The sequence below is a fragment of the Timonella senegalensis JC301 genome, assembly GCF_000312125.1.
Classification (GTDB): domain Bacteria; phylum Actinomycetota; class Actinomycetes; order Actinomycetales; family Cellulomonadaceae; genus Timonella; species Timonella senegalensis.
This window is the reverse complement of record NZ_HE978645.1, coordinates 1-56,925: the sequence shown is the minus strand read 5'-3', so window position 1 is coordinate 56,925 and position 56,925 is coordinate 1. Positions and strand designations below refer to the sequence as shown.

The following is a 56,925-nucleotide window of genomic DNA, read 5'->3' as shown; positions in this document are numbered from 1 at the left end:
CTTCCAAGTGATGATGCACTCGGCAAGAACTTGCTTGAAAAGCCAAACTCGTTGGGCGCTCCTGAGGATGGACTTTCCAACCTCAGCGTGGGTCAGGGCGGGCACACCGCTCTCGAACAACCCTAGTGCCGCCACGGGGCGGAACCGCGAGGCTGCGCCCCAGCACATCCTTAAGCCACACCACCCCTTTTCACAACATTTGGAGTTTAAGTGACTGACGGCATTACCTATGCGGCAGCTGGCGTTGACACGGCCGCTGGGGATCGCGCAGTTGAGCTCATGAAGGCGGCCGTTGCCAAGACTCACGGCCCTCAGGTTGTCGGAGGGGTGGGCGGATTCGCCGGCCTGTTCGACGCGTCTGAGCTCAAGAACTACAACAAGCCTCTCCTCGCTTCCTCAACAGACGGGGTTGGCACCAAGGTCGCAATCGCACAGGCCATGGACAAGCACGACACGATCGGGTTTGACCTGGTCGGCATGGTCGTGGACGACATCGTCGTGTGCGGTGCCAAGCCACTCGTCATGACCGACTACATTGCCACAGGCAAGGTCGTTCCCGAACGAGTTGCCGCGATCGTTCGCGGAATCGCCGAGGCGTGCATTGTTGCTGACACCGCACTGGTTGGTGGCGAGACTGCGGAGCACCCAGGTCTGCTTGCCGCCGACGAGTACGACGTTGCCGGGGCAGCGGTCGGTGTTGTCGAGGCCGATGACCTGCTCGGTCCACAGCTTGTGACAGATGGGGACGTCGTCATTGCGATGGCTTCCTCAGGAATCCACTCCAACGGCTACTCACTCGTGCGCGCAGTCATCAACCACGCGGGCTGGGAACTCGACCGTGACGTGGCAGAGTTCGGCCGCACACTCGGTGAGGAGCTACTCGAACCAACTCGCGTTTACTCCTCCGACTGCCTCGCACTCGCTGCCGATAAGGCCACCCAAGTTCACGCGTTCTCCCACGTCACAGGCGGCGGCATTGCCCAGAACCTTGCGCGCGTCATCCCCGCCGGACTCTCGGCAACGATCGACCGCTCTGCTTGGGAAGTTCCTGCGGTGTTCAAGGTAATGCGCGAACTCGGCAACGTTCCGTGGAACGACATCGAGCACACGCTCAACCTGGGCATTGGCATGATCGCGATCGTGGGCAAGGACGGCGTGGATTCAGCGCTTGCACGCCTGAAGTCGCTCGGCCTTGAGTCCTGGATTCTGGGCACCGTCGGCGTCGACTCGACAGAGGCTGCCAGCGCCAACCTGATCCGCGGCGCCAAGGGAGTCGAAGGCGGTTCCGTACGGTTGCACGGCGAGTATCGCTAGTACGTACTCCGCAACCACTGCGCTTCACTTTTGGGGCGGGTTCCTACGGGAACCCGCCCCAAACTTGTCTATGCCGTGTTTGTCGGGGCCCGTGTACGTGTGGAGAGCGCTGATGGCGCCTCATCCCGACTCGACTCCGTGCCAACCCGGCAACTCGCCTTGCCACGGACGCCACGCCATGCCGCGGGTGCCATGCCACCCGCTCTACGCCATGCCACGGACGCCACGCCAAATCAGCACAGCACGCAACCAGTACAGCACGCCACCAGTTCAGCACGGACATGACAAATTCTCGGCAACTGCATGACGCAGTTACCGAGAATTTGCATAATTAGTTAGTACGAAGCCCTCACACCGTGTGGATAGCTCGGAAGCAACCTTGAAGGACGAGGGTCCCAGGAGCTAAGTCAGAACTCGTCTGACCTGCCCGAGTATGGATCGATCTCGTCGTAGTTGGCATAGTCGCTCTCGTGGCGAGATTCGGTTGCAACGTCCGAGCGACGTGTGCTTCCCAGCTCCCGCTGAAGCGCCTCATAGTTAGGCTCAAAGGATGCGTACTTCAACTCGCGTGCAACCTTTGTCTGCTTTGCCTTCTGACGGCCGCGGCCCATGGCTCCGACCCCCTCAACGTATTAGCGGGGCGGGCCCACATGTGGGCGGCCCCGTGCTCAAATAAATCTGTTCGTGGGATAACCGTACATTGAAAGGCGTGCTTTTTACTACTCGGAATCGCGGTTTTTCTAGGGGCGAAACACGGCTGCAGCAGGTCTGGCAAGACTTTCGACTCAAAAACAGGGTGCTGTGATATTTTTCACCCGATCGGCTTGCGCCCACCTAGGTTCGCACTGGAATAATGGGTAAATCGTAATGATTTGATCGCGCAGCTCTAATCCTTTGGAGCCGGATCATTGCGTGGGAAGGTACAAAATGTCTATCAACCGTGGCGAACCAGAGGTTCTGCTTACGCCAGCCGAGGTGGCTTCCATGTTCCGCGTGGATCCTAAGACCGTCACCCGCTGGGCCAAGGCCGGCAAGCTCTCGTCCATTCGTACTCTCGGCGGCCACCGTCGTTACCGCGAGTCCGAAGTGCATACATTGCTTGAGAACTCCGGCATGATCATTCCTGAGGAAGATCTTCCGTTCTACAAGGAAAAGCACCCTGACGCGTAAGCTCAGCCGCCTTACTGCTCAATAGCTTCACACCACTGAACTGCTGCTTAGTATTCTAAGCAGCAGTTCAGTGCTTTTCCGGGTGATCTCACCCTGTAACTTTCATGTCGTAGCGCGTTCCGGTTGCAAAGGTGCCAGAACACGCGATCAAATGGCCCAAGACATGGAGAGGGCCGAATGGTTTCAAGCAAGTCGCGCTGGAGCGAAGCAGAGCAAGTCGAGTTCTTCTCGCACACCGAGATTCTCGACCTCATCGCCAGTGTTTACGCCGCTGCGGGTGCCGTGAAGACCGCAACTCTGGTGGAACTACACCACCGCCCGGGTGCTGGGGTTTCAGGGCTGTTCGAGGTTGTCGATAGTGCTCCGGCCGAGCAGCCCGTCTCTTTCGAGCCCCAGGGCGCCTCCCCGGATGCAATCAACCACACGGCCTCGCACTCGCCGCCCGGCCAGCCAGAACCCTCTGCAGAACCCAACTCGGATGCGTCAGTGGCTCCTCTCTTTGTAGTTGCTACGTCGGAGGTCATCGACGCCGAAGCACCGAATGTGGTGCGTATGTCGAGCGGACGCGGGGACCTCACGTTCTGGGAGCACCCTCACGATCCGGGTTTGGTGGGGCTTTCACGCGCGAGCATTCCGGAGTCGGTCCAGGAGACCTGGGGCAATGGTGCAGCCCTCATCGACCTCGAAACAATGGCCTACAGGCCGCTGCGGCGGGCAGTGTTGAAGGCAACCTTTGCCCAGCCCACGGGCACGATCTTCCTCAAGGTCCTTCGCAAGGATGCGGAGATTCTGAGGCACAAGCACGAACTTCTCTTCCGCGCAGGGGTTCCCGTGCCGGCGACTATCGGCCCGCTGGTGGACGGAGTCGTGGCCATTGCTCAAGTCCGCGGAATGCCGCTCGCGCAGGCAATCATGGACTCGCGCATCCGTCCTATTAGCGGAGGCCAGATTATCTCGCTCCTCACCGCCTTTCCCGCCGAGATCGCCACTATGCCGAGCCGCCCCGCGTGGACTGACAGGCTGAGTTGGTACGCGCACGCCGCACGGACGGCCATTCCCGGTTCCGCCGCGCGCATTGACGCGCTCGTGGCGCGGATCGAGCGGGTGCTCGAGACCGCCGAACGCGGCCCGCTCGCGCCCAATCACGGCGACTTCTACGAAGCCAACGTGTTTGTGGAGAATGGCCTGATCAGCGGCCTGATTGACATCGACTCTGCGGGGCCCGGATACCTTATCGACGATCTTGCGTGCTTTGTGGGACACCTTGCGGTGTTGCCCACGCTCGATGAGCGGTATGCACACGTGCCACAGTTTGTAGATGAGTACCTTGAGGACTTTGCGGACTACCTCCGGCTCCACGGGATCACCGTGGACGGGCTGTACGCGAGGTCTGCGGGAATCGTTTTGACCCTGATTGCAGGGGCGCGCGACGAGGAGAATCCGGAGTGGGAGAAGGCGGCTTTGGCGCGGCTTGAACTAGCGGAAGACCTGATGAACCGCGTGGTTGTCTAGGTTCTCACCCTTTATGAGAGCATTCTCATCGTGCTCTTCTTGTTGATTCACGTTGGGCGTGCAGAGTTGTACTTGTTCGGTTGAGGACGCAGGCAGACAGAGACTCGCACGGTTTCAGGACACCTCATCGAATGGCCGGTCAACCGGCGTTCCTGAAGAAGTGCATAGACGAAAGGGAGGCCATCATGAAGGTCCCAACAACGTGGATTGCGACCGGAGCTCTTGGCCTGGTTGCCGTGACTGGAACCTTTGCAGCCGCGAACGCGATCCAGAACCCATCCGATGCTCAGCTCGACAACGTGGGTGACCTGCAAAGCACCTCGGACGCTACCAAGGTCTCGGCGACCCCCTCAGCGAGCCCGACTGACACGGCCGTTGCCGCAGTGTCCGCGCCGTCGCCGAAGAGCGCCAACTCTCCAATCTCGCCGAGGACCCCTGTGAGCGCTGCTAGCCAGGTGACCGCGGCAAGCCCGATCTCTCCGGTTTCGGCCAACTCCGCAGTCACACCGATCTCACCTAAGTCGGCTGCCACACCGATCTCACCTAAGTCAGCTGCCACACCGATCTCACCTAAGTCGGCTGTCACTCCGGTTTCACCTAAGTCTCCGGTGAGCGCACCATCGGCTAAGTCAGCCAACTAGCCCACAGGGCGCGCAGGCAGCTCGAACCCTGTAGTTCGCGACGTAGATTCGCTGAGGCCCGGCACACCACCTGGTGTGCCGGGCCTCAGCGTGTCTATAGCCGTCCCCTCATGCCGCGCCCAGCGCGCAGGCAACAGCCACTCAGGCAATACCCGCCCAAGCCACAGCCATCCAAGCGGCTACCGCGCAGGCAACACCCGCCCACGTCACAACCGCTCAGGCGAGCGCTTTGGAGGCCTTGGGCATGCGGTATCCGACTCCGCGGACAGTTTCGAACCACGAAGCGCCTATCTTGTTGCGCAGATATCGTACGTACACGTCGACCACGTTGGACCCAGGGTCGAAATCGTATCCCCAGACAAGGCTCAGCAGTTGCTCGCGTGAGAGGACAATATCCACGTTGGTCAGGAAGGTCTCCGCAAGCGCGAACTCACGCGTGGAAAGATCAACCAGCCGATCGCCGAGGTAGACCCTGCGGGTTAGCAGTTCGAGCCGGAGAGGCCCGTTGACCAGCTCATTCGATGCCTCTTCCTGCGGCGATGAGTTGCGCAGGCGCAGTTTGATCCGCGCGAGCAACTCTTCAAACCGGAACGGCTTGGCCATGTAGTCGTCTGCGCCGCCTTCGAGGCTCGCCACAGTGTCGTCAATACTCGTACGCGCAGTCAACACGATGACGGGGATGTCGTTTCCCGATTCACGCAGGGAGGCGAGAACGTCCAGGCCGCTCTCGTCGGGGAGCCCGATATCGAGCACGATCAGGGAGAATGTGCCGGCCGCCAGGGCAATCCGCGCGCCTTGCGCGCTCGGCACCGCGAGCGGCTCATATCCCGCCGCACGTAGCCCCTTTGAAATGAAGGAACTGATCCGCTCCTCATCCTCGACGATCAGGATCTTGTTCATAGTACTTTCGGGCTCGCTTGCGTGGTGGGAAGGACGATGGTGAAGGTGGACCCCTCGTCCTCTGCTGACTTGATGTCTAGGCGGCCCCCATGGGCCGAAATGATTGCCGACGATATTGCGAGTCCCAGCCCGGATCCCTTGGTTCCAGCGGAACTGGTCCCGCGCACGAACCGCTCGAGGATCTTTTCGCGGTCTCGGGATGAGATGCCGCGGCCGTGGTCAGTTACCCGCAGCGCGGCGTAGCCGGGCTCAAAGGCGTGGGCTGACACGTGGATTGCGCTTCCGGGGTCCGAGTACTTGACGGCGTTCTCACATAGTTGGAGCGCTGCTTGGGTGATGCGCTGGGGGTCTGCTATGACCGTCAGGCCGGACTCCGCGGCAAACGTCCATTCCCGGTCTCCGAGCAGTTTGGCCTTGGCAAACACGTCTGCGGTGAGTTCGTCGAGCGGGACAGGCAATGGGCGCACAAAGTCCACACGGTCCGACTTTGCGAGCAGCAGCAGGTCGTCTATCAGGAGTGCCATGCGGTCCAACTCGTCGAGTGCGAGTTCCCTGGTCTCGCGCACGTCCTCAGGGTCCGCCGGATCAACCAACTCAAGGTGACCACGGACAATCGTGACGGGCGTGCGCAGTTCGTGACCAACATCGTCGAGAAGCTTTTTGTGGGAGTCCAAGGCGGACTCTACGCGGTCCAGCATGGAATCGAAAGTGTGGGAGAGCTCTGCGAGGTCATCGGTGCCGGTGGCGCCAATGCGGCGGGACAGGTCCGTCTGAGTGATGGACTGGGCAGTCTCACGAAGGTCGCGTAGTGGACGCAGCATGCGTCCCACGAGGAACCATGAGGCGACAACGCCGGCGACTAGGAGGCCGAGGCTGATCCACACGAACGGCAAGAACGAATCGTAGAGGCTACGACGCTCCGCGGTCAGGTCGTAGGCGGCTACGTAGAGGCCGACCTGATCGCCTCCGCGGATCGACGCCGGCAGCGAGACCGCCCGGTAGGTCGCTTTGTCAGTTGTGATGGTGCGTATGTAGACCTTGCCGTCGGCCTCAGCGCCCGCTGCCCACGACATGAACTGAGGGTCGTCCTCCAACCGGACGCCGACGGTGTCGGGGGCCGTCCAGCGCAGTGCGCCATCGAGAATGGCTACGTGGCCCTCGTGCTCAGCGGGCTGCGTGCTCTGCATCGCCCTGTAGAGGATGTCGGACACACTCGCGTACGGCTTGCCCGTCTCGGAGTCGTTCGGGGCCGTTACGAGGCGCTGGTAGTTGCTGGTGGCGCGCCGCAGTGAATCGTCAATGCGGTTGGTCATCTCGCGATGCTGCAGTAGGTAGAGCGTCACAGTTGACGCGGCCAGGATTCCCACAACGAGAACAATCATGCCCACCAGCATGCGAGATCGCACCGATAGCCCGAGTCGGCGGGTACGACGCTTCGGGCTATCGGTTACTTCACTCGCAGAGGGCACAAGAGCGCCGCGGGATTACTTGCGCTTCTTGGTCAGGATGCTCAGAACCAGGAGAGCCGCACCACCCACGGCAACACCGAGTGCAGCCTTTGCGTTGCGTGCCCTGCGAGGGTCCTCGTCGTCGTGTGGGAAGCCTCCTCCGGTGACAAAGGTGGCTGCGTCAGTTGCAGCAAGCTTTGTTGCAGAGGAGACTTCCTGAGCAACGTTTTTAGGGTTGACGCGGGTGAGCAGCTCGTCGAGGGTCGCGGTGAGCTCATCACGAGCGGCCTGAACCTCTGGGTGGATGTCGCGAGGATCGCTCATTTGATGCCGTCCTTGATGTGGTTAACGTCGTCTTTGATCGCGTTGATTGCTGATGAAGGGGTGGGAGGGGTGTTCTTCGCAATCGTGTTCTTTCCAACGAGTCCCAAGATGCCGGCGACTGCCAGGATGATCACGGCGGTGACGAGCGACGCTGCCCAGCTTGGAAGTACGTTGTCGAGGCCATGATAGCCCGCGAAGAAGAGGTAGCCGAGGCCGAACAGCGCAAAGACGCCGGCGCCGACGAGCAGTCCAATGCCCATGCCGGACTTGGCTGCCTTCTGCGTCAGTTCGCTCTTGTATGAGTTGACCTCCGCACGCAGCAAACGCGCGACCTGTTCGGACAGCTGCCCTACGAGTTCGCCGATGCTGCTCCTACGGCCCGAGCCGCTCTGCGAATCAGAGTTTGAAAAGCTCTGGTCATTGTTGTTGCCCGTGTAGGACATGTGTTCTCCAAAGATCGATGGATCACTGTGTGTACTTACTTTACTCAACTGGTCTGACGTTCGGTGAGCAACTTGAAGCGCACACGACACGGTCGCAGAGTCAAGACTTTCCGTGCAACTGCGTAAAACCGGACCGCTAACGGAAAAACGATGCCCTCCTCCCGGCATTCCAAGAGGAGGGCATCGTCTGGCTCAGCAGTATTTATCAGCCGGTGTTCTGCAGTCCTGCTGCGACACCTGAAACAGAAAGCAGCAGAAGTCGTTGGACTTCTGGGTCGGTCTCGGCGTCCTGCGGGGCATTGCGCAGCGCGCGGAGCGCACGGAGCTGGATCAACGAGAGTGCGTCAACGTACGGGCTACGCAGCTTCACGGCGCGGGAGAGCACTGGCTTGTTGGAGAGAAGCTCCTCTCCGCCGATGATCTTGGTGACCCACGAGCGAGTCCGGTCCATCTCGTTGAGCACGAGTGCAGACAGGTCCTCACGGTCGCCCAGAGCAAGGTATTCGGAAGCAATCCTGTCGTCCGTCTTTGCAAGGGACATCGCCACGTTGTCGATCATGGTGCGGAAGAGCGGCCATTCACGGTACGCCTCTTGAAGAATGGGGAGGTCTCCCACAGCCTCAAGCGCCGCGCCCAAGCCGAACCAGCCGGCGAGGTTGATGCGGGCCTGAGTCCACGCGAACACCCATGGGATCGCGCGGAGGTCCTCAAGGGACTCAACGGACAGGCCACGACGCGCAGGGCGCGAGCCCAATGCGAGCATGCCGATCTCTTCCATCGGAGTGACCGTGGCAAACCATGGCGCGAAGCCAGGGGCCTTGACCAGCTCGAAGAAGTGAGCACGCGATGCGTCTTCCATGGTCTGAGCCACGCCTGCATACTTGGCTGCGGCGTCCCAGTTGCGCTTCTCGTTCGACGGAGCGAGCGCTTGGAGGATTGCTCCCGCGACCTGGTCCATGTGGCGGATCGCGATTTCAGGGTCGCCGTAACGGGCAAAGATGACCTCACCCTGCTCTGTGAGCTTGAACCTACCATCAACCGAGTGTGGCGGCTGTGCCAGGATCGCGCTGTTTGCAGGGCCGCCACCGCGCCCAAGAGCGCCTCCACGGCCGTGGAAGAGCGTGAGCTTGATGTCGTTGTCGTCTGCCCACTGTGCGATCTTCTGCTGGGCCTCGTACAGTGCCAGGGTTGCGGCAACTGGGCCGACGTCCTTGGAGGAGTCCGAGTAGCCGAGCATGACCTCGACCTGGCGCCCAGTCTCCTCGAGACGAGCGGCATAAAGCGGGTCAACCATGATCTCGTTCATGACGCCAGGTGCTGCCTGCAGGTCATCGAACGTCTCAAACAGCGGCACAACGTCGAGCACGGGAGGCGTGCCCTTCGGGCCGACCGCCGCACGAGCGAGTTTGTACACGTTGGCCAGGTCTTCTGCGTTCGTGGTGAACGAGACGATGTATCGGCCCGCGGCACGCTTGCCGTAGCGGTCCTGGATGAACGAGATCGCGCGGAATACCTCGAGAACCTCTGTGGCCTGCTCGCTGAGCGGCTTGCCGGACTCGAGTTCGGCAAGGACCCGGCGGTGTACCTCGGAGTGCTGACGGCACTCGAGCTCAGCAAGGTGGAAACCGTAGGTCTCAACCTGCCAGATCAGGTGCTGCAGGGTCCCGAATGCCTGGCGTTTGGCGCCAGCGGATACGAGCGACTCCTGGATGATCCGCAGGTCCGAGAGGAGATCCTCGGGATCCGAGTAGGAAAGGTCAGCGTTGCGGGTGCGTGTGGCCGCAACACGGCGTGCGATGAGCAGCATGGCGTGGCGGTGCGGCTCGTTGGGGGAGCGCATTGCGATCTCAGTAGCTGCGTCCTCGTCCTTGTTGCGGAGCGAGGCGAGTAGAGCCGAGAGCTCGTCGGAGGCCGGGGTGGTCTCGCCGTCCAGGGTCAGGTTGCGGCCAACGCGCAGCGCGACTTGCTCAAGGCCGCGCAGTACGTGCTCGGACGCGATTCCTGCCGCAGTGCGGGTGACCTTTGCGGTGACGAACGGGTTACCGTCACGGTCGCCGCCGACCCACGAGCCGACGCGCACGAAGGGTGGAACAACGGGCCCTGTGTATCCGGCCTCGATGTCGCCCTTGAGCGCGCCGTCCATGCGTGAATACATGTTGGGGACCGCGGTGAAAAGCGTGTCGTCGAACGCAGCCATGACCGAGCGGACCTCAGCCTCAGGGGTCGGCTTGGTCGCGCGCAGGGGAGCAGTGCGCCACAGGGTGTCGATTTCCTCGATGAGGTTGCCCTTGACGCGGGCTGCCTCGGTTCCGGCTGCCGAGAGCGACTCGAGGTCGGTCAGGAATCCGGAGATACGGCGAATTGAGGTCGAGATGGCACGGCGACGCGCCTCGGTGGGGTGTGCCGTGAACACGGGGTGGAACCGCAAACCTTGGAGCTTCTCGGACGCTTCCTCAGGTCCGAGTTCCTCGACGAGTTGCGCGTACGCCTCGGCCAGCGCGCCGCGCTTGTGCGGGAAGTCCACCTCGAGGTCGCGGGTCCTCAGGGAGCGCACACGGTGGTGCTCTTCCGCGAGGTTCACCAGGTGGAAGTAGCAGGTGAAAGCGCGGGCCACCTCATCTGCTCGTTCTAGGGTGAAGGACTCAACTACCTCGACGGCGCGGTCGAACGCCTCGGGCGTGGTGTCTGTGTACGCGGCGATCGTCGCGGTGCGAAGGCGCTCAACGTCCTCGAATAGGCCCGGTGAGTCAGATTCCCGAAGCACCTGTCCCAAAAGCGTGGCAAGAAGATTGACGTCACCGCGCATCGAAGCGGGCATCTCCTGCTCGGCCTCGTGGCGACCCACGACGTCCCCAGTTGAAGTGTTCTTTGGTGTGGACATGGGTTAATGCTAACCGTCTCTTGGCATGGTGCGACGAATTGTCCAATCCCTCGATGCCGCGCACGGGCTCCACCAGCACGAACCTTTCCGGATCTCGCGTGAGACGATGGGCGAGTGAAACTCCTTGTTGCTGCGCTAGAGATCGAACTAGACGCCTTTCCCGACCACATGCCCGGCTACGAACGACTAGTCACCGGGGCCGGAAAACTCAAGGCAACTTTCGAGCTCACTAGGGCTCTGACCTCGGGAAACTTTACAGAAATCGTCGTCGTGGGGACTGCCGGGTCGATCGACCCTGAGGCAGCATCCGGCGTGCATGAGATCGCCCATGCGATCCAACACGACGTGTACGACCTGCAGGGTACCCGCGGTTCACACCTCGCTCTAGACCAGACGGTCTCGACCGGTCGCCCAGGAGTGACGATCGCCACTGGCGACTTTTTTGTCCAGGACGCAGACGAGGTCGCGGAGATCCGAGCATTGGGCGCAAGCCTTGTGGACATGGAGACCTTCGCCTACATCTGGGTGGCCCAGCGCATGGGCATTCCTGTGCGTGCAGCGCGTGCGGTCTCCGATTCCGCCTCTGACGGCGCGATCCTCACGTTCCGTGAGCGCGTTGCGCTCTGCTCTGCAGAGCTGTGGGAGTGGTTCCAGGCCGAGTGTCTAACCGCCTAACTGCCTAACTGCCTAACTGCCTAACTGCCTAACTGATTGTCCGCGATTCTGGCCCTGACCCATGAACTCGTCGCCTTTCGCGATACTCGGCGTACGACGCCTTGGCGTCCGCGTATTTGCGGCGCAGTTTCACAAACAGCCAGATGCCGAGCGCGACAAGGCCCAGCGCTAGGATCAGCGCGAGCACTGGCAGCAGTATTGCCGTGACCAGCAGGATGATCGCTGCGGCGTCTTCGCCAACGCTGGTCAGGAAGTTGGAGAACGGCTCGGGTAACAGGTTGATGACCGCACGCAGTGTGCTCTTGCCCAGTGACACGGCTCCGGCCGACCCGCCGCCCAGCACGGCACCGGTGATCATCGCGCCGGTGCCCGCGTCGGCGCCGAGCTGCATTCCAATCAGCGCGCCAAAGATGGGGCGCAGCACTCCCTGGAGCACGTCCCAGGCCGAGTCGAGGAACTGGAACTTGTCCACCAGGAACTCCCCGAGGGCAATGAGCCCCGTGACGGCAAGTACCCACGGATTGGCCAGTTGGTCTGGGATCAGCTGGACTGAATCGTCGATAATTTGGGGTGCGGATTCCGGCACCCACAACTTGGCCGCGCCCAGGAAGAACACGGTGAAGTAGGGCCGCAGTCCCGCTGCCGAGCCTGTTGCGATCGCCATAAGCGACGCTGCAATGAAAGTTTCCATGGTTGTCCTCACCGGTGGGGTTGTGGCAAGGATATGGTGTGGAGGCTTTGAGCGCTCAGATTTCGGACGTCTTCTGGCAGATTCGACTCCTTCCTAGACTCGGGGAGAACTCCCCTTCAGGTTGCCGATGTGTTGCGACGGGTCGAAGGTAGATAGAGGAAGGCACCTCCGACTCGCGAGTGCGGGTGTGTCATCTAGTTTTACCGCCATAGATCGCAGAGTCCAGGCTGCGCTTCGTGCGTTATGAAAAGCCCCTTGGTGAGATATTCCAAGGGGCTTTTCACTTCTAGGCATGCGGGACCGGGCCGTGTCGCCGAACGGTGTTCTCAGTGGATAAGTAGGTCTTGGATGCTTCTAGTGGCGAGACTGTACTGCAGGACATAGGTTTGAGACACCAGCATTTATCTAACAAAGCAGTTTGATTAACACAAAGGGGAAAAAATGCGTGGACTTGTAGGTGTCGCAACGGCACTGACCATTGTGGGGGGAATCAACTGGGGCTTGGTGGGGGCCTTTGACTACAACCTTGTCGATGCGATCTTCGGCGAAGGGTCGACCGGTTCAAAGGTCGTATACATTGCAGTAGGGGTGTCAGCGCTTATCGCGCTCGCTAACTTCTCGTACTTGCGCCGGAACCGAGTGGACTGAGCGTGACTCGCTAGTCGCCATCGGCCAACGGTGTACGCCCGTGGCCCCGTGCGTAAGCCACGCACTGGAAGTTCTAGCGCGTAACAAGAAGCGTGTAATAAGAAAGGCCCCCAGTTTCCTGGGGGCCTTTCTACCTGGTGGCTCCGACCGGCATCGATCCGGTGACCTTTCGATTTTCAGTCGAACGCTCTACCAACTGAGCTACAGAGCCAGGTTTTGTTCATGGTTACTAATAGTAGCCGATGAACTGCGACCCCGACGGGACTTGAACCCGCGACCTCCGCCGTGACAGGGCGGCGCGCTAACCAACTGCGCTACGGGGCCTAGACGTCTATCTAGACCACTTCACAAATCGCTCTGTGAAGAGCGACCCCGACGGGACTTGAACCCGCGACCTCCGCCGTGACAGGGCGGCGCGCTAACCAACTGCGCTACGGGGCCTTAAAAAGGCCGTGATGGCTAACTACTTTGCAGTAGTTGTACCCCCAACGGGATTCGAACCCGTGTTACCGCCGTGAAAGGGCGGCGTCCTAGGCCTCTAGACGATGGGGGCCTGCTTTGACGTTTTGGGCTGGGCCCGTTTGTCGCTGCTCGAAAAGCATATGGGTAAACCGAACCAAAATGCAAAACGAATATCTGGCACGATTGTTGCATGGTTGAGATGAGCTCCGAGGACTTTGAAGACGCAGTGTCAGATGCACTGGATCAATTGCCACAGGAGGTCATAGATCGTATTGATAACGTGGTAGTGCTCGTAGAGGACGAACCGCCGGCAGAAACGCCGGATTTACTGGGCATTTACGACGGAATCCCTCTGACAGAGCGTGACTTCATGTGGGCTGCGGGGGCTCTCCCGGACCGCATTGTGATCTATCGTAATCCGACCCTTCGGATGTGCGAATCGCGCGATGAAGTGGTGAAAGAGGTCCTCGTCACAGTTGTTCACGAGGTTGCGCATTACTTTGGTATTGATGACGATCGGCTGCACGAGCTAGGCTGGTCATAGACTTACTTGCGCGGCAAAAATAAGTCGCGCAGGCGCATGATTGCGCCACACTGCGCGGCAAACAATCGATTGGTGGAGGCATGACAGTTCTCGTTACGGGCGGCGCCGGCTACATCGGAGCCCACGTCGTACGAATCTTGCAGGAGCAGGGCACGGAGGTTGTCGTGGTGGACAACCTCTCGACCGGACGCAAGGACCGCATTGGCGGGGCGCCCCTGGTTGAGCTCGACGTTGCAGGTGAGGGCGCAGTCGAGGTCCTGACCGAGACCATGAAGAAGTACAACGCCACTGCCGTGATCCACTTTGCCGCGCAGAAGCAGGTTGGCGAGTCAGTGGCTCGTCCCGCGTACTACTACCAGCAGAACGTGGGCGGACTGGCCAACGTCATCGCTGCCATGGAGAACGCCGGCACGCGTGACCTCGTATTCTCATCCTCCGCAGCAACCTACGGCATGCCACCTGTTGCCGTGGTTGAAGAAGATGTCGAGATGAAGCCCATCAACCCATACGGTGAGACCAAGCTCATTGGCGAATGGCTCGGACGCGCCGCCTCGAAGGCTTGGGGCATGCGGTTTGCCGGCCTGCGCTACTTCAACGTGGCCGGTGCTGGTTGGGACGACCTGGGTGACCCAGCGATCCTGAACCTCATCCCGATGGTCCTTGAGCGCGTGGCCAAGGGGAATGCGCCACTCATCTTCGGTGCCGACTATGACACCCCCGACGGCACCTGCGTGCGCGACTACATTCACGTACTCGACCTGGCCAAGGCGCACGTAGCTGCACTGAACTACCTCCAGAACGACGAGCGCACCGCCGATGTTTTCAACGTATCCACGGGCGAGGGTGCCTCGGTCAAGCAGATCATCGACGGCTTGGCTAAGGCCTCGGGTATCGACATCCAAGCCGAGATCCGTGAGCGCCGCGCCGGCGATCCTCCACACCTCGTGGGCTCGCCCAAGCGCATCAACGAGGTCCTCGGCTGGAACGCGGAGAAGAACCTCGACGACATCCTCAACTCGGCTTGGTCCGCATGGCAGGCGGGCCCCAACCGCATCGAGCTGTGATCTAGTTCCAGTTTCATGAACGTCGGGGTCGGCACGTTACACGTGTCGACCCCGACGCTTTGTGTTTTAGGTGGGGCGCTGGCTACTTTTCTGTGAGGGGCGCGGGCCGTGGGTCTCGCCGAAATATTCGACGATCGTGACCGCCTTCCAGCGGGCCCCGGGTGAGCGTCGCCGGATTGTTGACGATCGTGCCCGCTACCCATCTCAGCGCACCCCACCGGGTGGTGGGGTGGTGCTGGGACGTGAGCAGGATCGTCGTGAATCAGGGTGTGAAACACACGGGAACCCGCCATTTTTGTTCGATTTTGCCCGAGGAGCGGCTGCAATCGAACAAAAATGGCGGGTTCGAGGTGCAAAAAAGGGGCGGGACGCTACTTGGCGAACCGGTTCACAGCCCACGCGCCGATGACGCCGATTGCGAGCGCACCAACAAAGAACATGGGGTTGCGAGTCGCGCCGAGTAGGGCATAGCCGCCGGCGCAACTGATCACGAGGAGGGCGCCACCGAGGAACCAGTTTGCTTGCTGGTTGCGGCGCGCTTGGTCAATTTTTGCTTGTTCGGCGCGTTGTTCGGGGGTCAGGTCCATGTCGTCAGCCATGGAGCCAAGGGTACTCGCCTTGGCTGGAACGTCTGCACTGGAAATGCGTGTGGGCGCACCGCGCCGGGGACTGGCGCCATGCAAACGGCCGGTGGTCACAGTCAGATTCTGACTGTGACCACCGGCCGCAGGGTTGTGCGTGAGTTGTTGTGCGCGAGTTGTTGCGCACGGGACTAAGCCCGCAAGACCACGCCCGCAAGGCGAAGCCCGCAGGGGAGTCCTGGGAAACTACATTGCCCGGACGATGTCCTCCACGCGCTCCTTGGCGTCGCCAAACAGCATGGAGGTGTTGTCCTTGAAGAACAGCGGGTTCTGCACGCCCGCGTAGCCCACGGCCATGGAACGCTTGAACACGATGACCTTGCCGGCGTTCCACACCTGGATCACGGGCATACCCGCGATCGGGGATGAGGGGTCGTCCTCGGCGGCGGGGTTGACGGTGTCGTTGGCGCCGATCACGAGCACGATGTCGGTCTTGGGCATCTCCTCGTTGACCTCTTCGAGCTCCTCCACGATGTCGTAGGGGACCTTGGCCTCGGCGAGCAGCACGTTCATGTGCCCCGGCAGGCGTCCGGCCACGGGGTGCACGCCGAACACCACGTGCTTGCCCTCAGCGCGGAGCTTGGTGGTCAACTCAGCCACGGGGTACTGGGCCTTGGCCACAGCCATGCCGTAGCCGGGCGTGATGAGGATGGACTCGGCCTCCTTGAGGAGTTGGGCCACCTCCTCGGCGGTGATCTCGTGGTGTTCGCCCTCAACCGCAGCGCCGCCGCCTCCGCCGCCGGCCGAGGCGGAGTCATCCGCACCGAATCCGCCGAGGATCACGGAGATGAATGAGCGGTTCATGGCCTTGCACATGATGTAGGACAGGATCGCACCGGAGGAACCAACTAGCGCACCGGTCACGATGAGGAGGTCGTTGGACAGCATGAAACCTGCGGCTGCCGCGGCCCAACCGGAGTACGAGTTGAGCATGGAGACCACAACCGGCATGTCGCCGCCGCCGATCGCCATGACCAGGTGCCAGCCCACGAACAGCGCGAGCGCAGTCATGATCAGGAGCGGCCAGATCGACGGCGCAGCGATGAACCAGCCCATGAGCCCCAGCGAAATCACCACGGCGCCCGCGTTGAGCAGGTGACGGCCCGGTAGGGTGAGCGGCTTTGACTTGATCTTGGCGGCGAGCTTGAGCCATGCCACGATCGAGCCGGTGAACGTGATCGCACCGATGAACACGCCGAGGAACACCTCAACCAGGTGCACGGCACCGCCGTGCGAGTCGGTGAGGTATGAGTTGAAGCCCACAAGCACCGCGGCCAGACCCACAAAGGAGTGCAGGATCGCGATCATCTCGGGCATCTGCGTCATCTCAACGGAACGGGCTTTCCACGAGCCGGCGATCGCGCCGATGCCCAGAGCAAGGAAGATAAGCGCCGCAGTCACGCCCGCGTTGCGCTCGGAGTTTATGAGCGCGAGGGCCACGGTCGCGGCGAGCGCGAGCACCATGCCGACCTTGCCGGCCAGGTTGCCCAGCCCTGCGGTCTCCTGCTTAGACAGGCCCGCGAGCGACAGGATAAACAGTACGGCTGCTACGAGGTAGACGGCCTGTACGAGTTGGGTCATCAGTTCCATCTCATGCGTCCCTTCTGAACATGGCGAGCATGCGGCCGGTCACCAGGAATCCACCAAAGATGTTGATGGACGCAATGGCTGCGGCGATGAACGCGAGGGTGGTCACGATCCAGTTCTCGCTGCCGATTTGCAGCAGGGCTCCCACGAGGATGATTCCCGAGATCGCGTTGGTCTGGGCCATGAGTGGGGTGTGCAGCGAGTGGCTAACACCCGAGATCACGTAGAACCCGATGACCACTGCCAGGACGAACACGGTGAAGTGCCCGGTGAAGGATGGCGTGGAGAACGTGACGGCTGCGATGACGGCGAGGGCCGCTAGCGCGACCCAGATGGCCTGTCCGCGTCCCTTGGCGGCTGGCTTCGCCGAGATTTTCGACGATTTTGCTTGCGTCCCGTCCGCACCCGCGGTCGCACTCCTGGTTGCGGCTGGCGCGGTGGAGCCGGCGGCGTCCGCCGAGGTCTGCGGAGCGGACGCGAGGGGTGCTGGCGCGGCCGAAACTTGGACGGGCGGCGGTGGCCACAGGATGTCGCCCTGGTGGGTCACTGTGATACCGCGTACCACGACGTCTTCGAGGTCTACTGCAAGCTGGCCGTCCTTGGCGGGCGTCATGAGCTTCAGCAGGTTAACGATGTTCGTGCCGTAGAGCTGGGAGGTGTGCTTGGGCATCCGGCCAGGGAGGTCGGTGTAACCAATGATGGTGACGCCGTTCGCGGTGACGGTCTTCTTGCCGGGCTCGGTGAGCTCGCAGTTTCCACCACCTGAGGCGGCGAGGTCCACGATCACGGAGCCTGGCTTCATGTTTGCGACCATCTCTGCCGTGATGGTGATAGGGGCCTTGCCGCGGATGAGCGCGGTGGTGACCACCACGTCTGCGGCTGCGGATTCGGCCGCGTACACGCGGGCCGTGGCGGCTTCCTGCTCTTCGGAGAGCTCGGAGGCGTAGCCGTCTGCTGACTTTTGGGCGGCAGCGTCCACGCGGACAAAGGTGGCTCCCATGGACTCGATTTGCTCGGCCACGTCCGCGCGCACGTCATACGCGCGCACCTCCGCGCCAAGGCTTCCTGCTGCGCCGAGCGCTGCGAGTCCTGCGACTCCTGCGCCGATGACGAACACGCGCGCTGGGGGAGTGGATCCTGCCGCGGTGACCTGGCCTCCGAACATTCCGGCGTACGCCTCGGCCGCCTCGATGATGCCGCGGTATCCCGAGACGTTGGACATGGTCGAGAGCACGTCGAGGGCCTGAGCGCGAGAGATGCGGGGAACGGACATGAGGTTCAGCGCAGTGACGCCGAGCTTCTGGGCCTCTTGGACGAACTCTGGGGAGCCGTCCGGATCGAGGCGGGAAATCAGAGTTGAGCCGGACTCCATCTCCGCGAGCGTCGTCAGAGCGGGGGCATCTACGGTGATTACAATGTCGGACTGCCATACGGTTGAAGGCTCAGTGAGGGTTGCGCCTGCTGCGAGGAAAGCGTCGTCGGTGATGCTGGCCTGTTCGCCTGCCCCTGCCTCGACGACTACCTCGTAGCCGAGCTTGATGAGCTGTTCAACCGTTTTGGGTGTGGCCGCGACGAGCCGCTGTTCGGCTGACGCTTCCTTGGGTACTCCTATGCGCACGGGCTTCTCCACATGAAATAGGTACGGTCACCCTATTAGAACAACTAAGTTCACGATTCCAACAGGACCTTCGGTCCCCACGTGTCCAAACTGTTATCAAAAAACGTCCACTGTATGGAATGGCTGCCCGGGCGTTTCCCCGAGAAGTGTCCACGGCGGGCGGGTGTGCTGCAGGTCACGTGTCAGATCGTGAGTGCGGGCTATTCGTTGGAAGTAAGCGAGTTGTGGCGCTCGTGAGGCGTCTTTTTGGGGGCTGCGTCGCAAAATCGAATTACGTAACGCTTCCGTTCCTAAATTCGGTTAGGTTAGGCTAACTTCGGTCGTGCGGCGCAGTAGCCGCACAGCAGTAGCACGAATTTGCCACTCAACTCCAATGAAAAGGGAAAGTAGATGAGCCGCAACCGCCTCTTCAAGGCCTGGTCCGTTGCCGCAGTCGCAGCACTGGCTTTGTCCGCATGCGCAACCTCCGACGCCAATGAAGGCTCCGCCTCGGGCAAATCGGTCACCGTGGAGGACAACAACGGAGCCCAGACCATCTCGCTCCCTCTAACTTCCGTGGTTGCCACAGACAACCGCACGTTTGAGACCCTCTCGGACTGGGGCGTTGAACTCAGCGCTGCCGCGGTGGCTCTCATGCCCAACACGATTGCGTACACCAAGGACGCGGACATCATTGACCTTGGTAACCACCGCGAGCCGAACCTTGAAGCGGTCGTTGCAGTAGACCCGCAGCTCATCATCAACGGCCAGCGCTTTGCGGGCTTCCACAAGGACTTTGCTGAGTTGGTTCCTGACGCCGTGGTTCTGGAACTCGACCCACGTGAGGGCCAGCCATTCGATGCGGAACTCAAGCGCCAGACCACCGTGCTGGGAGAGATTTTTGGTAAGCAGGCAGAAGCCAAGAAGCTGAACGACGACCTCGACGCAGCAATCGCACGGGCAAAGGCCGCCTATACCGCTGGTGACAAGGTCATGGGCGTCAACGTGTCCGGCGGAGAGATCGGCTATGTTGCACCATCCAACGGACGCACGCTCGGCCCACTGTTCGACATCCTGGGTCTCACTCCGGCGCTTGAGGTAGAGGGGTCCGACGACCACCAGGGTGACGACATCTCAGTTGAGGCCATCGCGGACTCCAACCCGGACATCATCCTGGTCATGGATCGCGACGCAGCTGTTGCCGCCGACGAGGCAACCTACCAGCCCGCAGCCCAGGTCATCGAGGGTTCGGAGGCGCTCAAGAACGTGAACGCGGTCAAGAACGGCAACGTCATCTACATGCCGAATGACACGTACACCAACGAGGGCATCCAAACCTACACCGAGTTCCTCAACATGATTGCTGAACAGCTTGAAGCCGCTCAGTAGCACCCGATAGGCCCAAGCCGACGCCCCATTTCCGCGCACGAGTGCGGAGGTGGGGCATTGGCGCGTTTACGCAGGCCAGCACTGTGTACAAAGAACAGCACTAAAGAAAAGACTGCACATGAGCGCCTCACCCGCACTCGATCCGAACCCGGCGGGGATGTCTGCCGGACAAACAGCCGAACCGCTGGCAGCCGCTACCAAGAAGAAGGTCGTTGACTGGAAGCTTGGCCTTGGCGTACTGGTTGTCCTCGCGTTGCTCACCCTTTCCCTTTTCACGGGTGTCTACAACGTGTTTGACGGCGAGTTCGGCGGAGAGATGTTCGCGATCACCCGGATTCCGCGCACTATCGCACTCGTGCTGGCTGGCGCCGCGATGGCAATGTCCGGACTGGTCATGCAACTCTTGACCCAGAACCGGTTTGTTGAACCCACCACTACGGGCACCACCGAGTGGGCGGGCCTTGGCCTTCTGCTCGTCACCATCGTCTATCCGAACGCGAGCCTGAGCACCAAGATGATCGCGGCCATTGTTGCCTCTTTTGTGGGCACGATGGTGTTCTTTATGTTCCTACGCAGGGTCTCCCTGCAGTCGTCCCTGATCGTTCCTATTGTGGGAATCATGCTTGGTGCCGTGGTCGGGTCCATCACCACGTACCTCGCGCTCGCTACGGACACCCTGCAGAACCTCGGAGTGTGGTTCGCCGGCAGCTTCACGTCTGTTCTGCGCGGGCAGTACGAGGTGCTGTGGATCGTTGCGCTCGTGGCCATCGCTGTGTTTATTGCCGCCGACCGGTTCACAGTTGCGGGCCTGGGTGAGGAGATCGCCACCAACGTGGGGCTTAACTACAACCGCGTGATTCTGCTGGGTACCGGGCTCATCGCCGTGGCAACGGGAGTCGTCACCGTGGTGGTGGGGAACCTGCCGTTCCTCGGCCTGATCGTGCCCAATGTGGTCTCCATGTTCCGCGGGGATGACCTCCGCTCAAACCTCCCGTGGGTATGCCTGCTCGGAATCGGAATCGTGACCGTTGCGGACCTCATCGGACGCACGATCATCATGCCTTTCGAGGTTCCCGTCTCCCTGATCCTGGGTGTGGTGGGCTCGGTTGTGTTTGTGGGACTACTCCTGAGGAGCCGCCGCCATGCCTGATCAGGAAACCATCCACGGGGATGTGAGTACTTTTGGTGCAAAAGAGCGGGGATTGCCACGCTCACTTGCACGAAAAGTGCTCACGCCCTCCCTGACTCCGCACCCCGACACCCTGCTCGACCCGAGCCACCCACTCGAGACCCCGATCCATGACGGCCGCGGCACCGTTGCCTTCATCAGCCGCACCAAGCGCCGCCGCTATTGGATCCTGGTGGGCGTGCTCAGCGCACTCGCGCTCATCTCGGCCGCGGGCATCCTGGCCTGGGGTAACCCCATGGAGTTTGGCACAGCCGGGTTCTGGCGCATTGCCGAGCGCCGAGCCATCGCGCTTCTCGTCATCCTCATCGTCGTGGTCTGCCAGGCGATGGCCACGGTGTCCTTCCAAACGGTCACGAACAACCGGATCATCACGCCCTCGATCATGGGGTTTGAGTCGCTGTATGTGGCCCTCCAGACCTCGGTCATCTACTTCATGGGCGCCGCGGGGCTCATTGCGATCGAGGGTCCCACCAAGTTCGCGCTCATGGTCGTCCTCATGGTTGGCTTTTCGCTCGCTCTCTACGGCTGGTTACTCTCGGGTAAGTTCGCCAACTTGCAGGTCATGCTTCTTGTGGGCATCGTGCTGGGCGGCGGGCTTGGCTCGATCTCCACGTTCATGCAGCGCTTGCTCACCCCGAGCGACTTCGACATCCTGAGCGCCAAACTGTTCGGGTCGGTGTCCAACGCGGACCCGTCCTACTTCCCGCTCGCCATTCCGCTGTGCATCGCCGCGGCGGGAGCATTGTTCATCCGGTCCCGCCGCCTCAACGTGGTCGCGCTGGGCCGCGATGTCACCGGCAACCTGGGCTTGGATCACCGCCGCGAGGTCATGATCACGCTGTTCTTTGTGTCGATCCTGATGGCGGTCTCCACCGCTCTGATCGGCCCGATGACGTTCCTTGGCTTCCTCACCGCCACGCTGGCCTACCAGTTCGCGGGCACGCACGACCACCGATACGTGTTCCCTGTAGCCGTGCTCACCGGGTTCGTCATCCTAGGCGGCGCCTACTTTGTCCTAAAAAACATCTTCTACGCGGAGGGTGCTGTCTCCATCGTCATTGAGGCGGTAGGTGGCATCGCATTCCTCGCGGTCATCCTGCGAAAGGGCAGACTGTGATCGAGCTCAAGGCTGTACGCAAGGACTACAGCTCCGAAGTCACCATTGGCCCCGTTGACCTGCAGATCCCCAAGGGCGGCGTCACCGCTCTTGTGGGCCCGAACGGTGCGGGCAAGTCGACCCTGCTCACGATCATCGGCCGCCTGATGGGTGCAGACGCTGGGTCCATCGAGATCGCAGGGTATGACGTGGCCACGACCAAGTCCAAGGACCTGGCCAAGATCGTCTCGATCCTGCGCCAGGAGAACCACTTTGTTACGCGACTGACGGTTCGGCAGCTGGTCGCGTTCGGCCGCTTCCCGTACACCAAGGGGCGGCTCAACAAGTTCGACGAGGAGATCATCACGCGCTCCATCAAGTTTTTCGAACTTGAGGACCTGCAGGATCGCTACCTCGACCAGCTTTCGGGCGGACAGCGCCAGCGCGCCTACGTGGCCATGGTCTTGTGCCAGGACACCGACTACGTCCTGCTGGACGAGCCGCTCAACAACCTCGACATGAAGCACTCCGTGCAGATGATGCAGCACCTGCGCCGCGTGGCCGACGAGCTCGGCCGGACCGTGGTCATCGTCCTACACGACATCAACTTTGCCGGTCACTACGCCGACCGCATCTGCGCGGTCAAGGACGGCCAGGTCGTCGAGTTCGGTACGTCCGCCGAGCTGTTCCAGCCCGAGACTCTGACCCGAGTGTTCAACACTCCCGTGGCGTGTGTGGACGGGCCTAACGGCCCTCTGGCCGTGTACTACTAGGCGCCGGCCTGCATCACATCACTGCGTGACAAAGTGCTTTACGACGATCGTGGTCCCGACCCAGCATCACGCTGGGACGGGACCACGATCGTCGAAAATCAGGTGGGCGCGTTAGCGCCGCGGCTCACGCTGGGAGCCGGCCTGAAGGTTGAGGGCGGGCTCGTCTGCGAGCGCGACGAGGCCCGGCGGAAGTTCGAACCGCTTGAGCGGCTCGATGAAGGTGTGCGGCGCGGCCTTCTCCGCGTCAAGGAGTTCCTTGTCCGGCATGAATGCTGTGATGAGCTCGTCGTTACCCATGTTTAGACTCTAATACCGAATGCACCACAGCACTTCAGGGAACCCAAACAGCAACAAGGGCTGCGCCACTTCTAGGCAGTACCCTTGTAAGCATGGCCCAAAGCGCTCCTATAATCTCGTGGCTGCTCGATTCCGACCCTGCGCTGCGATGGCAGGTGGAACGCGATCTCCTCGTACTGCCTGAGGAACAGTGGCAGGCCACGCGCGCGCTGACTGCGACCGAGGGGTTCGGGCGAGCCCTCTTGGACAAGCAGGACCCGGACGGCCAGTGGGCGGGCGGTGCGCACTTCCCCGGGGACTTTGACTTCGAAGGCCCCGAGGCGCAGCCAGGGCAAGGGCAGCCCTATACCTCCACGTCGTGGTCTCTGAACTCCCTGCGCGAATGGGGCGTACCCGCGTCCGCATTAGGTGACACCGCAGCTCGGCTGGAACGCAACTGCCGCTGGGAGTACGACAATCTGCCGTTCTGGGACGGCGAAGTGGACGCGTGCATCAACGCCTATACGGTGTCCAACGGTGTGTGGCTGGGACGTGACATGTCAGCGCTGGCGCAGTGGTTCGTTGATCATCAAATGGAAGAGGGCGGCTGGAACTGCGAATGGGTCGAAGGGTCCACGCGGTCATCCTTCCACTCCACCCTCAACTCACTCAACGGACTGTTGGATTACGAGATCGCGACCGGGGACACCAGGGCCCACGAGGCCCGGAAGAAAGCCGAGGAGTACCTGCTCGAGCGGCGCCTCATCAACCGCATGACCACGGGGGAGCGGATTGGGCCGTGGGTTGAACGTCTCACCTACCCGAACCGGTGGATGTACTCGTCACTTCGAGTCATGGACTACTTCGTGCGAGCGTACCGCCACGACAATCAGCGGCCGGACCCCCGCATGCTCGATGCCATTAACATCGTGCGCGATGCGCAAGACGAGTTCGGGCGTTGGGTGCAAGGCCCGCCGTTGAAGGGCCGCGTGTGGTTCGAAGTCGATGTGCCGCAGGGGGAGCAGTCCAAGTGGCTGACCCTGCAGGCCATGCGGGTCTTGAACTGGTGGGACAGGTAAGGCAAGCGTGCCATTGCGGCACTGGGCGTCCGGGACTAGGGTCGAGTGACCACTACGGGTGGGTTTAGTTGTTTTGCAAGCTCCACCGAGAACTCGGAAGGTAGGGAGTCCACCATGTCCCAGTCAATCCCGGAAAAGTGCCCCAAGTGCGGCGGAACAATCCGGCTGACACAGAAGTCAGATCCAGATACCGACTTCTCGCCGCAATCCCACATGGTCTACAAGTGCCCTCGTGGGTGCTTCGAGGTTCCGGCGCAGGGCCAAGCTTAAAGTCGGGCCTCCGCGAGCAGTTCGGCTTCCTGTTCCTGCGTGAGTCCCGATGGGACTCCGTGCTCGCTGGAGTGGGCTAGCGCCCACTCCAGTCCGTCCCGCAGGGTGTCTTGCAGCGGCCGCAGGGCCAGTCCTGCCTCAAGAGCGCGCGCATTCGACCACGCCCCAAATCCGCGCATAGAATCGTCCGCAATCCACAGCGGCAGCGACTTCGTCCCTGCCCATTGGCTGACGCCGCGTTCGCGCAACCATTCGTTCTTCTTCACGACGATCGAGCCGGCAAATCCCGCCACCTCACGTGCGATGGTCAGGTGTTGGGCCAGCGGCGTACTCATGCCCACAGCATTGAACGGACCCGTTGGTGCTTCGGAGCCCAGTTCGGCCAGATTGACTAGCCACTCTGCGAGGTCTCGGACGTCGATGACCGAGGTGGGGAAGTCGGGGTGATCGGGCACGAGGACCGCTCCCTCCGGGTTGGATGGGGAGGCAAAACGCAGCGGCCAGTAGGTTGAGCGGGCGCTTGGGTCGCCGGGGCCGCCGATTAGGCTCGGCCTCACGATCGTGGCGCGGCTTCCGAGGCGTTCCCGGGCTGCGTTCTCGCAGGCTACCTTTGCTGCGCCGTACTCTGCCATGTCGGTGAAGGTATCGGACTCGAGCGGCTCAAATACGGGCGCACTTTCGGTCGGGTTGGCTCCGGAATTGTCGGGGTAGGCGCTGACACTCGAGACGAAGATGTAGCGCTGGGTTGCTTGTGCGAGGTCACGGACTGCGCGCCGCACGTGGCCGGGCTGCATCGCAACGTCGATGACCCCGTCCCACGAGTCCGCCGCGACAGGAGCTAATGCATCGTCCACGTCTCGGTCCGCGTGGACCAAGGTCACGCCCTTGGGAACATCCGTGCCCCGGGCCACGCACGTGACCTCGTGCCCACGCTCGAGCGCTTGCCGCGCGATGTGCCCGCCGAGCCACCCCGTCCCGCCAAGAATCAAGAGCTTCATGCTCCCATCCTCGCGGATCGGCGGCTTCTCGCACCCCGCCCGCGGCACTTTTGCCCCTCTCCCTCCGCGAGTGCCGGGTTTTGTGGTCGAGTGCCGGCCCCGCGTTCCGGCACTCGACCCCAAAACCCGGAACTCAACCCGTTCAAGCACCGCGAGTCGACCCTTGTCGACCGCGCGCTCAACTTTTGGCTTCCGCTCGTCTACGTGCAACCCCCAAGTCTCGCGAGTGCCGCTCACCTGCAGTGAGTGCCGTCGCCGCGGGGCGGCACTCAACCCATATGAGCGGCAGTCACGTGGGGAAGGGGCGGGTGAGGTTGAAGGGAGGCGCTGGCAGAGCGGTGAGAGATGCGGAGTCGGACGGTATGGCGGGGGTTAAAGGAGAGCCGCTGGCATGGTGGGGGTATGAGGCCGGCGGCTGGGAGTGATAATTGGTGCGGTAAGCCTGCAGAGTTAGACCGCGCTTAGGGGCCTGCGAACGGGCGAGCGTCAGAAACCTTGCCCCAATTTTGCCCCAACTTCCCTGTGGTGACCCGCAAACTGAGAAAGCCCGGTCCGACGTTTGTTCACGTCAGACCGGGCTTTCCGGTTGTGGGCCCTGCGGGGCTCGAACCCGCGACCCGCGGATTAAAAGTCCGATGCTCTACCAACTGAGCTAAAGGCCCACTGGGGTTGATGATCAACCACCAAGAATCAAGGATACGCAATCCCACCCTGAAACTGAAAACCGGAACCTGTGAGGTTGTTCGAAGGGTCCGTCCTCGGAAGGTACCGATCCGGCGCAGTAACGCCGGACTGGTGCGAAGTTACGCTTGAGCTGTGATGCGGCCGGCAATCGCGGTAGGCAGATAACCGGCCGGCAATCAAAGTAGCGCAGGTTGCCGATCCGGCGCAGCAACGCCGGATCGGCAGCGGCCGAGCGTCGGGCGAGATTCGCCCGACGAGGTGGGGCCGACACGGTGCTAGACCATGCGCGAGGCTACGCGCGAGCGGCGAACCAGCCCGCGAGGGCGTCGGGACGGTCGGTGATGATGCCGTCCACGCCGAGCTCAACCAGGCGCTCCCATTGGGCTGGATCATTCGCGGTCCACACCTGGGTCTTGATGCCTGCAGCATGGAGTTCCGAAACGAACTCGGGGTTAGCAAGCAGCCAGTCCACGTCCGGGTTGATCGTGTAGATGCCGGCTTGGCTGGCCAACTCGATCAGTCCGTCGAAGCCCGACTCGATGAGAACCCCACGGCGAGTCTCGGGGCAAACAGCCAGCAGCGATTCCACGGTTTCCCGCATGAAACTCTGCAGAATGGTACGGTCCAACAGTCCGCGCGAAGTAACTGCCTCCACAACTGGGCGGACCTGGTCTACCGTCCACGTGCCCTTGAACTCGAGGAGGATCTCGATCGAGTCATCTAGGGCGATAAGGTCCGCGAACTGCTCGAACGTGGGCACCTTGACCCCAGCGAATGCCGGGTGGAACCACGATCCTGCATCGAGCTGCTGGATCTCAGCCGCAGTAAAGCCAGCCACGTGGCCAGCGCCAGATGTGGTGGCGTCGAGGGTATCGTCGTGAATCACCATGGCCACGCCGTCACTGGAGAGGACTACGTCCATTTCGATGCTGCCAGCCCCCGCCTTTACGGCGGACGCAAATGCGGGCAGGGTGTTCTCAGGCGCTACGGACTTGTTGCCGCGGTGCGCGATGATCTGGGGAAGGCTCACAGGTATGGTTCCACGTTCTCTTTGTAGGCCTGCTCAAGACGAGGCGTGATAGCCGCGAAAGCGTCCTTGGCAGGGGTGTTCTTGAGGATGATCTGCTCTATGCCCTCGGTCAGGATCTGGTCACCGGAAGGTACAAACACGCGGACCCAGTCCTGGGTGCGGGTCTTGGTCTCCAACTGCTCCACGGCCGTCTTGTACAGCGGGATCTCTTGGTACAACTTTGTCATAGTCTCGCCGGTCATGGCAGACGAGCGCACCGGCATGTAACCGGTGCCCTTCGAGAACTCGGCGGTGTTCTCCGCGTTGGTCAGGAACGCGAGGAACTGAGCTGCAGCGAGCTGCTGCTCAGGGGAGCGAGACGATGGGATCGCGAGTCCAGTACCTCCGGTTGGAACGCCGGGGCCGACAGGGCCGTCTGGAAGGAAGGCTGCTCCGACCTCGAAGTTTGCGGCGTCAAGGATGCCCTTGAGCGAGCCGGTTGAGCCGAGGAAGCAGCCGAAGAACCCTGCGGCAAAGTCAGCCTGAGTGTCGTTGCCGATGGATGCAAACTTGTTGTCGTTGTACAGCGCGCGGACCCATTCACCGGCCTCGATGGCCTCCGGGGTATCCAGTGTGACGGTCCAGTCCTTCGACCACGAAGCGCCGCGGCCCCACATGATGTTGGACATCCACCACGCTGACCACGAGGTGCCGACGCCCATGCCGAGTGGTGCTCCATCGGATGGCAGAACTGCGGCGAGCTTTGGTGCCCACTCCTCGAACTCAGCCCACATAGCAGGGCCACGGTCTGGGAGTCCGGCCTTCTTGAACACATCCTTGTTGTAGTAGAACAGCGGCGTGGAACGAGCGTACGGCGCCGCATAGTGGGAGCCCTCGAACTCGTAGTCGTTGAATAGGGTGGTGTTGAAGTCCGCGGTGTCCGCCTTGAGGTAGTCAAACACCGAGTCCAGAGGCATGATCTGGCCGTTGAGGAAGTAACGGAACCACCACACGTCGGACGCGATGACTAGGTCCGGGAGCGAGTCGGTGCCGGAGGCGGCTTGAAAGCGCTGGGCAACCTCGTCATAGTTGGCGCCCGCAGTCACGAGTTTGACAGCGATTCCTGTCTCCGCGGTGAACTTAGCGATGAGGCCTTCCTCGATCTCCTTGGAGCTCCCAGGGTGGTTGGACCACCAGGTGATTTCCTTGGCGGGAACTACATTGGCCCAGTCGACGTCGGTCTTCTGGTTGTTCTTGAGGTTGTCACCGGTGGCTGGGCCCGAGCAGGCTGCCAGCGCGGCGGCGAGGCTGCCGACGCCCATAGCAGCGAGCACCGAACGGCGCGAAACTTGGGCGTCTACGATCTTTCCAAAAGCTGAGGTAGGCAAGACATTCTCCAAAATGAATGTGGTGTCGTAATGAGGCGGTGGTGCGGGATGAAACGTGCGATGAAACGTTCGGTGGTGCAAGTGGTGGAACGGGTAGTGCAGGAAGCTGGCGGTCAGCCGGTCACCGCACCTGCAGTGAGTCCGGCCACCAGCCGGCGCTGCAGGACGAGGAAGACCACGAGCATGGGGAGCGTGACCAGAACGGTGGCGGCCATCAGGACGCCCCAGTTGTTCATACCGTCAACGTTCTGCAGGAGGGTGAGCCCTAGCGGGAGGGTCATCATCTCTGCGTTGTCGATGACGAGGAACGGCCACAGGTAGTCGTTCCACTCGGCCACGAGGGACACGAGTAGAACGGCCGAGATTGTTGGGTAGGACATAGGCACAACAAACGCCCACAGCCTGCGCCAGTGTCCGGCCCCGTCGAGTGACGCGGCTTCAAGGACCGAGCCGGGCAGCGAGAGGAAGTGCTGGCGGAACAAGAAGGTGCCAAACGCGGAGGCGAGCCCGGGGACCAGAATTCCCTGGTAGGTGTTGAGCCAGCCGAGTTGGGAGACCAGCGTGTAGTTCGGAATGATCGTGATCTGCTGTGGCACGAGCAGCGTAAACAGCACGATCGTGAACATGATCTTCTTGTACGGGAACTCGATGAACACAAGCGCGTACGCACAGGTCAAGCCGAGGATTACCTTTAGCCCCGCGCCCACAACAGTCAGCATCACCGAGTTCAGGAACAGCCTGCCAATGGGGAGAGTCTGGGCAACGTGCGCGTAGTTTGCGCCGTCAAAGCTCTCTGGCAGCCACTGCAGCGGCATCGAGTAGAGCTCGTTTGGCTGCTTGAAGCTGGCAAACACCATCCAGATCAGCGGAACGGACATGACCAGAACCGCGAAGATGAGGGTGACGTAGCCGCCCGCATCGAGTAGGTGGGAGCGTTTTCCCAGCCCAAAGTTGCCATCATTGCGAGCGGATGGGCGGCGGGTGCGTGGCGGGTTTACGGTGAGCGCGACCATCAGTAGTGCACCTTCTTTTCAACGTACTTGAGTTGGACCACGGTCACGACGAGCAGGATGAGGAACAGCACGGTGGCCGCCGCGGAGGCGTATCCTGCACGGCCGTTCACGAAGCTCTCCTGGTAGATCTGGTACATCAGCGTTGTGGTGGAACCGAGCGGCCCACCTTGAGTCATCGCGTGGATGAGGTCGAATGACTGCAGGGAAGACAGCAGCGTGGTGATGGTGAGGAAGAAGGTGGTGGGGCCGAGCAGTGGGAGCGTGATGGAGCGCAGCACTCGGGACTTGGAGGCACCGTCGAGAGAAGCCGCATCGTAGATGTCCTGGGGCACTGCCTGCAGGCCGGCCAGGTAGATGAGGGCGACATACCCGAGGTTCTTCCACAGGTAGACGATGATGACCATGATCAGCGCCCACGGCGAGGAGTTGTACCAGTCCGGGGAAGTGATACCGAACCAGCCGAGCGCAGTCCCGAGCAGGCCGTAGCGAGGGTCAAAGATGTAGAGCCACAGAATTCCGACCGCGATTCCAGAGAGCACGTAGGGTGCGAACGCAACGGTGCGGGCGATCCCTCGGCCCTTGAGCTTGCGGTTCAGCAGCAGAGCGAGGGCGAGTCCGAGGACGAGCGCTCCACCCACGGTGGCGATAGTGAACACCGCGGTGTTGAGCATGACCGTGGCGGTCTTAGGGCTAGTGAAGAACTCCACGTAGTTCTGCAGGCCCACGAACCGGGCGCTTGGTGAGCCGATGTTCCACTGCAGCGTGGAGAACTTGAACGACTCCAGCAGCGGCTTGTAGGTGAACACGAGGAGCAACGCCAGGTTTGGTCCGGCAAGGGCCAGGAACGTCAGGTACTGCTTCCATTTCCTTACATCGAACTGCTGGGCCTTGCGGGTTGCGGTGCGCGGCTGGTCGCCCGTGGGACGGCCAGGAGTCCCGCCCTGCGAGAGGCCGGATGCGCCGGCGATACCAGCGGATCCAGCCGTCCCAGCCGTTTCTGGCTGTGGCGCTGAAGTGTATGAAGTTATCGGTTCCGTTGTGGTCGGGGCCGTCATGTTGTGCTCCAGATGTAGGTGCTTCTGAAGCAAACGTAGGCGTCAAAAACCGGTCTTTTGGCCGTTCGGGTGGACTTTAATCTACTGTTCGCGCAGTGTTACCCGGGCCTGCTTTTTACCGGAACCAAAAGTTAATCGGGTCATCGCGGGTTCACCGAGTGGCCAGCGGCCCCGCTTCACCGCGTGGCCAGCGGCCCTGGCACTCAGCCCGGCCCGCCGCCCCGCCTCACAGCCCCGCCTCACCGCAGGATCAGGTATCCCAGTCCGATTCCGCCGAGCGTCACCACGAGGAACAGGAACAGCCACACGCCAGCGGGCAGCCACGTGATCCTAGCGAGGGCGTCGGCATCGCTCGTGCGCGCACGCCCAGACCTGCGCTGACGAATCAACTCGAACACCGGACGCGGCGCCCCCAACAAGAAAAGCGCCACCAGTGAGTACGCCAGGTACACGCGGAACGGGTCCGGGGCGAACCACGCAACCGCCCCCACGAGCACTCCCGTAGCCACAAGCGACCACGCACCAAACAGGTTGCGAATCTTGAACAGCATGAGGACCAGAATCACCACAAAAGCCCACACCCACGCGAGCGTGTACCCCTTGGACACGACCCACGCGGCCGCAAGCCCCAGCACGGTTGGCCCCACATAGCCCGCGAACGCGGTCAGGATCATCCCAAACCCGCGCGGTTTGCCCCTCGACACCGTCAGCCCAGACGTGTCCGAATGCAGCGTGATCGAGTTCAGTTTGCGCCCCGAGATCAGCGCAGCAAAAGCGTGCGCGCCCTCGTGCACGATCGTGATGACGCCGCGCAGCAGCACCCAGGTGGGCTGGAAAACGATCAGCGCCACAACCACGCCCGCCAGCACTGCGAGCTGCAGTTGGCCCAGCGGTTCGGTGGGTGTCGACATCTGGTTCCACAGGTCGCCAAGGACAGAGAGTTGTTCGTTCACGCCCCGATTCCATCACAACTTCTTGGGAGCGCCCTGCAACCAGCCCCGGCGCCGGCACGGGAAGAAGTCCCTCCCGCCCCCCCCCCAGCGCTGCTGGGGTGGGGCCGGGTCGGGACCACGATCGTCGTGAAGCAGTTACACCCAGCGCGAAGCGCTGGAATAGGGTGGGTCGCGGGCACGTTTTACCCAAGGACCAATTGATTTTCGACGAGAGGGCTGGTCATGTCGTACAAGGTCACCAAAACTGATGAAGAGTGGCGTAAGGAGCTGAGCCCGCAGGAGTATTCGGTTCTGCGGCAGGCAGGAACCGAGCGGCCGGGCTCGGGCGAGTTGCTGCATGAGGAGCGCACGGGTGTGTACTCATGCCGCGCTTGTGGCGCGGAGCTGTTCCGCTCTGAAACCAAGTTTGACGCGCACTGTGGCTGGCCCTCGTTCTTTGAACCGGGCGCCACAGACGCGGTGGAACACCACACCGACACCACCTTTGGGATGGTCCGCACCGAGGTGCTGTGCGCAACGTGCGGTTCGCACCTGGGGCACGTCTTCGATGATGCACCGCAAACCCCCACGGGCAACAGGTACTGCATGAACTCGGTGTCCCTCACGTTCGAAGAGGCCAAGTGACCTCAACGCCTGGGGCCTCCCAACGGTGGCTCCCCAGGGCTGGTCGCCCGAGGCGACCCGCCCAACTTGATCGCGCCACCGCCGAGGAAATCGGCGGCGGCATCGACCCGCAGACTCTTGGCGCCATCGCGCACATGACCGCGGACGTGGTGGTGCGGCGAGGACGGGCTTCGGCGGACCCGGACGTGCTCGAACGCCTCATCACGCTCGTGGACCGCGAGGGAATCGACGCGGTTGCGGGCCTGTGGGCCGACTCGCCCTCCAACACGCTGCCCGGAGCACTGTGGCGGATGTACCAGCTGCGGGACTGGGTGCGCAGTTCGCCGCGCACCTTTGCCTTGCACTACCGAATGGGCATGGACACGGCGCCCGTCGAGCACGCGGTAGCAGGAGCCAGTGAACCTCCGGCGCCGGACGACGTGGTGGCGCTCGCGGACCAGGTGCTCGCCGGGGTGTTTGCTGGCGAACTGGACGTTGCCCTAGATCGCGCGGCGGCGTTCTGCCGGGTCGTGGCCACGGGCGCAACGCACGACGCCGACTCACTGGACGCGAGCGGCTCCGCTCCGGATTCCCATGAACGTCGCGGGACCGGACTGGGCAATCCTGCCCAGGCGGTTCGCCGTATAGTCTCAAGTGCCCGCACGCTCGCGCGGACCGCGGAGGACCTCCAAGAGGCCGCTGCACTGTGGCGAACAAGACGGCTGGACTAGGTGCTTCGACTGCACCAGGATGCACGAAACCGGTAGAATAAACGAGCGAACGTCAGACTGCGGTAGCCCCGGGCTCCAACTTCAGCCGCTACGAGCGGCCCCGCGCCGAGAGGCGCTCCCGGTCTGGCGTTCGTTTTTCTGCCCCATTGTGAAATTGCAGACTCCCAGCTTGGGACACAGGGCCTAACTGCGGCCCGTTTCCGCCGGTGGAGGCTGTGTTGCGTTCAGCAAATTGCAAGTTTCATTCCCCCAAGGGTTGAGTGGTTTCACTGAACCTGCCCTAGTCTGGTAATGATCAACGATCCTAAGTTGCGTTTCCCGCAACCCTTAGTTAACCCATACGGAGCATGCTGTGCGCTTTAGCTTGACCCCGCGCGATACGTCTTTCTACGACCTCCTCGCGGAACAGGCCAGTCACCTTGTAACTGGCGCCAATCTTCTCGGTGAACTGCTTGGAGCAACCAAGTCCGAACGCAAGGCGATCGGCAAGCGAATCAGTGAAGCCGAGCACGACGCCGACGACGCGACCCACGCCATCATGCGCCGACTCAACTCGACCTTTGTCACGCCGCTCGACCGCGACGACATTGCAGGACTGTCGTCAGCGCTCGACGACTGCATGGACTACATGGAAGAGGCCGCAGACCTCATCGTCCTGTACAAGCTCGACGAAATCCCAAACAAAGTCTCCGACCAGATCGCTGTCCTGCAGCGCTGCGCCGAGCTGACCGTTGACGCGATGCCAAAACTCCGCGCCATGGGTGACCTCGAAGAGTACTGGGTTGAGATCAACCGCCTCGAGAACCAGGCCGACAAGGCACACCGCAAGCTCCTTGCGCAGATGTTCGATGACGTGAAGGACCCGATTCAGCTCATGAAGCTGAAGGAGGTAGTCGAAACCCTGGAAGACGCAGCCGACGCGTTCGAGACTGTCGCCAACATGGTTGAGACCATCGCTCTCAAGGAGTCCTGAACCACGTGGAAATCGCGCTCGCCGTTATCGTCGTCGTGCTCGCACTGAGCTTCGACTTCACGAACGGCTTCCATGACGCGGCCAACGCCATTGCGACATCAGTGTCGACCAGGGCGCTCACGCCGCGTGCGGCACTCATACTCGCCGCAGTTCTGAACTTCGTAGGTGCGATGCTTGGAACGACCGTGGCAAACACGATCGCCCACGACATCGTCCATCTCGACGAGGCCACCCAAACCACGGGATCAGGGCACCTAGCGCTGGTCATCATCGTGGCCGCGCTCATCGGCGCGATCGTATGGAACCTCATCACCTGGTGGTTCGGCCTGCCCTCGTCCTCGACCCACGCGCTCATTGGTGGTCTGGTTGGTGCGGGTCTCGTGGCTAACATCGGCGTGTTCTGGGACCACGTTGTAGCCAAGGTCGTCGTCCCGATGATCGTGTCCCCACTCATCGGTTTCTTCGGCGCATACATCGTCATGGTTGGTGTCCTGTGGCTCCTGCGAAAGGCCTCACCCAACAAGGTGAACCGCCGCTTCCGCATCGCCCAGACCGCATCCGCAGCAGCACTTGCTCTCGGTCACGGTCTGCAGGACGCACAGAAGACCATGGGTGTCATGTTCATGGCCGCCTACACGGTTGGCTGGTCGGACCCGAACCACGGCATCCCACTGTGGATCAAGGTAGCAGCAGCAGCCGCAATCTCACTGGGTACCGCAGCCGGTGGTGGACGCATCATGCGTACGCTCGGCCGCAAGATCATCCAGGTCGACCCTGCTCGCGGCTTCGTGGCAGAATCGGTCTCCGCACTGGTCCTCTACGTCATGGCAATGGGCATGCACGCTCCAGTGTCCACGACCCACACTGTCACCACCGCAATCATGGGTGTTGGCGCGACCAAACGCCTCTCCGCAGTGCGTTGGGGAATGGCCAAGACCATCCTCCTCGCGTGGGTACTGACTCTCCCCGCGGCCGCAACCGTGGCGGGACTGTTCTTCTTGGTGCTCCGACCTCTACTTGCGTAGCGGCGCTCTAAAACATAAGTACAACGGCTCGGGCCGGCAGAAGTTACGCTTCTGCCGGCCCGAGCCGTTGTTTGTGGTGAACCGCGATGGAACGCGCCCACGCGAGATGGGCAGGGGAGGCAACCACGATCGTCGAAAATCAGGTGGTCCGATAGGACCACGATGGCTCTCGGGCCACACCGAATCCGTCAGTGCAGAGCAGGTCTGATCGTCTCAACGCCCACGATCTTAGGGGCCTCGCCCTCAGCGCGTGCTGGGATGACGTGCGCAATGACCACCTGGCCGGGGGACAGGTACGGGTCATCCTTGGGGTAGGCCGCGCGGACGGACTTGTTGGGTGTCAGCGCCGCCATCGCCTTGAACAGGGTGGGCAGGACGGGCCGGTGTGTGCACAGCAGGGAAGTTTTGGAACTCGCCACCAACTGGTTCACGGCGGCAATCACGGCCTTAGGATTGCGCTCGTGGCTCGCCTCGGTAAACAGTTCAGACAAGCCGCCATGCACGCCAGCAGCACGCACATACGGCGCTGTGGTGGCCGCGCAGCGGGCCCACACGCTGGACACCACGTCAGAGATACCAAACGCCGCAAAGACGGGCACAAGCGCCTCAGACTGGGCGACACCCAGTGGGGTTAGCGGCCGAGTGGCCTCAGGACCGTTCCACTGAGCGCGGGCGAGCGCCTTGCCGTGGCGGGCGATCGCAACCACGTGCGTATCCAGTTCGCCCTTGTCGTAGGCGTCCACCAGCGCGGTCAACGGAATCTTGTCAGCGGCCCGGCTCAGGCGCTTGGCAGCTTCCTTGACGGTGCACCACTCGGACCGGTCCACCTCAGCGGCGTTCACTGGCGCCACGGGAGGCCGGGCTACCACGGACGGCTCGGTCTTGGACACCTGACGCGCGGCCCAGTAGTGCACGCGCTTGAGCTCGCCCTCGGGGGTTATGTACTGCAGGCCAGGAAGCGCAATGCCCAGCACGATGTACTTGCCGGTCTCTTCCTTGACCTCGCGGACAGCGGCCGCGGCGAGAGTCTCACCGAGGTCAACCTTGCCCTTAGGCCACGACCAGTCGTTGTACTTGGGCCGGTGGATGAGCTTGACCTGCAGCGCCCCGTCGTGGACGCGCCACACGAGCGCGCCCGCGCATTCGATGACGGGTGTGCTTTCGAGAGCGGGGCTACCCACGCCGGTGATACCGCGTGCGCGCCCGCCCTGAACCTTCTTCAGTGGAGCTGAACTCACTATCTTCCTAGAGTCAGGCGCTTGCGCTGGCGGGTGATCAGCTCGACCTGAAGGTCAGCGAGCTGCTCCCCATTCTCGTCAACGTTTCGGCGAGACCACGTGTTGTCTGGGCCGAGGTGCCACGTGGCGACCTCGTCCGACATGGAGCGGTCCAGGAGCGCGATAAGTCCTTGGATCTGGGTTTCGTCCCCCAGGGACACGAGTGCCTCCACGCGACGAATGAGGTTGCGGTGCATGAGGTCTGCGGACCCAATGAACACGTCTGGCAGGCCCGGAACGCTCACCGAGCCGGGGAGGTAGTGCTCCTCGTCTCCCGTAGAGCCCAGCGAGTTCGCGAAAGCGAACACGCGCGAGTGCTCAAGGAACCGGCCCAGAATCGAGCGTACCGTGATGTTCTCGCTCAGCCCTGGGACTCCCGGACGCAGCGCGCAGATTCCGCGCACCACGAGCTCCACGGTCACGCCGGCCTGGGACGCCCGGTACAGGGCGTCGATGGTCTGCTCATCCACAATGGAGTTGACCTTGATCTTGATCCACGCAGGAAGTCCGCGACGTGCGGCCTCAGCCTCACGGTCAATGCGAGCGATGAGCCCGGTGCGGACAGTGCGTGGTGCTACCAAGAGACGGTGGAACTGGGACTGCGGCGCGTACCCCGAAAGCTGGTTGAACAGTCGGGTGAGGTCCTGTCCCACGTCCGGGTCGCTCGTGAGCAGGCCGAGGTCCGTGTACTGGCGCGCAGTCTTGGGGTTGTAGTTTCCGGTGCCCACGTGGCAGTAACGTCGCAGGCCATCGGCCTCCTGACGGACCACCAGGGAAAGCTTGCAGTGGGTCTTGAGCCCCACGATTCCGTACACCACGTGAACGCCGGCCTGCTCGAGCTTGCGGGCCCACGAGATGTTGTTCTGCTCGTCAAAGCGTGCCTTGATCTCCACGAGCGCCAGGACTTGCTTGCCGGCCTCTGCCGCGTCGATCAGAGCGTCCACGATCGGGGAGTTTCCGGACGTGCGGTACAGCGTTTGCTTGATGGCCAGCACGTTCGGGTCAGCGGCTGCCTGCTCCAGGAAGGTCTGCACGGATGTGGAGAACGAGTCATACGGGTGGTGCAAGAGGATGTCGTTGCGGCGGATCTCCTCAAAGATGTCCGTGGGGGTCGCGGATTCCACGGCTGCTAGAAGCTTGTTCGTGGTAGGCACGAAGGCAGGGAAGTGCAGGTCAGGGCGGTCGAGGTCCGCGATCAGGTGCAGACCCGTCAGGTCGATAGGCGCTGGAAGTGTGTAGACCTCTTCCTCCGTGATGCCCAACTCACGCATGAGCAGGCGACGGATGCGGTTGGACACGCCCTTGGCCAGCTCGAGGCGGACGGGCGGGCCGAACTTGCGGCGCAGCAACTCCTTCTCCATGGCTTGGAGCAGGTTCTCGGCGTCGTCCTCCTCGACCTCCACGTCCTCATTTCGGGTCACACGGAACGTGTGATACTCCAACACGTCCATACCCGGGAACAAATAGTCGAGGTGGTGCGCGATGATGTCCTCGAGTGGGACAAACGAGGTCGCGCCCTTTTCCAGGGTCTGTGTGTCGGGTGCGCTCGGGCGGCCCTTGGCGTCCACGGCAATGAAGCGTGGCAGCAGCGGTGGGACCTTCACTCGCGCAAAGTGCTCCTTGCCGGTGGCCGGGTTGGAGAGCATGATCGCGAGGTTAAGGGAAAGCCCGGAAATGTATGGGAACGGGTGCGCAGGGTCCACCGCGAGCGGCGTCAGCACAGGGAAGATCTGCTTGCGGAAGAACTTGTGCAGGCGATCGCGCTCCTGCTCGGAGAGGTCGTCCCAGCGCACAATCGTGACGCCCTCGTCTGCTAGGGACGGTGTCAGAGTCTGCTCGAACAGTTTGGCGTGGCGTGACATGAGCGCCTGTGCGCGCTCCGAAATCGCCTCCAGCGTCTGGCGTGGACTCATTCCTGACGCCGAGGTCACGGCCAGCCCCGTAGCGATACGGCGCTTAAGGCCGGCAACACGCACCATGAAGTATTCGTCCAGGTTCGACGCAAAGATCGCAGCAAAGCGCACTCGCTCAAGCAGCGGCAGCGTCTTGTCCTCGGCGAGCTCTAGAACACGCTCGTTGAACGACAACCACGAGAGCTCACGGTCCGCGAATCGATCGTCCGGGAGTGGCTCAAGATCGCCACTCTCCTTGAGGTCTTCGATGTCCGCAATGTGCTCGGCAATGTGGGCCGCGAGGCCTTCTTTGCTGGCAGGTGGAACCTCGAGTACCGGGTCGGTCTCAGTTTCGCTGGATGAGTCGGTGGACGCGCTGAAAGTCATGTCTCCATGGTGCCATCTACCGGCACCAATGGGGGAGGGTTAGGGGCGCGTTTGCCTAAACTTTATGTGCCGTTCAACTTCCGTGAATCCGAACCTGCTGTAGAGCGCGAGCGCGGCGGCATTATCGGCCTCAACGTAGAGGTCAGCGGCAGTGCGGCCACGCTCGCGGAGAGTATTTAGGCTTGACTCCAAGAGGCTCATTCCGAGCCCCGAACCCTGAGCGTTTGGCACGACGCCCAGCGCGTAGATTTCGCCCGTTTCCTGGCCCGGTTCAAGCTTGAGCCAGGAGAACCCTGCGATCTCGGTGCTGCCCGCGGTGCTGCCCGCGGTGCTTTCCCCGGTGGTTGCGCGTTCCGCGAGCAGGAACGTGCTCGCGTCAAACCACGGCTCGCGCTTGCGCGCTTCGAGGTCCGCCCGCGTCATTTTGCCCTGTTCCGGGTGCCAGCTGAACGCCTCGGCATTGGCTTTCAACCATTCCTCTTCGTCCTGATTTTCGACGAAATGGCGCGTCCCTTCAGCGCGTGCGCTCCCGGCGTGGTCGCTCAGGCTGCGCCGCAGGCGCAGGAGTGTGCGGGAGGGCGTGAATCCGTTCGCGGTGAGGATCTCAATCGACTGCGCGCTCGGCGCGTGGGTCCAGAGGCTGAAGCTCGCGTCGTTCTCTTGGGCGACGTAGGCACCGGCTTCAAGGAGACGGCGTTCAAGGCCGCGTCCGGCCGCATCGGGGTGGACTGCCATTTCAAGGGAGATCTCGTCCTCGTTGGACAGGTCCATCTGGCCGTAAGCAACGAGAGCATTGTCTTCAGTTGCCATGATGTGGGCCACGTGAACGCGCGGTTCCATGAGCCAAAGCATGGGTTGCTCAGAGATCGGGGAAACGCCCCTCTGCGCGGTCACGGCCGACACGAGGTCCTTGACCGCGAGGGCAGATTCAACCGAGAGAGGGCCGACAGCAGTCAGCAGCCTAATGGTGTCCATTTCTTGATTCCACCACTGATCGGCGTGCGGCACTATGGCTACACGCCGGGCGCGGGTGGACTATCGCCTGTCGTCTTGGTCTCGTCGCTGCGCTTCCGCGGAAGATTCCGCGATCTTAAGCATCGCGGGCAACTGGGAGATGACCGAGTGGTACGAGCCGTGCTGAGGGTCGAACTGCACTGCGGAGGCTTCGAATCCGGGGTGCGTCATGAGCTCGACGGCCTTAGCCGGAGTCATGGCAAAGACCTGTTCGAGCTGGCCCATACCGCGCAGCGCAGCGTACTCGCCGGCGCGCTTTGGAGTGGTGAAGGCCAGGACCGTCGCGCCAGCCTCGCTGAGTACTGCGAATGGCTGCATGTTCTCGCCCTCGCCCACGGGCACGAAGTACCACTCGTCGAGGAGCAGGGTTGCGATCCACAGCGCCGAGATCGCCTGGAGGTTGTTGACGTCGGAACGTGCGTAGTAGGCCAGAACGTCGATATCGGACTCGGGAGCCTTGTGCTGGCCGCCAACAATGCGTCCCTCACCGGACTCCACGTAGCCCTCCGCGAGCTGTTGGAGCACGGTGGGCATGACCGCGAATGGTTCGTTCTGCGGGTTGAAGACCACGAGGTTTACGCCGGACTTTTCCAGTTCCTCTGCCGAGGTGATCATGGAGCCAGGTGCGGATGAGTACACGCGATCCTTGCCGCCAAAGTCCTTAGAAAACTCGATGGCACGGTCGGCGTCAGTAAACGCCGGGAGGATGATGTTGTCGCCGTCCTTGAGGAGGATCGGGGTCACCTGAGTGGAGTCATCCTTGATGAAGAACCAGCGCTCGAGCGGCAGGACCTCGCGCCACAGGTCGCGCCAGTCGTTCTCCTGCTGTGCGCGTCCACTCTCGGTAGAGCGTGCTGCACGAGCAAGGGTGTCGATCAGGGCGGCGCGGTTGTCCTCGAAGGTCTGGTCTACCATGGCAAATCCTCTAAGAATGGTTTTGGGGCGGAATCCCAAGAGGGAAACCACCCCAAAACCTTACCTTCCTCAGAAGGTGGAACTCCACGAATGTGGCGTGGATCAGGTTACGCCTGTGGCTTGCCTGGAGTTCCCGAGAGCTCACTCGCGATCAGATCCATCACGGACGAGTCCGCCAGAGTGGTGGCATCTCCCACCGCTCGGTTCTCTGCGACATCGCGAAGAAGTCGGCGCATAATCTTGCCGGAACGGGTCTTAGGAAGTTCCGGAACCACAAGGATCTTGCGCGGCTTGGCGATGGGGCCGATTTCCTTAGCCACGTGGTTGCGCAGTTCCTCCTGGATCTGGGCGACGCCTTCCGGAGTCGCACCTTGGTCAGCACTCTGCTCGCGCAGGATGACAAACGCGACCACTGCCTGCCCTGTGGTGTCGTCTGCGGCTCCGACCACTGCCGCTTCTGCGACGATGTCGTGCGAGACCAAAGCGGACTCAATCTCCATAGTGGACAGGCGGTGACCCGACACGTTCATGACGTCGTCTACTCGGCCAAGGAGCCAGATGTCCCCGTCCTCGTCCTTTTTGGCGCCGTCGCCGGCAAAGTACAGGCCGTCGAATCGGGACCAGTAGGTGTCCTTGAAACGTTCGAGGTCGCCCCAGATACCACGGAGCATTGCGGGCCACGGCTCGGACAGCACGAGGTACCCGCCCGAACCATTAGGCACGGACTCAGCGGAGTCGTTGACTACGTCCGCAGAGATGCCCGGTAGTGGGCGCTGGGCCGAACCCGGCTTGGTTGCGGTCACTCCGGGGAGCGGCGAGATCATGATCGCGCCGGTCTCGGTCTGCCACCAGGTGTCCACGATCGGAGCTTTGTCGCCGCCGATAACACGCCGGTACCACATCCACGCCTCGGGGTTGATGGATTCGCCAACGGAGCCGAGTACGCGAAGAGAGGTCAGATCGTACTTGTTGGGGATGTCCTCGCCCCACTTCATGCAGGTACGGATCGCGGTAGGGGCGGTGTAGAACAGCGAGACCTTGTATTTCTCGATGATCTCCCACCAACGACCTTGGTGCGGCGAGTCGGGCGTGCCCTCGTAGATGACCTGGGTAGCACCATTGAGCAGTGGTCCGTAAACAACGTACGAGTGACCGGTAACCCAACCGATGTCGGCTGTGCACCAGTACACGTCGGTCTCTGGCTTGAGGTCGAACACGTTGAAGTGCGTGTATGCGGTCTGAGTTAGGTAGCCGCCCGTGGTGTGCAGGATGCCTTTGGGATTTCCCGTGGTCCCCGAGGTGTAGAGGATGAAGAGCGGGTGCTCCGCGTCAACCCACACAGGAGTGTGTTCGACGTCGGCGGACTCCATGAGGTCGTTCCACCACACATCGCGCCCCTCCACCATGGTGGTCTCCTGGCCAGTGCGCGCGACCACGACCACGTGCTCGACGGGCGAGCCTTCCGCAGCTACTGCCTCATCCACGGCTGGCTTGAGCGCTGACGGCTTGCCGCGGCGGAATCCACCGTCCGCGGTGATGACGACCTTCGCACCTGCATCCGCGATGCGTGAGCGGAGTGCATCGGACGAGAATCCACCGAAGACCACGGAGTGTGGAGCACCAAGGCGTGCACACGCGAGCATCGCGACGACTGCCTCAACGATCATGGGGAGGTAGATGACCACGCGGTCACCGGTCTGGACTCCGATGCTTGCAAGGGCGTTTGCTGCGCGATTGACCTCGCGCTGAAGGTCCGCATAGGTGACGGTACGGGTGTCGCCGGGCTCTCCCTCAAAGTGGAGGGCAACTCGGTCTCCGTTGCCTGCGGCGACGTGGCGGTCCACAGCGTTGTACGCTGCGTTGAGTTTTCCGTCCGCGAACCACTTGGCAACGGGAGCTTCGGACCAGTCAAGAGTCGTAGTGAAAGGAACCTTCCACGTCACGTGCTTACGGGCCTGGTCCGCCCAGAACTCAAGGCGATCGGCGCTCGCGGCCTGGTACATGTCAGCTTGAGCGTTCGCCTGCGCCGCGAACTCAGGGCTTGGCGGGAAAGCTCGGGTCTCGTGCAGCATGTTTTCCAGTGCGGGCGACTGGTTATTAGTGGTCACAGTAAACTCCATACGCATCGTCATTGGTGCCGGGACCTAAGTCCCTCGGTAGAGTCTAGTGTGGCGCGAGGCACAATCACAGTCTGAAATGTGAATGCCTCACAACGTGGACAACTAAAAACCGGGGACCAGCCGTTGCGGCCTCCGAGGGGCCGAACGAGATGCGCAACTATTGACCGAGAGACGACCGCTGGACGGGCCGACCCGAAACTACTTGTCGGCGCCGACCAGTTCAGGTGTGGGCTGCTGAGCCCTGGCGAGCGCTACGTAGCCCAAGCCCACGATCACTCCGCCTCCCACGAGGTTTCCAAGACCCGCAAACAGCATGTTGTTTGCCATGTCCCAGATGGTGACGTCGGGAACGCGTGCGAACAGCGCCAGCGAGAACGTGGTCATGTTCGCCACCACGTGTTCCAGCCCGCCCGTGATGAACGCGAGTGCGCACCAAAAAATGACGATCAGCTTGGCCACCTCGTTCTTGAGGCGGATTCCCGCCCAGATCGCCAGGCATACGATGATGTTGCACAGAACCGCCTTGAAGAAGATCTCCACGGGAGTGCCTTCTGCTTTGTGTACGGCGGTGTACTCAAGGTAGGCGTAGACCGCAGATCCGGGCTTGGCGATTCCTCCGAGGAACACTGCGAGTGCGAACAGAATCGAGCCAACGAGGTTTCCTGCGAAACAAAGTGTCAGTGTGCGTGCCCAGTTATAGAGAGAGATCGCACCGGTGCGTGCTCCCTGCGTCAGCGTCATCATCGTTGATGTCAGCAAATCGCTGCCCGCAACTGTCACGAGAGTCAGGGCGATTCCGAACACCAAACCGGACACGAGCTTTGCGGCGGGGTCATCGGCCAAGAGGAATGGACCGGCTGCTGCGCACATGAGGAGAACGCCGATCCCGATGTAGGAGCCGGCCAGCATGGTTGAAATGCCATACGGGACGAACCGGTAGGAGAGCGCGACCTTCTCTTGCGCAGAGTGGTCCTGATAGTCAATCGCTTGCGAGAGTGTCAGCACGTTTGAAGTGTTTCACGTGTGCAGAAGCGAGGTATGGGCCCTCGGTCATATGCGCGAGTTGTTTTATGGAAATCGGGCGTGACCCTCCCCACTCCGCTGGGTCCGCCTCTCCCCACTCCAACGAGAGTATTCCTGAGCCCACTCTCGACGTCGAGAGTGGGCTCAGGAATACTCTCGATGCCTTGGATGGGGTGGAGTGGGTGGAGTCGGTGGCGTGAAGTGTCATCGAACGGATGATTATTGATCCGTTGGATGCCGAACGGATCAATAATCATCCGTTCGATGATGGTTTTGTGTCCGGAGCTCCGGCGCTGGGGGGGAACTGGGGAACTGGGGGAACTGGGGGAACTGGGGAACTGGGGAACTGGGGGAACTGGGAAGCTCGGGATCTCGGGAGCTGGCGACGCTGGGAACTGGGAAGGTCGGGAGCGAAAAGAAAGACCCTGTGTCTGCACGGATGCACACACAGGGTCTCGGAACGCTAGTTCCAGGCCTGCCGAGCCCCACCCCCACGGCGTTCTCGACAGCTCGACGCGCGGTTTCCCGAGCGCCAATGAATCAACTCTCTCCGATGTAGTTCGGTGCTGCAATCGTGAGTAGTCACCATGTTCAAGTTGGGGATAACCAGGCATGTGGCCGCGCACGCTGGTACGAAGGCCACAGAGCTAAGGGTGAGGGAATCGTCGAGAAGCCGGACACGCTAATGGCACCCATTGGGTGCCATTAGGTCAGAATGCACTTGGTTATCAGGCGTTCAGTGTGTCTCGTTCCGAGGATCTTTCATCGGTCGAGGGTCCTATGCGTGGACCGATCGTACGTGGGTGCCAAGTGCGGCTTCTGGTAGTTCCAGTATGGGCGCTGACCACCGGAAAGCCAAGGGTGAACGTGATGGTGGTCACTTTTTATCCACGTGGTGGACGTCGCTTTGAAAGCCGTGCTGCGCGTATTACGAGTCCAACTCCAACTCCCGCAACCGCCAGCGAGCCAAGGACCAGCGCAGACTTGGCTGGAGTAGACATCTGTCCCAACGAAACTGGCTTCTCAAAGGTCAGCGAATCCCACCCCTGCTCGTCGCAGTACTTGCGGAAGGCCTTGTCCGCATTCACGGAATGTGGGTGGCCCACGGCGGCGAGCATCGGGATGTCCGTGATTGAGTCCGAATAGGCATAGGAGCGCGCGAGGTCGTAGCCACGCTCCTCGGCGAGCACGGTGATCGCAGAGGCCTTTCCCTCCCCGTACGCGTAGAACTCGATCTGGCCCGTGTATTTGCCATCGACGATCTCCATGCGGGTAGCGATCGCGTGATCAGCTCCCAGCATGGCCGCGATGGGATTGACCACCTCCGCCCCAGAGGCGGACACAATGACAATCGCGTGTCCACGCTCGCGGTGCGCCTGGATGAGGTCGAGGGCCTCGGCATACACGAACGGGTCAATGTATTGGTGCAGGGTATCGCTCACGATCGAGGTCACCTGTTCCACAGGCCAGCCCGTCACCAATGAGGACAACTGCTGGCGCATGCGCTCGGTTTGGTCAGCATTAGCGCCGCCGAGCATGAAGAGGAAGTGAGCGTACGCGCTGCGGAGAGCGGATGTCTTGGTAATGAGGCCCTTGTCGTAGAAGGGGCGGGAGAACGCAGCCGCGGACGAAGTGGCGATGATCGTCTTGTCTAGGTCAAAGAACGCGGCAATCTGACCCTCGCGCGCTAAGTTGCCGGGGACCGTGGGATCGTCACTGCGTTGTGCGTTGTGCGGTGTGCTCACAGCACGAGCCTACCCAGAATTGCCACCGGGTGAAACAAGAAATCTCATCGTCCGGGCTTTCCACAGGTAGACGAGTGAGATGGTCATCCACAGATTGTCCCGTGGCCCGGGAAAGTGGGAGTTCTTCCAGTTAAGTGGATGGAGCACCAGCTCGCACCAGCTCGCACCAGCGGCAAAACTCAGCCGCGGGGCCCCATGAACGTTTCTGCGCGCGGAAACATGGCGCATGAGCAATAGCGAGCGCCAGAACAGGAAGAACTAGGGAGACATCCATGTATACCGGGTCCGTCGAACGGTCGCAGAGTCCGATGGGCCAGGCAATCGCTTGTGTTGGCGCGGTCGGCGGGGTTGGAACGTCCACGGTTGCGCTCGCAGTCGCGGCCGCGAACCTCCAATCGGCTGACACGTGGTTCTTCGACGCCAGTGATCATCCCGGATCTCTGGAGGGGCTTCTTGGCGCGGAATCGATGCCGGGGATGCGCCTCCACGAGGTCCAAGGAGCGAGTGGACGGGTGAACATGGACGCACTGCGCCCACTCGTGCTTAATTACGGCGGGATCAGCGCGCTCTTGCACGGGAGGTTCACCCCGGAGCTCCCATACGGGGAGGCGCTGCGTTCCCTACTGCAGAGCGTGAAGGATGCCGAGGCCGACGCAGTGGTCGACGCGTCCATCTCGAGCGTGCTGGAACAAGCGGCTCTCTTTGACGCGGTGGTTCTCGTTGCTCCGCTATCCATGACCGGTCTCGCGGGCGCGTTCGGTGTCAAAGCCCGCATTGCACAGGCAGGCATCCCTGCCGGCCTAGTACTCGTGGAGCGCGTCCGCCTTGGGAAACTCGGGTTCCCGCGCGGAGGTGCATCCCTTTCCCCCGATCAGTTTGCGCAAGCGCTAGGCCTACCGGTTTGGTCGGTTCTGCAGCATCGCGCGGAGGTTGGGAGGGCAATCGAACTCGGATTTGGTCCGTTGAGGGCAGGCGGGAGGAGTGAGCGCCAGCTAGCACTGTGTGGCGCTCGAGTCCTGTCCGGGGTGCACTCGGTGGCGAGTCCTCGTGGGCGCGGTACCCAGCACCCCTCAGATCGTGCGTGGGCTTCCAGGGCGCTAGACAGGAGGAACGTTCGATGAATGGGAGCGAGCAAGAACAGATCAACGAGATCCGTCGGGTCCTCGCCCACGATTCTGCTGCCGCCTCGAGTTCGGAGATTTCCCGCGTGGTGGAGTCTCACCAGCTGGCAATCGGTTCGTCGGCCATCGCGGCGCTCACTCAACGTGCGCACACGGAAGTCTCGGGGACCGGGCCGCTCCAGGTCTACCTCGACGATCCCGCAGTAACGGACGTCCTAGTCAACGACTACAACGACGCCTGGATTGACAGGGGAGCGGGTCTCGAACGTATCCCGCTCAACCTTGGCGGACCAACCCAGTTGAGGGCGCTCGCGGTCAGGCTGGCTTCGGCATGCGGTGCGCGACTCGACGATTCGAGCCCGCAGGTGGACGGCCGCCTCCCTGACGGAACCCGCCTCCACGGGCTACTGCACCCCGTGTGCGAATCGGCTGCCACTATTTCCCTCCGTACCTCGCGAGCCCGCGCACTGACCCTCGCGGAACTTGTAGAAACCCGGACAATCCCCGCCGCCTGGCATCCACTGCTCGCGGGAATCATCAGCGCACGCCTCAACTTCCTAGTTTCCGGTGCAACAGGCACGGGCAAGACCACCCTCCTGTCCACCCTCCTGTCCCTCTGCGACCAGCGCGAACGCATCATCATTGTGGAAGAATCACGCGAGGTGAGGCCGAACCACCCGCACGTCCTGTCTCTCGAGACCAAACGGCCTAACATCGAGGGGCGCGGCGAGCTCAACCAAGTAGCACTTGTGCGCAACACCCTGCGGATGCGCCCGGACAGGGTTGTAGTGGGGGAGTGCCGCGGCGCCGAGGTGCGTGACATGCTCATCGCGCTCAACACGGGGCACGAAGGCGGATCCGGAACGATCCATGCGAACTCCGCTATGGACATTCCGGCAAGACTCGAGGCGTTGGGCGCGCTTGCGGGCATGAGCAGGCCCGCGCTCGCGGCCCAGGCCGCAAGCGCCCTTGACCTCGTCATTCACTTGCGCCGGACTCTCGATCCGTCGGGCTTCTACCGCAGGTTCGTCAGCGAAATCGCGGTCCTCCACCTCGACGAGAGTGGCTATCTCGAGGCGGTCCCCGCGTTCTCGTGGTCGGGCGATGGCCCGCCCCAGTCGTTCCCGGGCGCTCGGTCGATCTTGGCTCGGCTTGGCTGATGGACACTGCTCAGTTCATCGTTACAGCGGCCGCATTGCTCGCGTCTCTGGAGTTCCTCGTCGGGCGCGCTTCGAGGCCCCGTCGTGCTCGGATCCGCAGCATTAGAGGCGTGCGCGGCGCAGGCACGCCCGGCGCTCTGAGGCCGTGGCTCGAGAAGACCTTTCCCACTGTGATGCGTTCGGGCCCGGCCGAGTCGTCGGTCGATGGGTCGCGGCGTGGCGTCCTGCAGCACATGCGAGATCTGCTGCAGGTGGGGTTCGGGCAGGCGCAGGCATGGTCGACCCTGGGCGTTGTCACTGATGACCGGGGCATTCCGCTTGCGCGATCGCTCGCCCACGCGCTCGCCGCGGATTCGGGGGTGCATTCCGCTGATTCTGCGGCTCACGCGCGCGCAATTGTGGTTGCGTGCGCTGTCGCGCACGAACTGGGTTCGCCCCTCGCCCCCACCCTCGCGGGTGTGGACCGCGCAATTTACGACGATAGAGCAGCTTCCATGGAACGCACCGTCGCCATGTCAGGTCCCGCCGCGTCGGCCCGGTTGTTGCAGTTGTTGCCGGCTGTGGGCGTCGGGCTCTCGTACTTTTTGGGTGCCAATCCGCTTGCTTGGTATGTGGAAACCTTGCCCGGGGCGGTTGTCGCAACGGCCGGTTTGACGCTCGTGGTGGTGGGGCGTGCGTGGACGGCTGCACTCATCTCTCGGGCGCGAAAGGGGTAACGGTGGTTCGGGGATCCCGGTTGCGGGCAATTGCGCGGGTGGATTGTCCGGAGGTAGATCTTCCTGCAGCTCTAGTTATTGAGTTGGTTTCCACGGCACTAGCCTCGGGCACCCCCATTCCGCGAGCCTTCGAAGTTGTGGGAAGCGCCATGGATAGCGATCAGGGTGCTGGACTCGCCGCGGTGGGGAGGCTGCTCACGCTCGGCGCAACGTGGACGGAGGCATGGTTGCAGGGACCGCGGGAACTCTTTGAGATTCGAGATTCGCTCGAACTGTCGTGGTCAACGGGTGCCCCGGTTGCAGGGTTGCTCGCTTCTGCATCCGCTCGCACCCGGGATCGTGACCTGGCTTCAGCGAAGGCTCGCGCCCAGAAGCTTGGCGTGCTCGTGGTTCTTCCGTTGGGCCTCTGCTTCCTACCTGCATTCATTCTCTTGGCAATCATTCCGTTGCTTACGTACCTCGGGATTGGCCTCCTCGCGCGTTGAGCGTCCTGCCCAAGCTGTGCCACCTCGCCTCGTGGTTCTCCCGTTCACGTTCGTCCACAGGCCGGGCAAAGATGCTGTTCATCCTCAGATTTGCTCAGCGCGGTCCACGGGAACGTTGAAGGCGTCAGGGTGGAGAAACGCAGCGGGACCCACCGCTGTCCGGTGCACCAGTGCACCGGACCAACCCTCGAATAAAGGAGCACCCATGTTCACCTCACTCATCCACCGCACCCGTAACCGAATTTCACTGACCAAGGAGCAGGGCCTTGCCACTGCAGAGTACGCGATCGCGATGATCGCCGCGGCGGGCTTCGCCGGGCTGCTCATCCTCGTCCTCAAGTCCGATCCCGTCAAGGAGCTGCTGACCACGATCATTCAGACAGCACTCGGTACTCGCTGATGCGCCCCGATGACGACACCGTGGCGGAGACACAGCAGAATCAAGAGCCCGAATCGGAGCGGGGAAGTGCAACGGTCGAGTTTGCACTCGTGCTCCCCGCCGTTGTGCTCGTCATCGGTCTACTCATGTCATTGGTTGTTGCTGGCTTTATGGGCGCCGCCGTCCAGGAGGAATCGCGGACGGCGGCGCGCCTCGCCGGTGTGGGGGCGAGTCGTTCCGAGATCCTTGGGAGCATTGCCACCGAGGGCGCCACCCTCGGTATCCGCAACGACGGGCACTGGGTCACCGCGACTGTTCGTGCGCAGGTGACCCTGGTGGGAATGGGACTTCCCGGAGTATTTGTGGAGGGCACGTCCACCGCTTTCCGGGAGCCCGCGCTGGACGAGGTGCAGAAATGAGCCGCGAACAGGGGAGCGCGCTGGTCGTGGTTCTCGCAGCCGTGTCGGCGCTTTCCCTGATCATCGGGGTCTTGGCTCTCGTGGCGCATCGAGCCACGGACGAGGCTCGGGCCCAGTCCATCGCGGACCTTTCGGCGCTCGCAGCAGCTTACGAACTGCACAATGGCAGCGGTGATCCGTGCGAGCTGGCGCGCGAGACTGCCGCCCACAACGCGGGCGGAAAAGCCCTGGTCGCCTGCGCCATACACACTTCAACCGTCGAGGTTACCGTCACCCTTCGCGCCGCGAACGCGAGGGCAGTTGCAGGACCAGCCTCGTGAATATTGTGATGTCCTCGGAAAGGCGGCGCGAAACGCCATTCAGTGCGGATCGATATCTGCCTAAGATAGGAACGCTGGGCAAAACCGCCCGCTTCGAGTACCACCAGCGCACTGGCCGAGAGGTTTACCGGTATGTCGTCCCCGAGCGAATTCGATTCGTTGTCTGCACAGGAACTAGAGGCTGCATTTGCGGAGATCACCGCATCGTACGCAGACCTGAAGGCCAAGGGACTCTCCTTTGACCTGACCCGTGGAAAGCCTGCTCCGGAGCAGTTGGATCTGTCCAGCGGGCTACTTGCGCTTCCGGGCGAGGGAAATTTCAAGGACGGTTCGGGAACCGATGTTCGCAACTACGGCGGACTGACCGGCCTGCCAGAACTCCGCGCAATCTTCGCGGAACTGCTCAACACCGATGTTGCCAACCTGATCGCCTCGGGCAACTCCAGCCTCGAGATCATGCACGACCTAATTGCATACTCGCTGCTCTATGGCACCAACGACTCCGAACGCCCATGGTCCAAGGAAGAGCAGATCTCCTTCCTGGCACCTGTGCCCGGTTACGACCGCCACTTCGCCATCTGCGAAGCCTTTGGCATCAACATGATCCCCGTGCCGCTTGGCCAGAACGGCCCAGACATGGCGCGCGTCAAGGAACTGGTTGCTTCCGACGCCTCGATCAAGGGCATCTGGTGCGTTCCCACGTACTCCAACCCCACGGGTGCCACGTACTCGGAAGAAATCACACGCGAGCTCGTGTCCATGAGCACCGCTGCAGCTGATTTCCGCATCATCTGGGACAACGCGTACGCCGTCCACACACTAGTTGACGAGGCGCCAAAAGCCCTCGACATCATCGCTTTTGCGGCAGAGGCCGGTAACCCGAACCGCCCGTTCGTGGTTGCCTCGACCTCCAAGATCACCTTTGCGGGCTCGGGAGTGGCAGCTTTTGCCTCCTCCGCCGCCAACCAGTCCTGGTACCAGTCCCACGCATCCAAGCGTTCGATTGGTCCGGACAAGGTCAACCAGCTCCGACACGTCCTGTTCTTCGGTGACGCCCAGGGCGTCATTGACCACATGGCCAAGCACCGTGACATCTTGCGTCCCAAGTTTGATGCGCTTCTTCAAATTCTCGACGATCGACTTGGCTCTGCGGGTGTGGCCACTTGGACCCGCCCAGAGGGAGGCTACTTTGTCTCGCTCGATGTCATCCCTGGCACCGCAAAGCGCGTAGTCCAGCTGGCAAAGGAGGCTGGAATCTCGCTCACTGGCGCAGGTTCGGCATTCCCGTACGGTGAAGACCCGCAGAACACGAACATCCGCCTTGCGCCAAGTTTCCCTTCGCTGGACGAGGTCAAGGACGCGATGGACGGTGTTGCGACCTGCGTTCTGTACGCTGCGCTCGAGCACAAGCTCGCGGCAAACTAGAACCAGGCCGCAGGTGTCTACGTCAGAATTCGGTGGATCCGTGCAGTCCGAGCCGCCCACAAACACGGGTGGTGAGCCGCCCGCAATCGAGGGCCACGACGCCGCCAATCCGGTCAAGAAGCGCGGGCCAAGCCCCATTCCTCCGGAGTTGCGCTCGCTCCAGAAGTCTCTTGAAGCCAAGGAACACGCAGCGGACAGCGCCCGCAGGGCGCGAAACATCGAGGTCGCACGGTTGCGGGACGAGGCAAAAATCAGCCAGTATCGGATAGCCAAGTGGCTCGGGGTGACCGAGCGGGCCGTCATGCTCATGGCAAAACAAGGCCGCGAGTACGGGGCCGAGGAGCGCTAGGCGAGTCAATCGTCGTGAATAAGAAGCCCGGTGGGGAGCGTATGCTCCCCACCGGGCTTTGTGCTTTCCGGGCCCGTTAGGGCGCGGAGGGACTGCCGGTGAGAACGGTGCGGAGCAGGCGGATCGCACCCGACTTGGACAGCGGGTTATTGCCGTTTCCGCATTTGGGGGACTGGACGCAGGCGGGGCAGCCGTCCGCGCAACCGCAGCTGGAGATGGCCTCGAGGGTCGCGGTCAGCCACTCCCGGGCCATGCCGTAGCCGCGCTCGGCAAAGCCGGCGCCACCGGGCAGGGCGTCGTAGACGAACACGGTGGCGCGTTCGGTGTCCACGTGCAGGGCTGTGGAGACGCCGCCCAAATCCCAGCGGTCGCACGTGGCGAGCAGCGGGAGGAGGCCGATCGAGGCGTGCTCGGCGGCGTGTAGCGCGCCGGGCGCCTCCTCCATGTCGAGGCCGGCGACCTCGAGCAGTTCGGCGGACACAGTCCACCAAGCCGCAGTGGTCTCCAGTGTGCGGACCGGCAGGTCAAGCGTGTCATTGGATAGGATTTCGCCGCTCGGGATGCGTCGGCGGTTGAATCCGACCACCTGTCCGTGGACGTCCACTTTGCCAAATCCCCACTCCACATGTGGGCGAGTTCCTGTGGATGCGCTCGGTGCACCTTGCGTGCCGTAAGCACCGGGCAACGTGACGTCCCAACTCTTCTCCTGGAGCGTCTCGCGGATCTCGATTGAGGTGACATCTCGCGACCACGTTGTATAGGTGGTGGCCTCGCGGTCCACGAGCGCGATCGCCTCCGCGTAGTTGTACTCGGCAACCACGTAGGTTTCGCCCTGGTGCACGTACACGGCGCCGTTGTGAACCTGGCTGTCAGCCTGGGCAGCGTCCACTGTCCCCAGCAGTCGGCCGCTCTCGCGCTCCACCACTTGCACGGGGGTCCCGCCCTCGCCGCGGATATTGGTGAAGTCTGCGGCGTTCTGCTCGTGCGTCCAGTACCAGCCCTTCTCCCTGCGGCGCAGGGTCCCGCGCTCGGTCAGTTGATTGAGTAGATTCCGGGCCACCTGGCCGCCGAGGTACTCGATCTCGGATTCCTTGATGGGGAGCTCGGAAGCTGCTGTGCAGAGGTGTCCGGCCAGCACATACGGGTTGGTCGGGTCAAACACGGTGGCCTCGACCGGGGTGTCAAAGATGGCCTCGGGGTGGTTGACCAGGTAGGTATCGAGTGGGTCCTCACGGGCGATGAACACGACCATGCCGTCGGCGCCCGCGCGTCCAGCTCGCCCCGCCTGCTGCCACATAGACACGCGTGTGCCCGGCCACCCCACGATGAGCACAGCGTCCAAGCCCGAGATGTCAACGCCAAGTTCTAGCGCGTTCGTGGTGGCCAGCGCCTTGATCTTTCCGGTGCGGATGGCGGCCTCGAGTTCCCTGCGCTCCTCGGGCAGGTAGCCGCCGCGGTAAGCCGCCACGGAGTTCACCAGCCTCGGGTTGACGTGGGAAAGCAGGTCCTGGGTGTGGCTCGCAACGTTTTCGGCACCGCGGCGCGAGCGGGTAAACGCGAGCGATCGCACGGAGTGGGACGCCAGGTCGGCCAATAGGTCCGCGGCCTCTGCAGTGGCGGCTCGTCGGGGCTGCTCCGGGGCTGGCGCATCAACAATCGCGGTCGCGTCGGACGCAGGGCCAGTCAAGGAGTCGTCCAGCGCTCCCCACGGATCGGGGCCGCCGCCGTCCCAGCTCCCGTTGGCCCAACTCTCGCCCTCTCCATCTCCGGTACCAGCGCCACCGGCACCCGCACCCGCGCCACCGATACCAGCGCCACCGGCGTTCCACGACCCCACATCCCACGGGTCCACGAGCCCACCCAGGTCATCGCCGCCAACGACGGAAAATCCCGAACCGCCACCGGTTCGTGCTGCACGGCCCGAGTCAGGAGAATCTGAATCAAACGGAACCATCTGCGGGGGCTGCCACAGAGCAAAGGTCTTGTTGCCGCGAGGTGACGTGTCCTCTACAACGGCAGCAATATCGTCGGGACTCACGCCTATCAGGCGAGCGGCGCTAGCCGCGGGATCGGCGGTGGTGGCAGAAGCCACCACAAAAGTAGGGCCATCACCAGAGGTATACGTGGCAGACGAGCGGTAGTACTGGACGATCCGCTGCAGCCGGCGCAGAACCAAAGAGACGTGCGCGCCAAATACGCCGCGGTAAGAGTGGCCCTCGTCAATGATGACGTAGCGCAGACGCTTCAAAAAGCTGGCCCAGCGGGCGTGACCGGGGAGCATCGAGTAATGCAGGTAGTCCGGGTTGGTCAGGACGACGTCGCTGTGCGCCTGGATCCACTTGCGGGCCTCGAACGGGGTGTCGCCGTCGCAGGTGTCCACTGCGATGTCGGTGATTCCGGCAGCCTTCAGGAGCGCGGTAACCGAGGTGAGCTGGTCCTGCGCCAGTGCCTTGGTGGGGGACAGATATAGGACGGTGCCGCGGGAGCGCACACCCTCAATTCGTCCACGCGCAAACTCGTCAGACGCGCCGCGAACGGACGTGAGCGCTGGAACCCAGTAGGACAGGGACTTGCCCGAGCCCGTGGAAGTCGCCAGCGCAACGTGCCTGCCCGACCACGCCGCGTCAGCGGCGAGGGCCTGGTGCACCCAGGGCGTACCGGCCCCGCGGGCCTCCAACCCCACAAGCAACTGCGGGGAAACCCAATCCGGCCAGCGCGCCGTCTGCCCCGCACGCGCGCTAATGCGGTGGACGTGCGTTAGCCGGTCGGCGCGCCGCCCACCGGCGGTCAGAATGTCTAGGAGTTCATCAGCGCGGGGCACCACATCATTGTGTCACTGGTGCATGCGTCGTCTGAAACAAACCCAAAACCGGACGAGCGGGACACCCGTTATCCGCACCAGAAAGCCATTGCGTGGTGGCCCAGGTCATATTCCGTTTACTTTGTGAGACACGCCCGAGGTGCAAAACGCCGGACACGCCCAGCCAAGGTGAACGGAAGGTGAACAACAAAGTAGACGTTCCTTAAATGGGTGTCCACGGGTTGAATCAGGCTCCACGATGGAAGGGTGAACGAGATGACCCTACTCGTCCTTGTCGTTATGACCGCCTTGGCGTTTGACTTCACCAATGGCTTCCACGACACGGGCAACGCAATGGCAACGTCGATCGCGACGCGAGCCCTCAAGCCTAAAACCGCAGTGACCCTTTCCGCGGTCCTGAACCTGGTCGGTGCCTTCCTGTCGCTTGCTGTCGCAGCAACGATCGCCAAGGGCATCGTCGACGCTAACGTGATCACGCTCGAGGTAGTCCTCGCGGGTCTCGTAGGCGGTATCGTCTGGAACCTGTTGACGTGGCTCTTTGGTATCCCGTCCAGTTCCTCTCACGCTCTAGTTGGTGGAATGGTCGGCGCGGTCCTCGCAGCCGTCGGCACCAGCGGTGTTATCTGGAGCGGAGTTGTCTCCAAGGTCGCGCTTCCGGCGTTGATCGCCCCAACTCTTGCAATCTTTGTTTCCGCGGTTGGTACCTGGCTCGTCGCCCGGATCACCCGCACCGTTCCTGCCGAAGCTCAGGACAAGGCTTTCCGCTGGGGCCAGATCGGCTCCGCTTCCCTGGTGTCCCTGGCGCACGGTACAAACGACGCCCAGAAGTCCATGGGAATCATCCTTCTCGCGCTGATCGCTGCAGGCCAGGCTGGACCAGACTCGAGCGTTCCGTTCTGGGTCATCGTCTCCTGTGCTGGCTTCATGGCGCTGGGCACCTACCTCGGTGGATGGCGAGTCATCCGCACGCTCGGTAAGGGCCTCGTTGAGATCGACACCCGTCAGGGCATGGCCGCTGAGACTTCGTCCGCTGCCGTCATCTTCATGTCGAGCTACTTCGGCTTCTCGCTGTCCACCACGCACGTTGCCACCGGATCCGTCATGGGTTCCGGCGTGGGCATGCCAGGTGCGCACGTTCGCTGGGGCGTTGCCAAGAAGATGTTCCTCGCGTGGATCGTTACCCTGCCTGCTGCCGGCATTGTGGGTGCAGCCTGCTACGCAATCCAGCACTTCATCGGTGGCGCTATGGGTTCCATCGTGGTCTTCGCTCTGCTGATCGCTGTTTCCGCATGGATGTTCATGCACTCGCGCCGCGCCCCAATCAACGCTAACAACGTGAACGACGACTGGGACGGCGACGCTGAGCCAGCCGTGGACGGAGAGTCTGCTGCTCCTTCGGCTGCGGTTGCTGCTTCGGTTGCTGCTGCAACGACCGCTCAGGACCCGGCCGAAGTTGCCACCTTGGTTTCGGTCGGTGCGGGCCTGGATAACGTGCACGACTTTATTCCCTCCGATGACAACTACGAGATGCGAGGCCAGAAATGATTGAGTGGAACGCACTTGGCAGCGTGCTCATCGCCGGATTGATCCTTGGCGCCGGTTTGCCTGCGCTCTTTGCCCTCGGGGTAAAGCTCCTGACTCCGGTGGCCTCTGGTCCGGTTGTCACTCCTGTGACTGGCGCTCGTAAGTTCGCCGGATACGCATGCTTTGGCGTTTGCCTTCTTGCGGTCGTCGCAGGCGTTGTGTTCCTCGCCTATGGCGGACACAGCTAAGTCTCTTCACAGTAAGTAGGGCGGCCACTCCTCAAAGGAGTGGCCGCCCTACTTTGTTTTACGCGCTGGTTTCCTTGTTTGGTGGGCTCAGTAATTGCGTGGCGCTGTCCGCGGGACTGCTTTTTGTGTGAGCGCTATGCATTGTGTGCCCGTCCGTTGGCGTGGTGCCTGGCTTGGCTCCTGATTCACGACGATCTGGGTGACGTTTAAGCCGCCACTTCCGCGGGCTAGTACCTGGGTGGGGGAGGGGTAGGGGGCGCTAGGGTGGGCGTGCTGGCGCGGGCCTACCGGCTGTGTGTCTGTCTGGGTTGGTCAGGGTGGACGGGATGATGCGGGGCTGGTTGCGCTCTGAAAAGGCGGAATAGCTGGCACATACCGGCAGTGGCAAGGGCGCGCCCGGATCCTGTGTCTGGGGTCACGTGTTTGCAGGTGGCGGGCGGTCTTTCACGCGTGTATTGTTGGTTGAGTTCGCTTCGCGGGACGTCAGTTCAAGCGGAAATGTTCGCTCAGACTTCGGTTTGAGTCTGAACGGTTTCTGA

The 56,925-nt window shown here is 62.2% G+C and carries 54 protein-coding genes and 5 tRNA genes (1 of these 59 only partly in view); 29 read left to right on the top strand and 30 right to left on the bottom strand.

What is annotated here, in order from left to right; genetic code table 11:
- A protein-coding gene (purF, locus tag HGSM_RS13095) for an amidophosphoribosyltransferase (protein ID WP_019149220.1) crosses the window boundary here: on the top strand, positions 1-126 show its end. Its footprint begins 1,419 nt before the window's first position; only the last 126 of its 1,545 coding nucleotides appear in the window; the start codon falls outside the window, past its left edge; it ends in the stop codon at positions 124-126.
- 84 nt (positions 127-210) lie between these two features.
- Positions 211-1,314 (top strand): phosphoribosylformylglycinamidine cyclo-ligase, encoded by a 1,104-nt coding sequence (gene purM, locus HGSM_RS13090; RefSeq protein WP_019149219.1) that lies wholly within the window; start codon positions 211-213, stop codon positions 1,312-1,314.
- A 407-nt stretch (positions 1,315-1,721) separates the two neighbouring features.
- Here the strand turns inward: purM and HGSM_RS13085 are convergent, their stop codons facing one another.
- Positions 1,722-1,925 (bottom strand): DUF3073 domain-containing protein, encoded by a 204-nt coding sequence (locus HGSM_RS13085; RefSeq protein ID WP_019149218.1) that lies wholly within the window; start codon positions 1,923-1,925, stop codon positions 1,722-1,724.
- A 316-nt stretch (positions 1,926-2,241) separates the two neighbouring features.
- Here HGSM_RS13085 and HGSM_RS13080 point away from each other — a divergent pair, with 316 nt between their 5' ends.
- The 3 genes from HGSM_RS13080 to HGSM_RS13070 all read left to right on the top strand — a co-directional run bounded on the left by HGSM_RS13080 (position 2,242) and on the right by HGSM_RS13070 (position 4,637).
- Positions 2,242-2,484 (top strand): BldC family transcriptional regulator, encoded by a 243-nt coding sequence (locus HGSM_RS13080; protein WP_019149217.1) that lies wholly within the window; start codon positions 2,242-2,244, stop codon positions 2,482-2,484.
- 177 nt (positions 2,485-2,661) lie between these two features.
- On the top strand, positions 2,662-3,996 hold the full coding sequence (locus HGSM_RS13075) for a phosphotransferase (protein WP_019149216.1): 1,335 nt from the start codon (positions 2,662-2,664) through the stop codon (positions 3,994-3,996).
- A 185-nt stretch (positions 3,997-4,181) separates the two neighbouring features.
- Entirely contained in the window at positions 4,182-4,637 is a 456-nt protein-coding gene (locus tag HGSM_RS13070; protein WP_040595291.1) for a hypothetical protein, read from the top strand.
- 216 nt (positions 4,638-4,853) lie between these two features.
- Here HGSM_RS13070 and HGSM_RS13065 read toward each other — a convergent pair whose 3' ends face one another.
- From HGSM_RS13065 to HGSM_RS13045, 5 genes are all read right to left on the bottom strand, one after another.
- Positions 4,854-5,537 carry a response regulator transcription factor gene (locus HGSM_RS13065; RefSeq protein ID WP_019149214.1) on the bottom strand — a complete coding sequence of 228 codons (684 nt, stop codon included), beginning with the start codon at positions 5,535-5,537 and terminating at the stop codon, positions 4,854-4,856.
- A complete protein-coding gene (locus HGSM_RS13060; RefSeq protein WP_195891399.1) occupies positions 5,534-6,919 on the bottom strand; it encodes a sensor histidine kinase in 1,386 nt (461 codons plus the stop codon). Before HGSM_RS13060 ends, HGSM_RS13065 begins: the two co-directional genes overlap by 4 nt.
- Positions 6,920-7,021: 102 nt before the next feature.
- On the bottom strand, positions 7,022-7,309 hold the full coding sequence (locus HGSM_RS13055; RefSeq protein ID WP_019149212.1) for a DUF3618 domain-containing protein: 288 nt from the start codon (positions 7,307-7,309) through the stop codon (positions 7,022-7,024).
- Positions 7,306-7,752, bottom strand: coding sequence for a phage holin family protein (locus tag HGSM_RS13050; protein ID WP_019149211.1), 447 nt, complete (start codon positions 7,750-7,752; stop codon positions 7,306-7,308). Before HGSM_RS13050 ends, HGSM_RS13055 begins: the two co-directional genes overlap by 4 nt.
- A gap of 205 nt (positions 7,753-7,957) precedes the next feature.
- Positions 7,958-10,633 carry a phosphoenolpyruvate carboxylase gene (locus tag HGSM_RS13045; RefSeq protein ID WP_019149210.1) on the bottom strand — a complete coding sequence of 892 codons (2,676 nt, stop codon included), beginning with the start codon at positions 10,631-10,633 and terminating at the stop codon, positions 7,958-7,960.
- Between the two features lie 114 nt (positions 10,634-10,747).
- Here HGSM_RS13045 and HGSM_RS13040 point away from each other — a divergent pair, with 114 nt between their 5' ends.
- On the top strand, positions 10,748-11,308 hold the full coding sequence (locus HGSM_RS13040) for a phosphorylase family protein (protein ID WP_019149209.1): 561 nt from the start codon (positions 10,748-10,750) through the stop codon (positions 11,306-11,308).
- Between the two features lie 28 nt (positions 11,309-11,336).
- Here HGSM_RS13040 and HGSM_RS13035 read toward each other — a convergent pair whose 3' ends face one another.
- Positions 11,337-11,999, bottom strand: coding sequence for a DUF4126 domain-containing protein (locus tag HGSM_RS13035; protein WP_040595290.1), 663 nt, complete (start codon positions 11,997-11,999; stop codon positions 11,337-11,339).
- Positions 12,000-12,440: 441 nt separating this feature from the next.
- Between HGSM_RS13035 and HGSM_RS13030 the strand changes: the two genes are divergently transcribed.
- Positions 12,441-12,647 carry a DUF378 domain-containing protein gene (locus HGSM_RS13030; RefSeq protein WP_019149207.1) on the top strand — a complete coding sequence of 69 codons (207 nt, stop codon included), beginning with the start codon at positions 12,441-12,443 and terminating at the stop codon, positions 12,645-12,647.
- Positions 12,648-12,782: 135 nt separating this feature from the next.
- On the opposite strand, the gene HGSM_RS13025 is transcribed toward HGSM_RS13030, so the two are convergent.
- From HGSM_RS13025 to HGSM_RS13010, 4 genes are all read right to left on the bottom strand, one after another.
- Positions 12,783-12,858, bottom strand: a tRNA-Phe gene (locus HGSM_RS13025).
- Between the two features lie 39 nt (positions 12,859-12,897).
- Positions 12,898-12,971 (bottom strand) — tRNA-Asp (locus HGSM_RS13020).
- A gap of 43 nt (positions 12,972-13,014) precedes the next feature.
- A tRNA-Asp gene (locus tag HGSM_RS13015) sits at positions 13,015-13,088 on the bottom strand.
- Between the two features lie 39 nt (positions 13,089-13,127).
- Positions 13,128-13,200 (bottom strand) — tRNA-Glu (locus HGSM_RS13010).
- Between the two features lie 99 nt (positions 13,201-13,299).
- Here HGSM_RS13010 and HGSM_RS13005 point away from each other — a divergent pair.
- Together HGSM_RS13005 and galE are read left to right on the top strand one after the other, a co-directional pair.
- A complete protein-coding gene (locus tag HGSM_RS13005; protein ID WP_019149206.1) occupies positions 13,300-13,653 on the top strand; it encodes a metallopeptidase family protein in 354 nt (117 codons plus the stop codon).
- 80 nt (positions 13,654-13,733) lie between these two features.
- Positions 13,734-14,717: a UDP-glucose 4-epimerase GalE gene (galE, locus tag HGSM_RS13000; protein WP_019149205.1), complete on the top strand. Its 984-nt coding sequence runs from the start codon at positions 13,734-13,736 to the stop codon at positions 14,715-14,717.
- Positions 14,718-15,088: 371 nt separating this feature from the next.
- Here the strand turns inward: galE and HGSM_RS12995 are convergent, their stop codons facing one another.
- From HGSM_RS12995 to HGSM_RS12985, 3 genes are all read right to left on the bottom strand, one after another.
- A complete protein-coding gene (locus HGSM_RS12995; RefSeq protein WP_019149204.1) occupies positions 15,089-15,316 on the bottom strand; it encodes a hypothetical protein in 228 nt (75 codons plus the stop codon).
- A 228-nt stretch (positions 15,317-15,544) separates the two neighbouring features.
- Positions 15,545-16,948, bottom strand: a complete 1,404-nt coding sequence (gene pntB, locus HGSM_RS12990) for a Re/Si-specific NAD(P)(+) transhydrogenase subunit beta (RefSeq protein WP_040595289.1) — start codon at positions 16,946-16,948, stop codon at positions 15,545-15,547.
- A 1-nt stretch (position 16,949) separates the two neighbouring features.
- Positions 16,950-18,563, bottom strand: a complete 1,614-nt coding sequence (locus HGSM_RS12985; protein WP_019149202.1) for a Re/Si-specific NAD(P)(+) transhydrogenase subunit alpha — start codon at positions 18,561-18,563, stop codon at positions 16,950-16,952.
- A 390-nt stretch (positions 18,564-18,953) separates the two neighbouring features.
- Between HGSM_RS12985 and HGSM_RS12980 the strand changes: the two genes are divergently transcribed.
- From HGSM_RS12980 to HGSM_RS12965, 4 genes are all read left to right on the top strand, one after another.
- Complete coding sequence (locus HGSM_RS12980) at positions 18,954-19,931, top strand: siderophore ABC transporter substrate-binding protein (protein WP_019149201.1); 978 nt, start codon at positions 18,954-18,956, stop codon at positions 19,929-19,931.
- Positions 19,932-20,088: 157 nt separating this feature from the next.
- The gene (locus tag HGSM_RS12975) at positions 20,089-21,081 is read left to right on the top strand and encodes an ABC transporter permease (protein ID WP_040595307.1); all 993 of its coding nucleotides are present in this window, start codon (positions 20,089-20,091) and stop codon (positions 21,079-21,081) included.
- A complete protein-coding gene (locus HGSM_RS12970) occupies positions 21,074-22,237 on the top strand; it encodes an iron chelate uptake ABC transporter family permease subunit (protein WP_019149199.1) in 1,164 nt (387 codons plus the stop codon). The genes HGSM_RS12975 and HGSM_RS12970 overlap by 8 nt, the downstream gene beginning before the upstream one ends.
- The gene (locus tag HGSM_RS12965) at positions 22,234-22,989 is read left to right on the top strand and encodes an iron ABC transporter ATP-binding protein (protein ID WP_019149198.1); all 756 of its coding nucleotides are present in this window, start codon (positions 22,234-22,236) and stop codon (positions 22,987-22,989) included. The genes HGSM_RS12970 and HGSM_RS12965 overlap by 4 nt, the downstream gene beginning before the upstream one ends.
- A gap of 111 nt (positions 22,990-23,100) precedes the next feature.
- Here the strand turns inward: HGSM_RS12965 and HGSM_RS12960 are convergent, their stop codons facing one another.
- Positions 23,101-23,286, bottom strand: a complete 186-nt coding sequence (locus HGSM_RS12960; protein ID WP_019149197.1) for a hypothetical protein — start codon at positions 23,284-23,286, stop codon at positions 23,101-23,103.
- Positions 23,287-23,378: 92 nt separating this feature from the next.
- Between HGSM_RS12960 and HGSM_RS12955 the strand changes: the two genes are divergently transcribed.
- Positions 23,379-24,344: a prenyltransferase/squalene oxidase repeat-containing protein gene (locus HGSM_RS12955; RefSeq protein WP_019149196.1), complete on the top strand. Its 966-nt coding sequence runs from the start codon at positions 23,379-23,381 to the stop codon at positions 24,342-24,344.
- 266 nt (positions 24,345-24,610) lie between these two features.
- Here the strand turns inward: HGSM_RS12955 and HGSM_RS12950 are convergent, their stop codons facing one another.
- The 7 genes from HGSM_RS12950 to HGSM_RS12920 all read right to left on the bottom strand — a co-directional run bounded on the left by HGSM_RS12950 (position 24,611) and on the right by HGSM_RS12920 (position 31,714).
- Positions 24,611-25,612, bottom strand: a complete 1,002-nt coding sequence (locus HGSM_RS12950) for an NAD-dependent epimerase/dehydratase family protein (protein ID WP_019149195.1) — start codon at positions 25,610-25,612, stop codon at positions 24,611-24,613.
- Positions 25,613-26,201: 589 nt separating this feature from the next.
- Positions 26,202-26,274 (bottom strand) — tRNA-Lys (locus HGSM_RS12945).
- 314 nt (positions 26,275-26,588) lie between these two features.
- On the bottom strand, positions 26,589-27,326 hold the full coding sequence (locus tag HGSM_RS12940) for a glycerophosphodiester phosphodiesterase (protein ID WP_019149192.1): 738 nt from the start codon (positions 27,324-27,326) through the stop codon (positions 26,589-26,591).
- Positions 27,323-28,693 carry an ABC transporter substrate-binding protein gene (locus HGSM_RS12935; protein WP_019149191.1) on the bottom strand — a complete coding sequence of 457 codons (1,371 nt, stop codon included), beginning with the start codon at positions 28,691-28,693 and terminating at the stop codon, positions 27,323-27,325. Before HGSM_RS12935 ends, HGSM_RS12940 begins: the two co-directional genes overlap by 4 nt.
- 113 nt (positions 28,694-28,806) lie before the next feature.
- Positions 28,807-29,706 (bottom strand): carbohydrate ABC transporter permease, encoded by a 900-nt coding sequence (locus tag HGSM_RS12930; RefSeq protein ID WP_019149190.1) that lies wholly within the window; start codon positions 29,704-29,706, stop codon positions 28,807-28,809.
- Complete coding sequence (locus tag HGSM_RS12925) at positions 29,706-30,761, bottom strand: carbohydrate ABC transporter permease (RefSeq protein ID WP_019149189.1); 1,056 nt, start codon at positions 30,759-30,761, stop codon at positions 29,706-29,708. The genes HGSM_RS12930 and HGSM_RS12925 overlap by 1 nt, the downstream gene beginning before the upstream one ends.
- 239 nt (positions 30,762-31,000) lie before the next feature.
- Complete coding sequence (locus HGSM_RS12920) at positions 31,001-31,714, bottom strand: M50 family metallopeptidase (RefSeq protein ID WP_019149188.1); 714 nt, start codon at positions 31,712-31,714, stop codon at positions 31,001-31,003.
- A 222-nt stretch (positions 31,715-31,936) separates the two neighbouring features.
- Here HGSM_RS12920 and msrB point away from each other — a divergent pair, with 222 nt between their 5' ends.
- From msrB to HGSM_RS12900, 4 genes are all read left to right on the top strand, one after another.
- Complete coding sequence (msrB, locus tag HGSM_RS12915; RefSeq protein WP_019149187.1) at positions 31,937-32,338, top strand: peptide-methionine (R)-S-oxide reductase MsrB; 402 nt, start codon at positions 31,937-31,939, stop codon at positions 32,336-32,338.
- Positions 32,335-33,048 carry a hypothetical protein gene (locus HGSM_RS12910; RefSeq protein ID WP_019149186.1) on the top strand — a complete coding sequence of 238 codons (714 nt, stop codon included), beginning with the start codon at positions 32,335-32,337 and terminating at the stop codon, positions 33,046-33,048. The genes msrB and HGSM_RS12910 overlap by 4 nt, the downstream gene beginning before the upstream one ends.
- Before the next feature lie 352 nt (positions 33,049-33,400).
- Positions 33,401-34,021, top strand: coding sequence for a DUF47 domain-containing protein (locus HGSM_RS12905; RefSeq protein ID WP_019149185.1), 621 nt, complete (start codon positions 33,401-33,403; stop codon positions 34,019-34,021).
- Between the two features lie 5 nt (positions 34,022-34,026).
- Complete coding sequence (locus tag HGSM_RS12900) at positions 34,027-35,046, top strand: inorganic phosphate transporter (RefSeq protein WP_019149184.1); 1,020 nt, start codon at positions 34,027-34,029, stop codon at positions 35,044-35,046.
- 188 nt (positions 35,047-35,234) lie between these two features.
- On the opposite strand, the gene HGSM_RS12895 is transcribed toward HGSM_RS12900, so the two are convergent.
- The 7 genes from HGSM_RS12895 to HGSM_RS12865 form a co-directional block, all read right to left on the bottom strand.
- On the bottom strand, positions 35,235-36,284 hold the full coding sequence (locus HGSM_RS12895; protein WP_019149183.1) for an NUDIX hydrolase: 1,050 nt from the start codon (positions 36,282-36,284) through the stop codon (positions 35,235-35,237).
- Positions 36,284-38,602: an RNA degradosome polyphosphate kinase gene (locus HGSM_RS12890; RefSeq protein WP_019149182.1), complete on the bottom strand. Its 2,319-nt coding sequence runs from the start codon at positions 38,600-38,602 to the stop codon at positions 36,284-36,286. The genes HGSM_RS12895 and HGSM_RS12890 overlap by 1 nt, the downstream gene beginning before the upstream one ends.
- 39 nt (positions 38,603-38,641) lie before the next feature.
- The gene (mshD, locus tag HGSM_RS12885; RefSeq protein WP_019149181.1) at positions 38,642-39,577 is read right to left on the bottom strand and encodes a mycothiol synthase; all 936 of its coding nucleotides are present in this window, start codon (positions 39,575-39,577) and stop codon (positions 38,642-38,644) included.
- Between the two features lie 60 nt (positions 39,578-39,637).
- Entirely contained in the window at positions 39,638-40,531 is an 894-nt protein-coding gene (locus tag HGSM_RS12880; protein ID WP_019149180.1) for a hypothetical protein, read from the bottom strand.
- 107 nt (positions 40,532-40,638) lie between these two features.
- A complete protein-coding gene (gene acs / locus HGSM_RS12875) occupies positions 40,639-42,603 on the bottom strand; it encodes an acetate--CoA ligase (RefSeq protein WP_407635115.1) in 1,965 nt (654 codons plus the stop codon).
- 246 nt (positions 42,604-42,849) lie between these two features.
- Positions 42,850-43,656: a formate/nitrite transporter family protein gene (locus HGSM_RS12870; RefSeq protein ID WP_019149178.1), complete on the bottom strand. Its 807-nt coding sequence runs from the start codon at positions 43,654-43,656 to the stop codon at positions 42,850-42,852.
- A 902-nt stretch (positions 43,657-44,558) separates the two neighbouring features.
- Positions 44,559-45,419 carry an HAD family hydrolase gene (locus HGSM_RS12865; protein ID WP_019149177.1) on the bottom strand — a complete coding sequence of 287 codons (861 nt, stop codon included), beginning with the start codon at positions 45,417-45,419 and terminating at the stop codon, positions 44,559-44,561.
- A gap of 272 nt (positions 45,420-45,691) precedes the next feature.
- Between HGSM_RS12865 and HGSM_RS12860 the strand changes: the two genes are divergently transcribed.
- From HGSM_RS12860 to HGSM_RS12815, 9 genes are all read left to right on the top strand, one after another.
- Positions 45,692-46,540, top strand: a complete 849-nt coding sequence (locus HGSM_RS12860) for a P-loop NTPase family protein (protein WP_019149176.1) — start codon at positions 45,692-45,694, stop codon at positions 46,538-46,540.
- The gene (locus HGSM_RS12855) at positions 46,537-47,700 is read left to right on the top strand and encodes a TadA family conjugal transfer-associated ATPase (protein WP_019149175.1); all 1,164 of its coding nucleotides are present in this window, start codon (positions 46,537-46,539) and stop codon (positions 47,698-47,700) included. The genes HGSM_RS12860 and HGSM_RS12855 overlap by 4 nt, the downstream gene beginning before the upstream one ends.
- Positions 47,700-48,416, top strand: a complete 717-nt coding sequence (locus tag HGSM_RS14515; protein ID WP_154646361.1) for a type II secretion system F family protein — start codon at positions 47,700-47,702, stop codon at positions 48,414-48,416. The genes HGSM_RS12855 and HGSM_RS14515 overlap by 1 nt, the downstream gene beginning before the upstream one ends.
- Complete coding sequence (locus HGSM_RS14235; protein WP_326550047.1) at positions 48,377-48,901, top strand: type II secretion system F family protein; 525 nt, start codon at positions 48,377-48,379, stop codon at positions 48,899-48,901. The genes HGSM_RS14515 and HGSM_RS14235 overlap by 40 nt, the downstream gene beginning before the upstream one ends.
- 205 nt (positions 48,902-49,106) lie before the next feature.
- Entirely contained in the window at positions 49,107-49,301 is a 195-nt protein-coding gene (locus tag HGSM_RS12840) for a DUF4244 domain-containing protein (RefSeq protein WP_019149171.1), read from the top strand.
- A complete protein-coding gene (locus HGSM_RS12835) occupies positions 49,301-49,699 on the top strand; it encodes a TadE/TadG family type IV pilus assembly protein (RefSeq protein WP_019149170.1) in 399 nt (132 codons plus the stop codon). The genes HGSM_RS12840 and HGSM_RS12835 overlap by 1 nt, the downstream gene beginning before the upstream one ends.
- The gene (locus tag HGSM_RS12825; RefSeq protein ID WP_019149169.1) at positions 49,696-50,019 is read left to right on the top strand and encodes an Rv3654c family TadE-like protein; all 324 of its coding nucleotides are present in this window, start codon (positions 49,696-49,698) and stop codon (positions 50,017-50,019) included. Before HGSM_RS12835 ends, HGSM_RS12825 begins: the two co-directional genes overlap by 4 nt.
- 132 nt (positions 50,020-50,151) lie before the next feature.
- Positions 50,152-51,444: an aminotransferase class I/II-fold pyridoxal phosphate-dependent enzyme gene (locus tag HGSM_RS12820; RefSeq protein WP_019149168.1), complete on the top strand. Its 1,293-nt coding sequence runs from the start codon at positions 50,152-50,154 to the stop codon at positions 51,442-51,444.
- A 13-nt stretch (positions 51,445-51,457) separates the two neighbouring features.
- Complete coding sequence (locus HGSM_RS12815; protein WP_154646360.1) at positions 51,458-51,793, top strand: hypothetical protein; 336 nt, start codon at positions 51,458-51,460, stop codon at positions 51,791-51,793.
- 76 nt (positions 51,794-51,869) lie between these two features.
- Here HGSM_RS12815 and HGSM_RS12810 read toward each other — a convergent pair whose 3' ends face one another.
- Positions 51,870-54,614 (bottom strand): DEAD/DEAH box helicase, encoded by a 2,745-nt coding sequence (locus HGSM_RS12810; protein ID WP_019149166.1) that lies wholly within the window; start codon positions 54,612-54,614, stop codon positions 51,870-51,872.
- Positions 54,615-54,869: 255 nt separating this feature from the next.
- Between HGSM_RS12810 and HGSM_RS12805 the strand changes: the two genes are divergently transcribed.
- Both HGSM_RS12805 and HGSM_RS12800 read left to right on the top strand, forming a co-directional pair.
- Positions 54,870-56,159, top strand: a complete 1,290-nt coding sequence (locus HGSM_RS12805; RefSeq protein WP_154646368.1) for an inorganic phosphate transporter — start codon at positions 54,870-54,872, stop codon at positions 56,157-56,159.
- Entirely contained in the window at positions 56,156-56,386 is a 231-nt protein-coding gene (locus tag HGSM_RS12800) for a hypothetical protein (protein ID WP_019149164.1), read from the top strand. The genes HGSM_RS12805 and HGSM_RS12800 overlap by 4 nt, the downstream gene beginning before the upstream one ends.
- Positions 56,387-56,925 lie beyond the last annotated feature (539 nt).

Coding starts and splice junctions, on each gene's coding strand:
- HGSM_RS12800 (WP_019149164.1), top strand. CDS start 56,156: ATGATTGAGTGGAACGCACTTGGCAGCGTGCTCATCGCCGGATTGATC.
- HGSM_RS12880 (WP_019149180.1), bottom strand. CDS start 40,531: ATGGTAGACCAGACCTTCGAGGACAACCGCGCCGCCCTGATCGACACC.
- HGSM_RS13075 (WP_019149216.1), top strand. CDS start 2,662: ATGGTTTCAAGCAAGTCGCGCTGGAGCGAAGCAGAGCAAGTCGAGTTC.
- HGSM_RS14515 (WP_154646361.1), top strand. CDS start 47,700: ATGGACACTGCTCAGTTCATCGTTACAGCGGCCGCATTGCTCGCGTCT.
- HGSM_RS12805 (WP_154646368.1), top strand. CDS start 54,870: ATGACCCTACTCGTCCTTGTCGTTATGACCGCCTTGGCGTTTGACTTC.
- HGSM_RS12980 (WP_019149201.1), top strand. CDS start 18,954: ATGAGCCGCAACCGCCTCTTCAAGGCCTGGTCCGTTGCCGCAGTCGCA.
- HGSM_RS12820 (WP_019149168.1), top strand. CDS start 50,152: ATGTCGTCCCCGAGCGAATTCGATTCGTTGTCTGCACAGGAACTAGAG.
- HGSM_RS12860 (WP_019149176.1), top strand. CDS start 45,692: ATGTATACCGGGTCCGTCGAACGGTCGCAGAGTCCGATGGGCCAGGCA.
- HGSM_RS12925 (WP_019149189.1), bottom strand. CDS start 30,761: ATGACGGCCCCGACCACAACGGAACCGATAACTTCATACACTTCAGCG.
- HGSM_RS13005 (WP_019149206.1), top strand. CDS start 13,300: ATGGTTGAGATGAGCTCCGAGGACTTTGAAGACGCAGTGTCAGATGCA.
- HGSM_RS13055 (WP_019149212.1), bottom strand. CDS start 7,309: ATGAGCGATCCTCGCGACATCCACCCAGAGGTTCAGGCCGCTCGTGAT.
- HGSM_RS13065 (WP_019149214.1), bottom strand. CDS start 5,537: ATGAACAAGATCCTGATCGTCGAGGATGAGGAGCGGATCAGTTCCTTC.
- HGSM_RS13045 (WP_019149210.1), bottom strand. CDS start 10,633: ATGTCCACACCAAAGAACACTTCAACTGGGGACGTCGTGGGTCGCCAC.
- HGSM_RS13050 (WP_019149211.1), bottom strand. CDS start 7,752: ATGTCCTACACGGGCAACAACAATGACCAGAGCTTTTCAAACTCTGAT.
- HGSM_RS12960 (WP_019149197.1), bottom strand. CDS start 23,286: ATGGGTAACGACGAGCTCATCACAGCATTCATGCCGGACAAGGAACTC.
- HGSM_RS12975 (WP_040595307.1), top strand. CDS start 20,089: ATGTCTGCCGGACAAACAGCCGAACCGCTGGCAGCCGCTACCAAGAAG.
- HGSM_RS12970 (WP_019149199.1), top strand. CDS start 21,074: ATGCCTGATCAGGAAACCATCCACGGGGATGTGAGTACTTTTGGTGCA.
- HGSM_RS12835 (WP_019149170.1), top strand. CDS start 49,301: ATGCGCCCCGATGACGACACCGTGGCGGAGACACAGCAGAATCAAGAG.
- HGSM_RS12840 (WP_019149171.1), top strand. CDS start 49,107: ATGTTCACCTCACTCATCCACCGCACCCGTAACCGAATTTCACTGACC.
- pntB (WP_040595289.1), bottom strand. CDS start 16,948: ATGGAACTGATGACCCAACTCGTACAGGCCGTCTACCTCGTAGCAGCC.
- HGSM_RS13030 (WP_019149207.1), top strand. CDS start 12,441: ATGCGTGGACTTGTAGGTGTCGCAACGGCACTGACCATTGTGGGGGGA.
- HGSM_RS12955 (WP_019149196.1), top strand. CDS start 23,379: ATGGCCCAAAGCGCTCCTATAATCTCGTGGCTGCTCGATTCCGACCCT.
- mshD (WP_019149181.1), bottom strand. CDS start 39,577: ATGGACACCATTAGGCTGCTGACTGCTGTCGGCCCTCTCTCGGTTGAA.
- acs (WP_407635115.1), bottom strand. CDS start 42,603: ATGCTGCACGAGACCCGAGCTTTCCCGCCAAGCCCTGAGTTCGCGGCG.
- HGSM_RS12855 (WP_019149175.1), top strand. CDS start 46,537: ATGAATGGGAGCGAGCAAGAACAGATCAACGAGATCCGTCGGGTCCTC.
- HGSM_RS12995 (WP_019149204.1), bottom strand. CDS start 15,316: ATGGCTGACGACATGGACCTGACCCCCGAACAACGCGCCGAACAAGCA.
- HGSM_RS12950 (WP_019149195.1), bottom strand. CDS start 25,612: ATGAAGCTCTTGATTCTTGGCGGGACGGGGTGGCTCGGCGGGCACATC.
- HGSM_RS13085 (WP_019149218.1), bottom strand. CDS start 1,925: ATGGGCCGCGGCCGTCAGAAGGCAAAGCAGACAAAGGTTGCACGCGAG.
- HGSM_RS13080 (WP_019149217.1), top strand. CDS start 2,242: ATGTCTATCAACCGTGGCGAACCAGAGGTTCTGCTTACGCCAGCCGAG.
- HGSM_RS13070 (WP_040595291.1), top strand. CDS start 4,182: ATGAAGGTCCCAACAACGTGGATTGCGACCGGAGCTCTTGGCCTGGTT.
- HGSM_RS12825 (WP_019149169.1), top strand. CDS start 49,696: ATGAGCCGCGAACAGGGGAGCGCGCTGGTCGTGGTTCTCGCAGCCGTG.
- HGSM_RS12890 (WP_019149182.1), bottom strand. CDS start 38,602: ATGACTTTCAGCGCGTCCACCGACTCATCCAGCGAAACTGAGACCGAC.
- HGSM_RS12930 (WP_019149190.1), bottom strand. CDS start 29,706: ATGGTCGCGCTCACCGTAAACCCGCCACGCACCCGCCGCCCATCCGCT.
- galE (WP_019149205.1), top strand. CDS start 13,734: ATGACAGTTCTCGTTACGGGCGGCGCCGGCTACATCGGAGCCCACGTC.
- msrB (WP_019149187.1), top strand. CDS start 31,937: ATGTCGTACAAGGTCACCAAAACTGATGAAGAGTGGCGTAAGGAGCTG.
- HGSM_RS13035 (WP_040595290.1), bottom strand. CDS start 11,999: ATGGAAACTTTCATTGCAGCGTCGCTTATGGCGATCGCAACAGGCTCG.
- HGSM_RS13060 (WP_195891399.1), bottom strand. CDS start 6,919: ATGATTGTTCTCGTTGTGGGAATCCTGGCCGCGTCAACTGTGACGCTC.